Source organism: Brevibacillus sp. HB1.4B, assembly GCF_013284285.1.
GTDB classification, from domain to species: domain Bacteria; phylum Bacillota; class Bacilli; order Brevibacillales; family Brevibacillaceae; genus Brevibacillus; species Brevibacillus porteri.
Window position 1 is genome coordinate 230,686 of the sequence record NZ_JABSUT010000009.1, and the last position, 55,404, is coordinate 286,089.

Consider the following 55,404-nt stretch of genomic DNA (forward strand, 5'->3'; position numbering starts at 1 on the left):
GTCAAATTCCATAAGTATGATGCTGAGCTAGCTTCTGACGTTCATGCGTTAAATTCTGCTGGATACAATAGTGATGACATCTGGGTTTTGAAATGGAATCCTGATAAAAATCACTCAAATCAACGAAACAATTTTTATAAATACAGTACCCACTTTGAAAGTGCCGTCGGTCACATTGACAGCATGGCGCATTTCTTTGACAATGGCGGTAAAGAACTCCGAACTCGTCTTGAAAAGCTAGGTCTTACCAAAGATGAGTGCTCGGCATTGGTTCGGGAACTGCAAGATACGGACTATACATGCCTTCTCGTTGTACGAGACCTTAAGGATAACATTATTAAAATGAATGACTGATCGACCGCAAGAAAAAGCCACTGCTTGGGTTCTAACGCCAGCAGTGGCTTGTTTCATTCATCCGGAGATTACTTGTCTTCTTTAATGAGTTCGATGCCTTCCAGCACTTCGTTCAGCTTCGCGTAAACAGTGCTCTCCTCGTCCTCTTCCAATGGTACCATTTCGCCGCCGTCTACTTGGAATACGAAGATATCCACTTCTTCATCTTCTTCGCTTTCTTCATCTTCCACAGCTTCAGCCAAGGCAATATATTCTTTACCGTTCAGGTCGAACATAGCCAATACTTCGAAATCCCCCAACGGTTCACCATTTTCATCGTCCAATGTAATGATATCGCCCAATTCTAGGTCTTTGTTCTCTTCTGTCAATGTGTTCACGTCCTTATGCTGATATTCGTACTCTGTTCCATCATACCGTTTTTTTCCGGGAGAAGCAAACAGGCGAATGACTTTATGCCTTCCCTGTCCATAAAAAACAACCTACCACTTTAGGCAGGTTGTTAGCTGATTACTCACTATACTCTTGAAGAACACCTTTTTCAAGCAAAAATGCTTCTTCTGCCTGAAGAATAGTCACGATCGCTTCGCGTTTGACATACATCCCCGCAGATGCCAGACGGCTCTCAATCGCACGAAGCAGTTCTTCAAAATCAATGATCTGTACATCTTGATCGCTCACAAAAAAACCTCCCTTTTCCCATGCACCTTTTTCATTGTACACGAACAGGTCGTTTCTTCCAACTCCACCATTTTCGGCGGATTGGTTTTAACAAATAAGCGCTCCAGATGACGAGCACAAAGGAAAGAACCACGTACACACATGAGAAAAACAACCACGGTGCAAAAGTGATGTCATCCGATTGATCGAATGACTCGCCTAAAATATCGGACAAAACGATAATAGGGTTCGTCCCTGCAAGCATCTGTAGCTCATACATGCTCCAAACATTTGAATTGACGTATTGCTCTGGATACGTCTGTTGTAAAGACTCACCGATGAAAAAGAACAGCAATCCAGTACCTACCACAAAAAAGAAGGCAATGCCGTATGTGGTGACCGTCGAGATCGACGTTCGTTTAATCCATGTGGAGCAAAACAACCCCAACGACCCAAGAAAAAACATATTCACCGCGAGAAAAAGGACGAGCTGGGCCATTTGTTCCGGGGAGACGCTTCCGTACAGCATTACGATACTGTACAAAGGCATCGAGGCCACCAAGAGCAGTGTGGAGAACGCCAAAGACGTAATGAGCTTGCTCAAAATAATCGTGCGCGTCGACAACTGGGTCGTCAACAAAATATGCAAGGTCTGGCGTTCTCTCTCTCCACTAATCGCTCCAGCAGTCAGAGCAGGTGCCACAAAACAAACCATCGCATAGTGTATCCCCGCGGATATCAGAAACAGATCCCGGTTATCCCCTAACGATTCGGCCTTTAAGGGGTCCATGAGCAAAAAGCCCATCGGTATTCCCCCCATGACAAACAAGTAAACCGCTAAAATGAGCATGGTCTTTCTCGAGCGGAATCTGTCCCGCATTTCTTTTACCAAAAGAGGATTGAACAGGAAGTCGCTCACTCCATACCGACTCCTTCCGTAATCGCTAAGAAGACGTCTTCTAAATCTTTCTTGGAATCGCCATAGTAGACGACTGCAACCTGCTCATCCAGCAGTTCTTGAAGCAATTCAGCTTTTTGTTGCTCCGTCCCTTGAAAGTAGAAGCGATAGCCTCCCATATACTCTGTCAATTGATGTACATACGGAGAGCTCGCTAACAGAAGTCCCGCTTTGTCCAAGTTCCGAAGGGCTCTTAGTTGCATCCGGCTCTGTCCTGTGTCCCGATTGCTGACCTCATGCACAGAACCATACGCAATTAATCTACCTTTTTCGATGACACCAATATCATCACACAGCTCGGCTAGCTCCGGCAAAACATGGGAGCTGATAATAATCGTCTTGCCCATTTCGCGTAGTTGCTTCATAATCTCGCGCAATTCGATACGGGCTCGCGGGTCCAGTCCTGACGCAGGTTCATCCAAAATCAGCACGGCCGGATCATGTACGAGACAACGTGCTAGCCCCAGGCGCTGTTGCATGCCTCGAGACAAAGAATCGACGAAAGCGTCTGCTTTGTGAGACAAATTCACCAGTTCTAAAAGATCACCGACGAGTGCCCGTCTTTTGGAGGCTGGAATTTTGTACGCTCCGGCATAAAACTCCAAATACTCCACGGCTGTCAAATTGTCATATACGCCAAAAAAATCGGGCATGTAGCCAACAGACTGGCGTACACTCGCAGGATCTTTTCGAACATTGTAGCCACATACAAATGCTTCCCCTTCACTCTGTTCCAGAAGGGTAGACAAGATAAGCATCGTGGTAGATTTTCCGGCACCATTTGGACCAATGAAACCGAACACCTTACCTGGCTCGATGGAAAGGTTCAAATCCGCCAAAGCTTGTAGATTGCCGTATCTTTTTCCTAAATGAACGGTTTCGATTACCATTTCTGCACCCCCTCTACCTGGAAAATTGGCTCTGGTAGAGCTAATCGCGACGTTCCATTGTGGGAAAAGCGAAGCAATAATGTTTGATTTGGCGTCAATATTTGCTGGAGTTCCTTATCGAGGACAAGTCTCGTCCCGCGCTCAACAGGTATCCACCTACCGCTCTTTTGGTGGAAGTATTCGATCCGGAAAGGTTTGAATGAGCTATGATTCAGCGGTACCGTTAATCGCTTCATATTGATCGCCGCTTTATCCGTGCGCAATTCAAACGTAATGCTGCCCTTTCCAAGCTGCCAAATGTACCCGGTACTGTCGAAGTCTCCTGTCATTTCATACATCTCGGCATCAAGCAGACCATACGGAAAAGTCACCAGCCCTTGTTCATTCGGCTGGAATTGAATAGGCTGCTGGATGACATTCCAGTACTGCGCTTGGTGAGGCACCTGCATCGTCATCAGAGGAAGAGGCTCTGTCGTTGTACCGATGATACTTACTTGATTCCCCTCTTCATATTTAACGACTCTTTCCTGCATTTCTTTGATTCGTTCTTCCACCGTTTGCAATTCGTTTGTTGTTTGTGGTTTTCTTGGCATAAACAAGGGCTCAAGCACACTGTCAATCTGCTTTTCTTCTCCCTTTTTCAATGGCCCAAGCGGAATTCGCTGAAAACCAATTTCAATATAGGTCTGATCGTAGGCAAACTCCGTATTGTTTTTCACGTGCCCTTGCAGACGATTCTCATTAATTCGTAAGGAAGCATCAAAAGCCCCCATGTCGTGTTTTACCCCGATACCGATTGCCTGTTTTGGTGTCAAATAAGGGAGATTACGGAAAGACAGAACCTCATCGCCCTCCATGAGTCCCTCTGGTCGATAATCATTTCGCCCGACTGTCAAAGGCAAAGCAACGATCGAAGGTTCAAGTTGAACATCGTATTCGCTTTGATCCACCCCCAAAAACGTTGCGGCTGAGCGAACATGAGCCAGAGACTCATCTAATATGTCGATCTTGGTTACGGAGTAGCTGGTACTCGTTTTCACAACAGCAGGCTTTCCAACCGCGAAAATAGCGACGGTCAAGAAAATCCCTCCAACTGGGATGACCCCCCACGCCCATTCAGGTTTTCTCAATCTTTTCAGAACGAAGTAAGTCAATGGTGCGAGTACAATTACATATCCGCCCCACAACGCCACCATCCAGATCGGTGGAGGAGTCTGTACTTCAGGAATCTTCTTGCTCAAGTCAAGAAAAGGCCGTGTCATTTGATCCATATAAAGCTTCTCTTCAAAAATCTTCTTGGCACCATGCTGGATCATTGCATTCTGCCACAGTTGTGCATTAAACTGCCACGATGCCAACGGCTCTGCTGTCACATCATAGTTGACAAATAGAAGTAGCCCTCTACCGTACGATTTTGACACAAACAAGGGCAAATCTCGGTTGTATACACCGATACTGCCATTCGGTGCGACTTTCGCAATGTCATACTCACTTAATGCTTGCTGTAGCTCTCTATTACCAGCTTTTCCTGCTTCTACAGGGAGTATATCAGCGAACCGCTGGATCATCCCATCTTGATTGGGACCTGCGGAAACAACCACGATCCCCCCTAGCTGGATCCACTCCTTGATCGCTGCCATCTGTTGATCATTAATCGTGGAACCACTATTGCCTGCCAGTGCTAACATGTCTATGTTTTCGTAAATCCACGATTGGTCAGGCAGCATTTGTTCCGTGAGATTTTGAACGGACAAGGGTCGATTCATTTTGGATTGTGATTGATTGATGGCAAGGAAATGAAACGCATTGCCCTCTTCGCTGATCACCCCAATGGTGCGCCCGTCTGTTGGATAAGGGATACGCAGCTTTTCGCTTTTGATAACTTGACCGTTTTGCGTCACCTGGACGTACCAATCATCGAGCAATATTTGGGAAGGCATATCAAAGTACACGGTTGTACTCTTTCCTTGCTCGAGCTTTATAGGACGCCGAAGCTTAAATTCATTATTTTTTTTGACTTGTCGCTGCGACAACTCTACAGCCCCTGTGAAATCCTGTTCTTGGCTGGTTACCTTTACGTTTAGTCTCATCCATGATTCATATTTGACGATACCACTTAAAGGTATCTCGAATTGTATGTCGACGTTGCTCTCTGCCATAGCTGGGCGTATCGAAAAGCTAAGCCATGTGATGACAAAGATTAACACCCATTTCCATCTCATGCTTGTTCCTCCGCTCATTTTCGTGACGCCAAAGAGATAACCAGTTGTTGCAACTGATCATGGCGGGAGATAAGCAGTAAGTGCTTACCTTTGTTTGCCCAGGTGCCTTTGATCAACTCTTCAGATGACTGGTTTCGCAATGGTAGCTCGCGTGTCACAAAAGGCTCTTCACTCACGTTTACTTCCATCAGCATTCCATTTGGGTGTGTATAGGTTAATCTCGTATCGGAGCTCCACGATGCCCACTGTCCCACTGCAAGCGAGGTGACTTTCCCCGTCCGCATTTCCATCAGCTGTACTTCACCGGCTTTATTGAAAGCAAGCAAGCTACCATCTGGTGACCATTCAGGCTGAGAGCCTTCTACAAGCTTCCATTCTTGAAACGATACTGTGCTGCTCACCCAAATTTCTTCGACGCCATTTTTAGAGCGGGTAAAGGCAAGCGAATCATCATGTTCAGACCAGCTCGGTGAAGAGTATAATACCCCTTCTTCTTCCTTCAGCAATCGGCTGCTTCCCATGCTGTAAGCCGTTGGCATCTCCACAATCCATATCCGTGATAATTTTTCACCTTGCTCGACGACTGCAATTTGCTTCCCAGAATTAGACCACGCTACCCCGGTGTATTTTCCTTCGGTTTGTGGCAGCTTGATCGTGACTGGCTTTAATTCCTCATCAATGGGAACGGTTTTCAGCTCTGCATTGTTATTGATGTATGCTAGCTGAGCGGCTTTCCGATCAATATCAACAAGCTCCACAGTTGCTTGTGCTGGCAACTTAAATATTTCATTCTCTCGAACGGCAAGAGAGGAATTGTTCCACCACACAAATCCGCCTATGGCAAGGGTGAGAGCAGCAGCAGCGATTCCACTCCAAACCAACCTCCCCCATTTTTTGGGTGCGGCACTTGGAACTTTTGCCTGTTTGGCTTCGTGTTCTCTCATTTTCTGGAGCAATTGTTTTTTGAGGTCTGTTTTTAACTGATAGTTGACAGGAACCGATCCGCGCATCTGCTTCAAATGGGCTAGGAGTTGGGTTACGGTCTGATCATCCGATTGATGATCCTGGGGGTGCTTCTCCTCTTCTCTCATTCGGAGTCCCCCCTCTCATACATCTTCTGAAGTTTTTGTAATCCGCGATAAGAAATCATTTTGATACTCGATTCTGTTTTGCCGAGCACCTCAGCTACTTGACTAATTTTGAGGTCAGCAAAGTACCGGAGCATCAACACGTCTCTTTGATCCTGCGACAACAAGTCCAGACGATCACGAAGCAGACGAACCTCTTCATTCGTCAGTGCCTGCCGTTCCGGCTGCCATGTGTCGTCCGGTTCTGCTCCTAAAAAATCTTCCTGGTCAACCGGTAACTCCCTGTTTTTCCGCATAAAATCCACATATGTATTGTGAGCAATACGAAAAATCCATGATGCGAAAGGACTTGTTCTGCTATATTGCTCGAATTTTTCTAGCGCTTTTAAAAAGACCACGGTGGTCAAATCATCGGCATCCCACGTACTTTGAACCCGGCATCGTAAATACCGGTTGACGCGATCAAAATATTCGTCATACAGTTCCGTAAATGGACGAGATTCATAATAATCTCCGGATGATGGCCCCGACGGTTGCTTCATAGCCATTCCCATTTGCGTTTTCCTCGGTTTCTTCCAGACTGAAGCATGCTCTCAGAATGGACTTTCTCCACTGCATCCTGAGACTACTCTAACTAAGTATTACGTATTTCTTAGGTAAAAAGTTTCATAATGTGGCAAAGTTTTTTGAATTATTTCCCTAATGCGGCATCTAATGCTGACTGAATGTCTTGAACAGCCTCGATTCCTACCGATAAACGTACCAATCCCATCGTGATTCCCGTTTCCTTGCGCTGCTCTTCAGAAAAAGCACGGTGAGACGTCGTAACAGGATGAGATACACTCGTCTCCACACCTGCAAGGGACGGAGCTAACTTGATCCAGTCAAGTGCCCGGTAAAAGTCGTAGATCTTCGTCTCGTCTGCCAGAACAAAGGATACCATTGCCCCCTGTTTTTGCCGTGAAAAAAAGAAGGTATCCGTAGGACTTGGGTAATACACTTGTCCAACTGCGGTATGCTCACGAAGAAACGCAGCGATCTGGCTGGCATTATCGCATTGACGCTCCATTCTCACTGCCAACGTTTTCAAACCACGTGATGTCAACCAGGCCTCAAAAGGACTGAGCGATGCACCATAGTTGGCTACGACCTCTGTGGCACGCTTGATTGTCGCCTGTGATCCAACCAGAACACCTGACGTCACATCACTATGTCCACCTATGTATTTGGTTCCACTATGTACCACGAGATCTGCTCCGAATGAAATGGGTTGTACCAAATACGGGGTCGCAAACGTATTATCCACCATGACGGTTAAGCCAAGACTTTTTGCTTCCTTGATCCAGTAAGGCAAATCCACAACTGTCAATAACGGATTTGTGATGGTCTCCAAGAAAAACAGCCGCGTAGTTGGGCGAACATGATCAGCAAGCTTTGTCATTTGACCAAGCTGGATGCACTCGAGCTCGATCCCAAATCGCGACAGCTCCTTGTGCAGTAGCGCGTACGTACCACCATAAATTTCATGGGAAGCCAGCACGTGATCCCCAGGAGAAAGAACGGCAAGTAAACCCGCCATGATCGCTCCCATACCGGAGGCAGCACTAACCCCTGCTTCTGCGCCTTCTAAAACAGCGATTGCACGAGCCAGCTCCGCTTGGTTGGGATTGCCATTTCGGGTGTACAAGTATTCTCCCTCGCCGACATAGTACTGTTCTACTTCTTCCAAACCATCGAAGGCAAAAACGGAGGTTTGATAAATCGGTGTAGATTTGCTCTTTACTCCCCGCAAAGGGTCATGTCCAATATGTACCGTTTTGGTCTCAAATCGCTCTGCCATATTGATCCACCCTTTTCTCCCAATCATACCACGCGAGATTGGAAAGGAAACTAGCGGATTGGCAAAAGCTCGACGATTTGTGTTATAATTCGAAACCGAACCACCCAACAGTATGAAACAAAGGAAGGTGCATAAGATGAGAAAGTTGATCACTACTCTGTTTACATGTCTGACGGCAATCGCCTTGGTTACGGGTTGTTCTACAGGAAGCAATGAAGCTGCTCCTAATCAGCCGACTACGCCAGCAGAGAAACCAGCATCCAAAGAGCCAGCTAACCCACCGGGTCCAACGGGAGAGAAGAAATACGAGAAGGCTCCGGCTATGCAGCTTGACAAAGCAAAGGATTATCAAGCAAAAATCTCTACTTCTATGGGAGACATTACGATCGATCTGTTTGAAAAAGATGCCCCAATTGCTGTCAATAACTTTGTTTTCCTCGCAAAGGACAAGTTCTATGACGGCATCACGTTCCACCGCATCATCAAAGACTTCATGATTCAAACAGGCGATCCATTGGGATCTGGCATGGGTGGCCCTGGTTACACGTTTGAAGACGAATTGAAAAATGGTCATAAATATGAAGCAGGTGTAGTTGCCATGGCGAATTCCGGTAAAAACACGAATGGTAGCCAATTCTTCATTGGTTCTGGCCCTGACGTGACAGGATTGGACAACTCTCCGAATTACACGATTTTCGGAAAAGTTACGGGTGGCATGGATGTCGTTCAAAAAATTGCAGGAACGAAAGTAAAGAAAAACCCACAAACGGGTGAACCAAGTGTTCCTGAGCAAACGATTACCATTAAATCCATTACGATTACGGAAAAATAAGAGCAGCCTCAAACTGCACACGAAAGCCACTTTCTCAACGGGAAAGTGGCTTTTTTTATTTAGAAATAACCGTTCATGAAAACACTTTCATAATTTGTGCGATATTGTAAATAGTTCTATGGAACCAATTACCTCTTGAACCATTCCGATAAGACCGATAGACTTGCAAAAGACCTGATTCGCTTCCGCAATCAAAACGCAAAAAGCGAAAAGGAGTGGTTCACACCATGTTGACACGAGAAGCGCCAACGCGCTTTTTCTTCTTTTTGAACAGTTTTGGCTTGATGTTGTTATGCTTATTTGTCACACCGACAAGTGCAATGGCGCCACAACCAGTACAAATCCTCCCTGTTCTCGGTAGTGCACAGGCGCCATCGGAACAAGTTTCAAAGAAGGAAAAGAAATCAACCCTATCTGCTACAGCAGTAAAACGCGAGTCTGTGCAGGTTAGTCGTGATAGTCGCCCAAAAGTGGTTCACAATGGAAAAGTGAAGGTTTCACAGAGGGATATGGAACTGCTCGCCCGGTTAGTGTATGCGGAAGGCCGGGGAGAACCGTATGAAGGACAGGTAGCGATTGCTGCCGTTGTATTGAATCGGGTTGCTTCAGATGAATTTCCAAATACGGTACGGGAGGTTATTTATGCTCCCAATGCGTTTTCGCCTGTCCATGACGGCAATTTGACACATAAATCAAATGAAAGTACGAGAAAAGCGGTCCAGGACGCGGTGAATGGAAAGGACCCGAGCAATGGTTCCCTGTACTTCTTCAATCCGGATACGGCTACATCCAAGTGGATTTGGTCACGTCCTGTAACGGTTGAGATCGGTAACCATCGTTTTGCTCGTTAACGCGATACTTACAGAAAAAGATTTAATAATACTTTATTTTTATTTTATTGATGTTTTACTTTTGCTTGCTATGTTGTAGGTGTAAGCACTTTTTCAACGCATTGAGAAAAAGTTCGATTATCTTCTTTGGATGACTTTTTAACGTAAGCATGTTTAGATCGATCATTCAATCTGAGTATGCCTACGCTAATAGCTTTGATTGATTGACTGTTTTGGGTGAGAGCAAACCAGTCATAGAACAATCAGTCGTTCTTTTTCTCAATCGCCCCCAATAATTAGGCATTCCCAACTGGGAATGCCCCTTTTTTATTAGAACCCGTATATAGACATACCGCCATCAACCGAAATCGTTTGCCCCGATATGTATGAAGCTGCATCAGAGGACAAGAAAATCGCTGGTCCTACCAAGTCCTCCACATCCCCGATTCGTCCACTCGGCGTTCGCTGCAAAACCTCTTGGACGAACGCTTCGTCGCTAAGCAAGCTCTCCGTTAGTGGTGTACGGAAATACCACGGCGCGATCGCATTTACGTTGACGCCAAACTTGCTCCATTCTAATGCCAGCACCCGCGTCATCTGGATGAGCCCTGCTTTGCTGGCACCATACGCGACACCCGTGCGAAGTGCTACTACACCTGCGACCGAAGCAATATTGACGATTCTGCCATAGCGCTGCTCGCACATGATTTTACCAGCAGCTTGACTCATGAAAAAGGCTGCTTTCAAATTCAAATCCACTACTCTGTCCCACTCTTCTTCCGTTATTTCATGTGCTTTTTTGCGGATATTCATTCCTGCATTGTTGATCAGGATATGAACACCCCCTAGCTCTTCGACTGCTTGCTTCACAACACGGTCCGCAGCATCAGACACAGTCAGGTCAGCCTCGACTGGAAAAGCCACTCCGCCTTTTGCTTCAATCTCCGATACCACTTCTTGCAAATCGGAAGCTGTTCGCGAAACTACCGCAACTTCCGCACCCGCTTCTGCGATTCCCAATGCTAGTGCCTTCCCAATTCCTCTTCCAGCACCTGTTATGATTGCTTTCTTTCCATGCAAATCAAAACGTGTCATTTTCGAACCGACTCCCCTTTCGTTTCTTTAGAGGATTCTGCATCCATCGCCTTTTCCCTTGTCTTTTGCTACAATATACCTGTATGGAAAGGGGGCAGTCCGTTGCGTTTGTACAGTCAAATGACACTCGCCGAGCTGCAGGAGGAAATGGAGCGCCTGCACGTCGAAGCGAAAGAGAAAAAGAAGCTTGGTGATCACTCACAGCTTGCGATCATTACACAAAAGTACTTTATGGCGAAATCGTACTATTTAGGAACGGATGAGTTCCGAATCGGCAGCAAATACAGCGTGCCTGATTACGATCAGCCGTTTACAATTGATTATTTCAACGGCGTATTTGCTTGGGGACGTTTCCCTGATTCGGACGAGCAGACAGGTTTTCCAGTCGGAATGCTGGAACTGTGGTTCGACTAGAAAAGAGAGATCGGCACTCGCACTCTTGTGCATGCCGATCTCTTTTTTCTTGCCCGTACACATGCCGCAGCAGCATGGATATACTAAGAAAAACGAAAGTGAGCCACCCCGCATATGGACTGGATTTCTATCATCCTTTTGGTACTATTGGCGCTCGGTGTCATTGGCAACAACGCCACCGTCTCCATTGCAGTTGCGATCCTTCTGTTAATGAGACTCCTGTCGTTGGACCGATATTTCCCGTTGCTCGAGCAGCATGGCCTACATCTTGGGATCATTATACTAACAATTGGAATCATGACTCCGCTTGCTAGCGGCAAAATCGAGCCGTCCTCTATCCTTGAAATTTTTACGAATTGGCGTTCGATACTCGCGGTTGCTGTCGGTATGTTTGTCGCTTATCTGGCTGGAAAAGGAACGGTTTTGATGTCGCAAAGCCCTTTGATCGTTACAGGCTTGCTGCTAGGTACGATCGCTGGTGTCACTTTTTTCCGCGGTGTTGCAGTCGGTCCATTAATTGCAGCAGGAATTCTCGCCTTTATTTTGCAATTTCTCCCGAAGTGATTAGCTCCAGCGCTCTTTCAACTGAAGGCCATAAGCCAAAATTTGCTGTGGCGTAACCATACGAAAGCCTTGCTGCGCACGATAATCAATCGTAAGCAGTTCAGACCCGATATAGGCAATGGTTTCGCGATCAATCACAAATGTCAAAGAATCGACCTGGTAGACTTCATCTTCTGGACCTTGGGTATCCCACCACAACGCATACTCTACATTCATCCCGCAGCCACCGACTAGCTCACCGTTGATCCGAATGGGCTTGTCTGTACTGGCCATGCGTTCTGCTGCCTCTTTTGTTACTTTCACGATCATGTTCTTGGTGCCACCTTTCTCATGATTTTCCAATATGCTGAATGCATCATCTCTTCCATGATAGCATACAATGCTTGAAAGGCAGCAGAAAGGACGATCTTCTATGAACATCTACGAACAAGATGGGATTTTTGTCGCTGAAACGGAGTTCCAATCGGAGCACGTTGTCATTTTTGCGAATACATGGGAGGAAGCCAAAGAAAAACTACTCGTTCGGCTTCTGGTACTAGAAATGATTGGTTGAATGAAAAGCGGGTCGCCAACTGGACCTGCTTTTTTCAATCCCGAAACCACAAGGAGCTATCCATGACATACAACACAGAAACGACAATCGACGAGCAGCACCTGGTTGCTCAAATCAGACAAGCAACAACCAAAGCCAATCGCAACAATGTCACCCGCACACAAGCATACCTCGCCTTTTATCGCGAACACCAAGAGGTTCACTGGGCGTTATTGGCCCATCTGGTCTCACGAAATGGCGGGTGGAACATGACGGATTTAAAAGGAGAGTGGCTACCGCTTATCATGGATGCACAAGCAATCGAGCCCTTTTTTTGGTTTTTGGAAAGATGTAACTGGCTGATTTTTCACGATGCCTATCCGCAATTACTACTGTATGCGGAGATGAAACGAACGGGGACAGATTTAACAAAGCTTTTGGCGCCACTTGGTGTTTCAGTCTTTATGCAAACGTATTGGCAAGAGTTCCTCGCATCTAAAGACAGTGCGCGCATTACACATGCACTCATCGTCAATGAACAGCAGTATATCGAACAACGCGTCGTACAGAAGCCATTTACACTGAATCGTATATTCGCTTCGTTTGCCTTCGTCGCCCAATCAGCTCTCTCGATGAATCAAGTGCTCATTCCTTATAAAGCGCATCTTACTGACCGTCGACTTAGCTTGATCGGATTGAATGTCCATCATTTTCCCGATGTCCTGTACCGCATTCAAGTCGGAAAGACGTTGTATCAGCTATTGTTTGGGGATCGCTTTCGTTTTGAGAAAATGCTCTCCTATTGTTCTCGTATCCCTCATACAGGTTCACGAGCGGATTATTGGCCGCATTTGTTCACACCTCATCATACTCCGCTCACCGCAGAAGTTGAGTATCAGCTGCGATTGAATGGACATGAGTTGCTAGAAGGAAGTCCGAAAATATATAGCCCACGTCTTCAAGATGCATGGGCTGATTATGGACACGATCCGGCAGATGGGGTAGATTGGTTTCGAGACGAAAAATGGCACAAGGTCGTGAAAGAACCAGCTTCACTGCCTTCCATCGATAGTGATTCTTATGTGCGTTCCTTGCAATGGATCGAATACGGTGTCAAACTCGTTTCAGCAATTACGTAGCTTGGAAGGAGGCAGCCTCATGGAAAAATGGATGCAAGAAATGGCGTTGAATCAAACAAGTTTTTTGCTTTCCTGCCAATTGCCGAGCGGTACCTTTCGCCTTAGTCCCAAACGTGATCAAATCAATCCGTACTTCACCAACCTCGGAATTATTTCCCTCATCCGCATGAAGGAGCTAGAGGCTGTTCGCGGTCATCTCGATTGGTATTTGCGGAACCTGAATGCGGACGGCTATATCAATGATTTTCGACTTGAACAAGGCAGAGAAATCGATACCGGCACAAATGATAGCGAAGATAGCTACCACACCACCTATTTCAGCCTGCTAGCGGAATGGATACGAGCAACGGGGTGTATGGACTGGTTACATGCCAACCACGCGAAGCTCTTATCCCTTCTCCAAGCAGTTGCCCGCCTTCAACAAAAGGACGGCCTGACCTGGGCGAAGCATTCGTATCGAGTCAAATATTTGATGGACAATTGCGAGGTGGCCAAGGGGCTGGCAGATGCTTCGTATTTATTTTCGTTGATCGGAAATGTGGAGGCTGCCGAGGAAGCAGCTGCACGCGCCAAATCCTGCGAGCTCGGCATCAATGGCATGTACAGTCGGATTCGCAAGTCGTATGCCATGTATGATCGTACGTACCCCGGCTGGCGAAAATGGTACCCGGACGTCACCTCGCAGGCTTTTCCCATTGTCTACAGCTTGACAGATGCCAACACCGCCTCACTGCTCTACCAAAGGATCACAGCCGCTTTCCCGCAATTTGATACGTTTCAGACTGGTGATTTATATCCATGGATGACGATGGGGGTATGCGCGCAGTTGATGGGTGATAAGACACGAGTGAAGACAATGCTCGTGACCGCAACAGACTTGTACATACACGGTCCCAGGTACCCGTACTGGCTGATTCAAGATGCCGGGCGCTATATTGAGTTATTATTGGAAAGGCAATCGTGAGGTTTTTCTAGGAGTTGCTTTACCCAACGATAGCAACTCTCCAGTTGTTCGTCCGTTACTTGTTCGGAGCGATGCTCGAACATGATCTTAACATGAGGGTTTTCCTGGCGGATAATCGTCAGGTAGTCCTCGATCGGAGCCCAGCCTTCATCCGGTTTGCATTCGGGAAGAACCGGATAGTGAACGAATTCGTAAAAATTCTGTCCCATACACATATCGGTTGAGTGCATCGGATTCAAGGACAGGTGTGAAACGCAACTCCTTGCCTTTCTCAGCCAACCACGCAAACAGCTGCTCACTACGATATTGAAACTCTGCTTCCGTGTAGGCATGCTCCCATACATAGTCTCGCGAATCATGAAAGCGCCATACACTCCAGTCGATGCGATCGTCCAAGATGACTGGCTTCGGATAATGGAATAAGACATAGGTTGGCTGTAATGACGCCATATACGCCAATTCCCTGTCAATCCATTCAAAAGCCTCTGCTCTCGTCTGATCATTCGCATCCATAAAAAGGGCATCCCGCAGTTCAGATTGACCTACACGTAGCGAAAAATGAACTCCAATCGCAAATCCTTTTGCTTGAGATTCACGCTGTAGGAATTGGATATCCTCCTCCGATTCAAACAAACATGCCTCTATGCCGTAAAAGCCCTCTTTAAAATCTCGTGCGTATTTTGCCTGATCAAAACCTCCATATTGACCAATCATGAAATTTTTCATTCGAGGGTTTCCTCCTCTTTTCCGGCGGTATAGAAAACGCGGGGAGACTATCCCCGCGCTTGCTCTACTTTCTTTCAATTTTCGTACCCGAGTCGTGCGTCACCACGAGAAATGGGGTCAATTCCCCTTCCTCCCAATAAAAAGGCAAGACAGAAATCGGCACTTGCCCTTTCGATGCAAAATCATAGGTGAGCCGCGCTAACAGGTGTGCCCCGGCTTCTCCTGTCATATCCGCCACGATCAGCACATCCTGATGCGGAATCGCGACACCGAGCGAGTCTCCTTGCTTCTTCTGATCCATCTCCGCCAGAAATGAATCAAGCAAAATTCGGCTGGCCGCGTATCCATCTGTCGGACTGATAAAATGGATGCGCTGACCCCCTACCTCTTGTGACTTCACTGAAAAGGGGAGCTTTCGCAAGTTTTCCATCGCGTATGAATGAAGCTGCTCGCTCGTCCAGCCTGCTTCCTGCAGCATCCGCTTCTCAATCAATGCGTAGCCTTCTCCTTGATCTAGGGCGTACAGTACGTACGTATCAGCTGTATGCTCCTTCACCACCCACCGCTCCGGGTACTTGTTGATCATAGAGGCATGACGCAAAACCGGATAGATGTTATGCTCTTGGCCGCTTACTCTTAGTTGTCGATCCAACTCCATCACTCCCTTCCCTTTGTTCATTACCAAGGTGGATTATCATCGTCCTCTGTAGGCGTGCGCACCGGGGTATAGGCAACGTTCTGGCGTCTCTCTTCAATTTCTTTCACGATGTCCGTCAATGCCTTTGGCTTTAAAAACTCAACAGGGGACATGCCACGCTCGAACTGTAGCTGCTCGCCTTCTAATAGCACCAAATAACGCCCATTCACTTTGGCAATATGCAGGCTGGTGCCGTAATCGGCCAATAACGTGCGGACCTGCATATGATCCAGCTTGAACTTCAGCTCGACCTCTGGTTGGCGATCTGTAATGATTTGCATCGCTTCCATCACGGTCTCATGCTCCCATTTTTCTGCGAGCTCCCGCTTCGGACTTGCGGCAATGAGTTCGATTGCTTCCTCTTCCCGTATACGCTCTTCGGACGCTTCGGGATACGTATATTCGATGTGCTGTCTCGCCAATGAAATGACTTCTTCAGAGACGATCTGTGTCATCGTCTGTGGATACTCGATAAAGCGCAGAAACTCCTCGAAATACCTCGCGTGGGAGAACTGATGAATTTTCACGTGATACGGGTCATTCATCCCAGATTCGATCATGTACGGATACATGAGCGATTTCATGTTTTTGGCATTAATCGCCATGCGTACATTCGATATGAGGCTCTTCTCATCTGTGATAACCGCTGTTTTTTGTTCGAAATCGCATTTTAAAATAAAGACGTAGCGCTCGTCAATCAGCTCTAACCTCGTCCGGACCACAATCATGACCCCGCCTCTCACCTGAGAGGTTCGCAAATACGACTGAATCAGCTCCTGACAGGGCTCTTTGCTCTCCCCTGACGTTTCCGCTGCCAACAATCGATTCAAGAGGGCATAGTTGGGGTTCGAGTCCAATGGATGTCCAGGCTCCAACACAAATTGACCCAGTTTTGTCGGTGTGCCTTCTGTCTTCGGATTCATCTCGACTTTTCTTTTCGCAATCCGGGCGAATTCCCCATCGAGAAAATCTTTCAGCTCGCTTCTCTGATATTCATCATGGCTCAAATAGCGCGTCATCCGCACTTGTTTAATGCCATCCTCTTCTTCAGGCTGTTCCATTAGATAAAAGGATAACCAGTCAATTGTAAAATTCATACCCTTCGCTCCTGTCTGCATGTAACGAACTGATTATAGCAAACCTATTGAAAAAAAGGTCAGCTTTTTCAAATCATGATAAGATGAAGGGAGGAGGGGAAAATCACACAATGTGGATTCGTATGAAGTCATGGTGGAACGAAACGATACGCGATAAACCGTATCAGCCCGGCCACCTAGCAGGTCAGTATGAAATAACAAAAGTGTTAGGGATGGGAAGCTACGGGATCGCTTATCTCGCCACGCACACCCCTACAGGTAATCAGGTTGTGCTGAAACAAGTGAAACCAAGCCTGCGGCACACTCCCAAAGGAGAAGCCTTGCAAGAATATGAAAAAAAGGTGCTGATGTCCCTCTCGCATCCGCAAATCCCTCGCTGTCTAGATTCCTTCACGTATCGGCAAGACTCGTTTATGGTTATGACTTATATTGCGGGCCCGACACTCGAAGACATGTTGTTTGATCAAAATATCGTGGCTGATGAGCAAAAATGCGCCGAATGGATCCGCCAAATCGGGGAACTCGTGGCTTACCTCCATGAGCAAAATGTGATTCACCGCGACGTACGCATCCCCAACGTCATCTGGAAAGAGGACAAGCCGTACCTGATTGATTTTGGCCTCGCACGGTTTGTTGGTGATCGCCCGACTTACACAGCTGATACCCTTTCCGCCTATCCGTCTGAAAAACAATTGAAGCGAGAAGTTGCTCCTTCCAGTGATTTGTATGCATTAGGGCATTTCTTTTTATTCTTGCTCTATTCCGGGTATGAATCGGAACCGGACGCACCTGAAAAAAGCTGGGAAGAGGAGCTCTCGCTATCCCCTTCCATTCGCATGATGATACGGCGTTTGTTACAAATGGACGCCCCTTATGAAAGCGTACATGATTGGCTAACAGACCTGGACCGCTATTTGATCCACTACCAAGAAAAAAGAGCAGGGCATCCGTAGACTTCACGGATTCTCCCTGCTCTTCTTCGTCATTCATTCTGCAATCGGCTCTTGTTTCGCCTGTTCCATCTTTTCTTTCAGTTCCCCTGCTTCCTGGCGCAGCACTTGTCTTTCGTGTTTCGTCAAAACTTCTCCACCAACCGTGCCATTTACCAGCAAATCCTCTTCATATAAGCGATCTTTGCGCATGGAAACCTCCTGCAGACAAGTTGTGTACTTCTTGTCCTACTTTGTTCCAAAGCTGCCCTTCTTATGTGCACGATTTTGATTCCGTTTTGCAGGGCTCGTATTTTTGGCTGGAGCTCCTGACTTTTGTGCTGGCGCGGGTTTTCGTACAGGACGCGGATCTTCCAGCGCTCCGTGCGTCATGAATTTTTCAGCAATAGGCAAGCCTGTTTGCTTGGAAAATTTTTCGATGATAAAACGTTCCTGTGTCGTAATGATCGAAAAGACCAGTCCGGCACGCCCCATTCGCCCAGTTCGGCCACTACGATGAATGTACGTGTCAGCGTCCGATGCAGGATCGTAATGAACAATACATTCCACACCTGGAATATCAATGCCACGTGCCGATACATCTGTCGTAATCAACACGGGGAATGCTCCATCCCGGAATTGTTGCAGGGTGCGGGCACGCTCTTCTTTTGAAGCATCACGATGCAGGAATCTGCATGGCAAATGGTGGTAGTTGAGCTTCGATACAATCTCGTCCACTTTTTCGATTTGATTGACAAAAACAATCGAAGAACGAACATTGACGAGGCGCAACAAACGACGGAGCGTGTCCACCTTTTTGCGTGGGTCGGTGACCAAATACATGTGTGCTACTCCTGCTGCGCCTTCTGGTGCTGCTGCGCGGATAACGGCAGCATCTTTTGTGAAAATTTCAGCCGTATGTACGACTTCCTCTGCAATTGTCGCTGAGAATAACAATCGTTGTGTATCACGCAGTGTTTTTTTCATGACCTCTTGAACTGGCTTGCCAAAGCCCGCATCCAGCATCCGGTCAGCCTCGTCGACCACAACTGTCTTCACTTCATGGACCTTTAGCTTACGCTGATCAATCAGCTCCAGCAGTCTACCTGGTGTTGCTACGATCAATACAGGCTTCTTTTTCAGTCTCTCGATTTGGCGTTTCACATCGACTCCGCCAATAATGGACATCACGGCCGTGTCCTTCCCTGGCAGAAGACTTTCTGCTTCCCGCGCAATCTGAACAACGAGCTCATGCGTCGGTGCAAGTACAATGGCTTGTACATCTTTTTGCTCCATATTGATTTTCGATAAAATCGGCAATAGATAAGCAAACGTCTTGCCTGTCCCAGTCGGTGATTCAATCAAAGCATCTCGACCAGCCATAATCAACGGGATGGCTTCACTCTGAACAGGTGTCGGTGTTTCCATTTTTCGCTCTCGCAATATAGTCAACAGCGGTGCGCTAATTTGTAAATCTGCAAACGTGGTGCTCACAAAAACCCTCCTGGCATAAATTCGTGCATTGGGTAAGCTTACCACACTTTGCAGGTAGAAAACAGAGGTAAGCCAGTCCTCGTGAGGTAAGGTCCGTCAGAGATAGAGAAAAACAGGCGAAATCCGAAATGGACTTCGCCTGACCTTCCATCTACCCGTTATTGGAATCGATACGGGTTTCCTGCTTCTCACCCTGGTCTTGACGGTCCCGGCTGGTGGTTTGGTTACGTGTCCCTTTTGGACTTTCCATGTACTCCTCTACTTCCTTTTGAAACGCCTCATCATAGTCACGCACACCTATCACCTCCTGTCCTTTATTTTGACCAGGGTGATCACATATTATTTTCCTGAAACCTTTTTCCCGGTCATTCGTCTCTTCATATAGGAATAATAACCCTCGTACAATTTGTCAAATGGATGTGAATATGGAATGGAGACGTTATCGCGCACTCGCACACACAAGCGAGCGAAGCGCAAGAGACCATGGCGTTGGGTTAAGAAATGGATGCTCGGCACGGCCTTAACCTGTACAACCTTAGCTCTACTAGGAATTATTTTTTTATTTGGAACGAAAAACGGAGAAGAATTACGTGAGTGGGCGGCAGGCACTTTGCTGACAACACAGCATGATTACTGGGCCCCCTATACGTTTTTACCTGATGAAAAACTAAAAGAACTAAAACAGCAAATTACACATCCGACTGTTATCAATTCTGAAGGCACAGGCACGGCAGGACCTCCTGTTCCGTCGAAATCGAATCTGGTAACTGTCACACTTCCGGAGAAACCAAAGGAACTAATCGAGATTGAGGAAATAGACGTCTCAAAAGGCAGTTATTACTTTAAAGGAAAAATCATGTACATTAGCGACCCAAGCAGAGTACGGCTTGTCGTCACGAATCGCAAGGACCGTGGAGATTTGCTCGATGAGTTTGTAAAGAAAACAGGCGCCATCGGGATCGTCAATGCGAGCGGATTCTCTGATCCAGACGGGTACGGCAAAGGAGCGCGTGCCTACGGCGTTGTCATCCACGACGGGAAGATTTTGCAGGGTTACAATCCAAAAAGCGGAGAAACCGCGTTAGGGCTTACCTATGACGGTAAACTCATTACAGGCAGCTACTCAGCTGAACAACTCGTAAAGATGGGCGTACGTGACGCTGTGAGCTTCCGTCCGCAGTTGATCGTAAACGGGAAAAATATGTTTGAAGGAAAGCCTGCCAAGAGCTGGGGCATTCAACCGCGTACCGCGATTGGACAAAAAGAAGACGGGACGATCGTATTTGCTGTCATTGACGGACGCCAGCCCGGCCATTCCATCGGCGCAAGCATGAACGACATGGCGGAAGTATTGGCAGAGCGTGGCGTAGTAACGGCAATGGCCATGGACGGCGGTTCCAGCTCCATGATGCTGCACAACGGTGAAGCCATCACGAAGACATCTTCTCCTTATCATCGAGGCCGCTATTTGCCAAATGCATGGGCTGTTTTTTAAGGAAGTGTTGAGGGGATAGAGGAGGTCACTGATTTATGCAAAGACTTTTTCATTATAGTGAAGATCCGACTATTACGATATTTCAGCCTCGCGCCCATCCCTCCCACCCCACACTTGCTCCCGCTGTATGGGCGATTGATGAAGCACGAGCGCCGATGTATTTTTTACCGCGAGATTGCCCGAGGATTTGCTTTTACAAAAAAGCAGATTCCGAGTCAGCAGACGTTGAGCGCTTTCTTGGCTTGACGAGCGCCAACATGGTTATGGCTATCGAAAGTAAATGGTACTCCGTGCTTACACAAACAAAGCTATATGAATATACCTTCTCACCAGAATCTTTTGATTGCTGGGACAAAGGCGCCGGCTACTATTTGTCAAAGGAAACCGTTACGCCACTAGACGTAAGACCATTAGGAGACCTCGTGCACTGCCTTAGCCAAGCGGATATTGAATTGAGAATCACTCCTTCGCTGTTGCCGCTTCGAGATTCATTGCTACAAAGCAGTCTGCACTTTTCCATGATCCGTATGCGAAATGCGTCGCTCACATAAAAAACAGGCAGTCTCACCCAATGGTGGCTGCCTGTTTTTGCGTTTACAATTTAATCGGTGTTTTTGCCTGCTCCAAGCTCCATTTCTCAACATCCCACGTCTGCGTAACCCAATCCTCATAAAATTCAGGTTCGTGACATACGAGAAGAACGGTCCCTTTGAACTCCTTCAAGGAGCGTTTGAGTTCTTCCTTGGCGACGACATCCAAGTGGTTCGTCGGCTCGTCAAATACCAGCCAGTTACTTTCGCGCTGCAGTAATTTACAGAGACGAACTTTTGCTTGCTCTCCCCCGGACAAAGCATTCATATTCCGGTTGATATGCTCGTTTTTCAAGCCACAACGTGCAAGCGCTCCGCGAACCTCATGGTTATTCATGGAAGGGAAATCATTCCATACATCATCGAGTGCGGTAATTGGCTTCGCCTTTACCTCTTGCTCGAAGTAAGCAGGATGGAGGAAATCGCCTTTCTCCAGCTTTCCATCCAACGGAGGAATCACACCCAGCAACGTTTTCAACAAGGTAGACTTACCGACACCGTTCATGCCGACAATTGCTACTTTTTCACCGCGCTCCAGCTTCACACTCAGCTTCGGCAGCAAAGGATGAGAATACCCGATTTCCAAGTTTTCAGCCTCGATGACAAAACGGCTACTTGCGCGGGATTCCTTAAAGATAAACGAAGGTTTGGCAGCTGTTTCCGGCTTGTCGATTCTGTCCATTTTATCAAGTTGCTTTTGACGGCTCTTCGCGCGACCGGTAGTAGAAGCACGAGCTTTATTGCGCGCAATAAAGTCTTCCATTTTCGCGATTTCTTCCTGCTGCTTCTCAAACGCATCAAAATGCTGGCTGCGTTTCGTCTCGGACTGAGCCAGGAAGGATTCGTAGTTCCCTGTGTAACGATTCAGCTTGGTAAATTCCAAGTGATAAATCACATTCACGACTTCGTTCATGAAGGTCGTGTCATGGGAAATCAGCATGAAGGCATAAGGATATTCCTTCAAGTAGTTTTTCAGCCACACGATATGCTCTTCATCCAAGTAGTTCGTCGGCTCATCCAGCAAAAGAACAGTTGGTTTTTCCAGCAACAATTTTGCCAAAAGAACCTTGGTACGCTGACCACCAGAGAGCGATGCTACATCGCGCTCCAAACCGATTGCACTCAAACCCAAAGCGTTGGCGATTTCATCTACTTTCGCATCGATCAAATAAAAGCCGCTTGTTTCCAGCTTGTCTTGAATTTCGCCCATGCGCTCCAGCAATTCTTCCAGTTCCTCAGGAGTTGCCTCGGCCATTTTTTCACCAATCGTCATCAGTTCAGCCTCTTGCTCTAACAGCGGCAGGAAGGCGTCCTTCAGTACGTCACGAATCGTTTTACCAGCTTGCAGCTTGGTATGCTGATCCAAATATCCGTATTCGATTTTGGGCATCCATTCAATACGACCATTATCAGGCAAGTTTTGGCCTGTCAAAATCCCCATCATCGTTGATTTTCCTGTACCATTTGCGCCTACGAGTCCGACACGGTCATTCGGTTGCAAACGGAAAGACACATCGCGAAACAACACTCGGTCTCCAAAACCATGGGACAAATTCTCTACAATCAAAACACTCATGCTCTATTCTTCCTCCTGATCTGTTTCCTCTATGAGGCTTACAACAAAATTCTTTCAAAAAATGCAGGAGCGTACCGTGCCACATAAGATTCGCCCGTAAATACCAATTCGTCCAGCCGGACACGCATATCCTGGAGGTTGACACGTTCCCCGGCGATGTTTAAAATCGCGGCTCGTGTCATCACCCTCAGAATATTGACTTCTGTAGCCAGCTTGTCACCGAACAACTTGCCACTATGCACAATCTCTGAGCGATGATTGTACGATTTTTTTACAAACTGTGCAATCCGTTCACGCTGTAAGGCGGTTTCTCCAAAATAGTACGCCATTCGGACACGCAATTTATAGGTAATCTCGCCTTTTTTGCCATCGGGAACAAACAATGATTCCAATGCAATCCACAGATCCAACAGCTGATCCTCATAGTTTTTCTTCTCCAGTGAAAGCGAATAGCGACGAAAAGCAAGGGATGGCAGCTTCTGTTCGACTAATGAATGAAAAATGCCCGCAGTTTCATCATCAAATGTGTACTTGTCACCATCAAGCGATCGCTTCAAATACGTAATGCCATACATATTGCCATTGACGGTGATGATGTACGGAATCGAACAAGTCCCCGTTGTAGACGCTAGATTCAGCTTACTTTCGATTTCTTCAATCCATACCCGATCATCCGTTATTTTCATCTCTTCGTGATCCCCAACTAAAAATAAACTGTTGGGATCTACACGCAAATCAAAGGTTCGCTTGTTCTCGTCCATTTCATTGCGCAAAAAACGAGACGCGATTTCATATGGCTTCTTTGCGCCTGATATGAGCGTGTACGAATTAGGTAAATCGATCCGAACGGGCTGTGCTGTTGTTGAATTGAATACGGGGGCGATTAAGACCGGCATAGTTCTCGCTCCTTCCAGACCAGCAGAGCTCGTTTATTGTTTACATAATAAATATTATGTTCTATAAACAGTATCGTGCCATTCTGTAGTTTTGACAACATATCAATTCCTTCTAAATGTGGACATGCTTCCTCACCATACGAGTTTGGAACAACCTCATTATAGAATACCAGCATTTCCTATGATTCGTCATCATGTGTTTACGCCAAACTAGGTAAAGAAGGAGTTGATTTTATGGAAAAGGACCATATTCTTGATGAAAATCCGCATCAAACTTACAATAATGTAGCTCGGCCGCTGGAACAGACTGGCGAACCCCAGCCCGGCTCTAAAAAAGTGAAGCAGCAAAATCATTCACGTTCCATTCAAACACGAGAAGGATAAAGAATGGCACCCGGCTCCATTGCAGTCGGGTGCTACTGCCCTTCCTTTTTTTTACATCGAAAAAGATTGAATTGTCCCACAAGGATGCACTATGATAAATTTAGTATCCTTGATGGAGGTTAAGTGAAGATGATCACCATTCCACTTCCGGGCAACCATAGCCCTCTTTCCAATTTGATCAGCTATAGTGTTTCCCCGCTATACGAGATGGCTGCTAGTTTGCATACACTCGCCCAAGAGACACCTCCCGAGCGATTTGCGTATTGGACCGAAGAAAAGGTAGAGCAGTTTGAGTCAGCCCGTCTTTTAAAAGAATGGGGTTATTTTGTCCCCCTCTTTCGATATGGGATCCCAGACTCATTTGACCCCCTACATACAAAAGGTGTGATGGCTGTCGATGATCAGTATGAGTACTTCGTAACACTTCCCACTGATCATTTTGTGCGTAGCATGAAACCGATCTTGGAGGAGTGGCTATCGTATCACGATACTCCAGTGGTTGCCTTCGATTTAGAAGAGGATGCCGACTATGTGAAAGGCCGTTTCAGCCTGTTCGTTTCATCTTATTGGCAGTTATTTTTTGAGGCAAATTGGGAGGCGATTGCTCCAAAATTTGTGCGTGAAGCAGAACGGATTTATTACTCTTTACAAGGAATCCAATCCCTTACCACCTATCTGCAATCCATTTCTCCCGCAATTACCTATGACACAGAAACTCATCAGCTTACCTGTCCGAGTAATGGTCCAAGCTACGATGCGCAGCATCTCATTCTTTATCCGAGCTATTATTATGCCCAAGAACCCACGCTTACGAAAAAAGGCTGGAATGCCCATTTGCTGTATTCCATCTCGGAAGTTCCCACTCAACCAAAAACGCCCTCATGAAGGGCGTTTTTCATGTTGCATATGAGCGACAATCAATTTATCTAATTGTTGGCTGATTCTCACGATTTCAGGGTCAAGAAAATTGTAACCTGCATCTTTTGCTGCGCGCTCTAGTTTTAGTCGCAAGTCATCAATCATCTGACTCGTAATTTCCATGCTGCAGACCCCCACCTAACGTTGTCTCCCACTATTTTACATTATATAAGAACAGGTGGAAAGGGTAAGATGTGGAAGAAAAAGCCTTGTACCCATTTCCGGCACAAGGCTTTTCCCACTTCCTATTTCATGACGTGGATCGGACGACCCAGAGCCAATTCAGCAGCTTCCATTGTTACTTCACCCAGTGTTGGATGTGCGTGGATGGTCAGCTCGATATCTTCGAGTGTTGCGCCCATTTCGATCGCCAATCCGATCTCTGCGATGATGTTGGATGCTTCTGGACCAACGATTTGCGCACCCAATACGAGATTCGTTTCTTTTTCTGCAATCAGCTTCACATAGCCTTCGCCTGCATTTACAGACAGAGCGCGACCGTTTGCTGCGAATGGGAAACGACCTACAACGTAATCGATGCCTTTTTCTTTTGCTTCTTTCTCATTGATTCCTACGCTTGCGATTTCTGGATCGCAGAATACAACCGCTGGAATCGCCTTGTAGTCTACTTCTGCTGGATGGCCAGCAATTGCCTCAGCAGCAACCTTACCTTCGTAGGAAGCTTTGTGAGCCAACGCAGGACCTGCTACGATATCCCCGATCGCGTAAACGTTAGGAATGCTCGTGCGACCTTGCTGGTCGACAACGATCAAACCACGGTCAGTCACGTTCATGCCGATATCACGAATACCGAGTTCATCTGTATTCGGACGACGTCCAACAGTAACGAGTACGTATTCCGCCTCGATTTTTTGTTGCTCACCTTTTACTTCTGCAGTCACGATCACGCCGTTTTCTGTCTCTTCCATTCCTTGTGCCAGTGCTTTTGTATGGATGGTAACGTCGAGCTTTTTCAGCTTGCGTTCCACCAAACGTGGCATGTCTGGCTCAAATCCTGGCAAGATTTGATCGGAACCTTCCAAAATCGTAACTTTTGTACCAAACTTCGCAAACACCGTACCAAGCTCGATACCGATGTATCCGCCACCGATTACCACGAGGCTCTTCGGCAGTTCAGTCAAGGACAGCGCTTCAGTAGAAGACATTACGCGTTTGCCAAACGGGAATGCAGGCAACTCGATTGGGCGCGAACCAGTTGCAATGATGCAATGCTGGAAGCGATAACGGTTGACATCATAACCGTGGAATACACGTACTTCATTTTCACTTACGAACAGTGCTTCACCAGGGATTACCTGGATTTTGTTGCCTTTGAAGAGGGAGCCTACGCCACCAGTCAGTTGCTTCACGATGCCGCTTTTCCACTCTTGTACTTTGGCAAAATCCACTTTTACATTTTCCATGGTGATACCCATGGATTCTGTATGTTGTGTGTGCTCATATGTGTGTGCAGCGTGGATCATCGCTTTGGAAGGAATGCAACCTACGTTCAGGCATACGCCACCCAGCTCACCTTTTTCCACGACAGCTACTGTTTTGCCCATTTGAGCAGCACGAATCGCCGCAACATATCCACCTGGACCCGCACCGATTACAAGCACGTCTACTTCTGTAGTAAATTCACCTACTACCATTGTCTCTTATCCCTCCATGACGAGCAGCGTTGGGTTTTCGAGGAGCTGCTTCACGTAGTTGACGAAACGCTGTGCAGGTTCGCCATCAACCAAGCGGTGGTCAAAGCTCAAGGACAGGTGCAACATTTGACCAACCACGATTTCTCCGTTTTTCACAACTGGTTTTTCGCTGATGCGGCCAACACCCAGAATAGCTACTTCTGGATGGTTAATGATAGGCGTGAAGAACATACCACCAGCAGAACCGATGTTTGTGATGCTGAAAGTGGAACCTTTCAACTCATCTGCAGTCGCTTTGCGGTCGCGTGCTTTCTTCGCCAGGTCGCCGATTTCACCTGCAATTTGGAAGATGGATTTGCTGTCAGCGGATTTCACAACTGGAACGAGCAAGCCGTCTTCTGTCGAGGTAGCGATACCGATGTTGTAGTACTTTTTAAAGATGATTTCTTGTTTTTCATCGTCGATAGAAGCGTTGAGTTCTGGGAATTTCTTCAGACCAGCTACAACTGCTTTCACGATCATAGGCAGGTAAGTCAGCTTCACACCACGCTCTTCAGCAAGTGGCTTCGCATCTTTACGCATAGCGACGAGCGCTGTAACATCCACTTCGTCAAAGATCGTTACGTGTGGTGCTGTGTAAGCAGATTTCACCATTGCTTTCGCGATTGCTTTACGCATACCTTTCAGTGGAACGCGCTCTTCCAGTTCGCCTGCTTGAGGTGTGTGGTGAACAGTTGGAGCCGCTGCTGCTTGTGCTACACCTGTAGCTGCTGCTGCAGGAGCCTCAGTTGCTACTGGAGCTGCCACTGCTTGTGCAGTTGGTGCTGCTACTCCGCCAGATACGAAGCGATCTACGTCATCGCGTGTGATGCGACCCAATTTGCCTGTACCAGGTACATTAGCCAATTGAACGCCTTTTTCCCGAGCGTATTTGCGAACGGAAGGTGTAGCCAACACATGCTTACGATCAATTGGTGCCGCTACTGCTGTTGCAGTTGCTTGTGCCATTGGCGTCTCCAGAGCTTGGTTCGCATTTGCACTCACTTGGGAACCGATGTCGCAACCTGGCTCCATTTTGTCTGCAGCTTGAGGCGCTGGTGCCGCTTCAGCAGCGTGGGAATCGCCATGACCATGGTCTGGCAGGTTCGGAATTTCGCCTTCTACGTCAAACTCGATCAGTGGATCGCCGACTACAGAAACCGTACCCTCAGTTACTTTCAGATCGATAACTTTCCCTTTAACAGGCGACGGTACTTCTACAACCGCCTTGTCATTTTGTACTTCCATGATGACTTGGTCTTCTTCTACGGAATCTCCGGGCTGTACGTGCCATTTGACGATTTCGCCTTCATGGATACCCTCGCCGAGCTCCGGGAGTCTGAATGTAAAACGACTCACAGTATCTCCTCCTTGTAAGCATTTATCATAAATTTTTACTTAATATCGCTAGAAAGAAGGCGGAAAGCTTTCAACTTTTCCGCCATTATGTCCGTTTCTCAATTAAAAATCGAGGACTTGAGTCAGACCATCTACTACGCGTTTTACGTCAGGCAGCCATACATCTTCTGCTTGTGCAAACGGGTAAACAGTATCTGGTGCTGTAATACGCAGTACTGGTGCTTCGAGGTGCAGGATTGCACGCTCGTTGATTTGCGTGATGATTTCTGCCGCAACACCAGACGTTTTTTGTGCTTCTTGAACAACGATCGCACGGTTTGTTTTCTTCACAGAAGCTACGATGGTATCGATATCGAGTGGGCTGATGGTGCGCAGGTCGATTACTTCCACTTTTGCTCCACGCGCTTTCTCGATTTCTTCTGCTGCTTTCAGGCTGGTATGCACCATCGCACCATAGGTGATGATGGTAACATCGCTACCTTCTTTTACTACGTTTGCTTTGCCAAGTGGAATCGTGTACTCGCCTTCTGGAACTTCTTGACGGAAGGAACGGTACAGCTTCATGTGCTCAAGGAATACAACTGGATCGTTGTCGCGAATCGCGGAGATCAACAGTCCTTTTGCATCATATGGGTTGGAAGGGATAACCACTTTCAGACCCGGAGTTTGCAGCATCAAACCTTCCAAAGAGTCTGCATGCAGCTCAGGCGTTTTTACACCACCACCAAATGGGGAGCGAAATGTAATTGGGCTCGTGAAGCGACCACCGGAACGGTAGCGCATACGGGAAGATTGGGATGCTACAGCATCAAACGTTTCAAATACGAAACCGAAGAACTGAATTTCTGCTACTGGACGGAAGCCGTTGATGGAAAGACCGACAGCCAAACCGCCGATTCCGGACTCAGCAAGTGGTGTATCGAATACGCGCTGCTCGCCGAACTCAGCTTGCAGACCTTCTGTTGCACGGAACACCCCGCCGTTGTTACCTACGTCTTCACCGAAGACAAGAACGGTTTCATCGCGCTTCAACTCTACGCGCATTGCATCCGTAATGGCTTGAACCATTGTCATTTGTGCCATGGCTTATTTCGACTCCTTCGCCAGGAATTCTGCCTTTTGCTCTTCGAGTGCAGGCGGCAGTGTCTCAAACATTACATCGATCAGTTCGCTAACTTTCATCTTAGGTGTTTCGTCCGCTTTTTTGATTGCGTCCGCAACAGCTGCTTTCGCTTCTTCGATGACAGCTTCTTCGTCTTTTTCGCTCCAGAGGCCTTTTGCTTCGAGGAACTTGCGGAAGCGGATCAGTGGATCGCGCAGTTCCCACTCGCTTTGCTCTTCACCTGTACGGTAACGAGTTGGGTCGTCACCAGCCATGGTATGAGGACCATAACGGTACGTCATTGCTTCGATCAGAGTCGCACCTTCGCCATTCACGCCGCGCTCTTTTGCTTGTTGAACCGCGTAGTAAACTGCGAGAATATCCATACCGTCAACGCGTTCGCTAGCAATACCAGCCGCAACTGCTTTGACTGCGATATTTTCAGAAGCCGTTTGTTTTTCGAACGGCAGAGAGATCGCATAACCGTTGTTTTGGGAGAAGAAGATAACAGGCAGCTTGTATACACCTGCAAAGTTCATACCTTCGTAGAAGTCACCTTGGGAGGTCGCACCGTCACCAAAGTAGTTGATCGCAACTTTCTTTTCACCGCGCAGCTTGTAACCCATTGCAACACCTGTTGCTTGTGTACATTGAGCCGCGATGATGATTTGTGGCATCAATACGTTTACACCTTCAGGAATTTTGCCGCCCTCGATGTGTCCGCGGGAGTACAGGAATGCCTTGTGCATAGGGTAACCATGCCATACCATTTGTGGAATATCACGGTAGCTAGGCAGGACAAAGTCTTCTTTGGAAAGAGCACCCTCGGAACCGATCATGCTTGCTTCTTGACCAGCTACTGGTGCATAGAAACCAAGACGGCCTTGGCGGTTCAAGCTAATTGCGCGTTGGTCCCATACACGGGTAAATACCATTTTACGCATCAGTTCACGTAATTCATCATCGGAGAGCTTAGGCATCAAGTCAGGACGAACAACCGTACCATCCGGGGCAAGAATTTGCAGCGGGGCGTTGTTCTCTGTTTGTTCAACAGCAGTGGATACGCTCATCACATTCACCTCGTCACTAGAATAAGGGACTTCCTTTTCCCGAGTTGCCCTTTGTCGCCTTAATCTGAGCATCTGCTCGATGAGCGACGAGTACAATTCGCGGCGGAAGTGACCCTGATAAAAACCAGAAGAAAGTTGCCTGGTGCAAGAAAGGGCTTACAGCCCGTTTGCAACACCCTGTTATATTGCAGTAAAAATACCTGTTTAACGTGTTATAGTATTGATATTACAGGGTTTATTTCCTCTCTGTTATCATTTACTATATAAGCTGTATCAGTTTTTTTCAAGGCTTAGTTTTTCAATTGAGCAAACAGGGAGTGTGAATCGATGTCTGACTATGTAAAGCGAACCATAATGAAAGAAGAAGTGCCCAGCATCCACGTGGACACTCCCCGCTCGGTCAAAGTATACCTACCGCCGGGGTACAATGAGCTTCTTTCTTACCCTGTTGTGTATTGCCAGGATGGGAACGACTTTTTTACGATGGGGCGAATCGCGACCATCTCCAATCAATTGATTCTGGAAGAAGGTATCGAACCCTACATCGTCGTCGGTGTCTCAGTCGATCGCAACAAGCGCACGAGCGAGTATTCTCCATCGGGGTCGAGAAACGCAGCTTATCAGCGTTTTTTCACTGAAGAGCTGATTCCTTACATAGAGGAGCATTATCCTGTACGCCGTGATCCTGCTTCACGTGTGCTGGCAGGAGACTCTTTAGGTGGAACCGTTTCTTTGCATCTCGCATTGGAAAACCCCGACCTCTTTCCACAGGTACTCGCGCTATCCGGGGCGTTTTTCCAAACGACACTCGACCCGCTTTTGAATCAGTCCAGCCTATCCTGGCTGCGAATCTGGATGGTCGTTGGCCTCGATGAGACAGCTGTGGAAACAAGTGCGGGTACCTTCGATTTTGTGCAATGGAATCGCGAGGCAAAACAGATTCTTGAGGACAAACAAGCTACCTTGTCCTACCGAGAAAAACCAGGGAATCACGTCTGGGGTTTGTGGCAAAAAGAGCTGCCTGACGCCTTGCGCTACTTCTTCCCCCCTCCCCGTCTGTAACCATCAGGAGCCATTGATTTCTTTAATATCCTCGTACCCGTAGTAGCGGCCATCCACCAGGAAAATGCCTTGGTGGTTGGCTTTTTCAATTTCGCCCGCAACCTGATTGGCGTCGTTTAGGACGATGTTGACAATCTTGCTCTCGTCCCGTTTCATTTGATTGAGAATGCGTTCTCGCTCTTTAGCCGAGATCATATCCATCCCTCTTTTCCCCTATGTTGGATAGCTATAGTATTTCATTGGCGGGTCTGAATTACACACAAGCGAGTCAACCGAATGGAACCAAAAAAAGCCTTGCCGCTCTCCCATTTTCCGGACACGGCAAGACTTTACTACGTCTTTATTTATTGTTCGATGGTTGTATATTTAAAATCTCTACCACCAAACGGGTTGATCAAAAATCCTTTGACCTTGTCATTTTTTATATAGGGTCTTGCGCCATAGTACACAGGGGCAATTGGCATTTCCTCCATTAAGATGGTCTCTGCCTCACGCATGATCGCATTACGCTTCGTCGGGTCTTTTTCCAAGTAACTCTGTACGATTAGCTCTCGGTATCTAGCATTTTCCCAAGCAGCATCGTTCGTCCCCACTGTTTTGTCCTTGAAAATTTCCAGGAAATTGATGGGGTCGTTAAAATCAGCACCCCAATTTCGGTAGGCAAACTGATAGTTTTTGGAGCGCTTGTTTTGTAAAAAAACTTTTTCCTCCAAGCCACTGATTTTCACATCAACACCTAGGCTTCTTTTCCATTGATCCTGAAGAGCTTCAGCCAGCTTTTTCTGACGATCGTCACCTGATCCATAAGTGTAAGTCACTTCTGGCATCGTCGAAAGCCCCAGCTCCTTTAACCCTTCCGCCAATAACTGTTTGGCTTTGTCTACATCCTCTTGAAAATAGTCATTTCCGCTGAGCTGCATAGAAGGCGGAACCCATGCAAAAGCGGCAGGCACCCCTGTCTGTACGATTCCGTCTACGAGAGGCTGCCGTTGGATGGAATACGAGAAGGCTTGTCGAATCTTTTTATTCGTAAAAGGGGGCATGGTTGTATTAAAGGTGACGGCAACTGTATTCGGATACGGCGCCATTACGATTTTTCCTTCATCCTGTAAAGCGGGGATCACATCGACGGGCAACACGTAGGTTGGATGCCCTCCCCAATCCAAATCACCAGAATCAAACAACGCTTGAGCGGTGTTGGTATCGGTAATCATGCTCCACACGATTTTGTCGAGCTTCACGGTATCTTTGTCATGATACTTCTCGTTTTTCACAAGAACCAATTTGTTTTTATGCTCCCACAGCTCCATTTTGAATGGGCCGTTGCCCACGTAGTTGTCTGGAGACGCTGCCCAATTCGGATGTGCCTCCAAGGTCTTTTTATGTAAAGGAAACAATGTCGGGAAAGCCGTCAGCTCGTAAAAAAACGGAGCTGGCGAATTGAGCTTAACCTCTAGTGTAAAATCGTCTAACGCTTTGACCCCTACGTCTTCATATGATCCTTTCCCTGTGTTGAATTCCTCTGCTCCTTTAACGAAATAAAGCATATAAGCATATTCGGATGCTGTCTTCGGATCGAGATTTCTTTTCCAGGCGAACTCAAAATCATGGGCGGTTACCGAATCTCCGTTGCTCCATAACGCATTCGACTTCAATTTGAACGTGTACGTCGTCAAATCCTCGGATACCGTATAACTGTCGGCAATTGCGTTGGCTATTTTCCCATCCGGTCCATAGCGAGTCAATCCTTCAAAACAGGCAGTAATGACATCAAAGGAAGTGCCATCGGAAGCAAGTCCGGGATCTGCTGTCGGAGGCTCTCCACCGTCTGCATTCCAATTCAATACCCTCTCTTTTCCTGTTGGCTGCGCTGGTTGAGATGCCTGATCATTCGGTTTGTTCGTTACCGCCGTTTCACTTGTACTACAGCCCGCTAAAACTTGAAGTAGCAAGAAGCAGCTCAAAACGAAGCTCATCCTCTTTCTCATTGAGACCATCCCCCTTGATTCCATTCGATTCCATACACCAGTAAACGCTATCGCTTTATCACACTACCATGATAACGCAAGTGTAGACGAAACAAATCAGACGGTATGGCGAAAAACAGAGCGCATAGAGACTCTTATTTTGTACAAATTGTCTAACTATTTGGAATTCGTTGTTGCGACAAAGAAAAAAGCCAGTCTTCCCTTCGACTGGCTACAAGTGGTTGAAACGATTACACCGTTTCCAATAATTGCTCGACTGCTTCCACAACGGTCTTGATATGTTGATCGCTAATGTGTCGATGCGTCGTAAAGCGAATGACGTACTCGTCAAAATCAACAGCGAGCACTCCTTTTTCCTCCAAACGCTCCAAGAAGGCGACAGCTGTTTGCCCAATCGAGTCTGTATTCACCAGCACGATATTCGTCTCGACTTGCTCGACCTGAAGCGATAGCTGGCGCAAGCCTTTTGCCAATTGCTGTGCCCGTTCATGGTCTTCTGCCAATCGTTCGGCCATCTGTGTCAGAGCGATAATGCCTGGTGCTGCCAAATACCCTGCCTGACGCAGCCCGCCTCCTACTTTTTTTCTCCACCATCTCGCCTCTTCGATAAACGCACGATCTCCAGCCAAAATGGAACCCACCGGAGCACTCAGCCCTTTGGACAAACAAATCTGGACGGTATCGGCAAAAGTGCTTAGCTCACTGACTGCAACACCTTGAGCCACAGCCGCATTGAAGAGACGAGCACCGTCCAAATGAACGGGAATACCGTGTTTTTGTGCTGTATCATAGACACTCTTCATTTGCGCAACAGAGATTACCGCCCCGCCAGCGCGATTATGCGTATTTTCGAGACAGATCAATTTTGTGCGCGGAAAATGGATATTGTTGCCCCGAATCGCCCTCTCTACATCTTCTGCACGTAGAGCACCACGTTCTCCAACTAGCGTCCTTGTTTGTACGCCAGCCAATGCCGACATAGCGCCGCCCTCATAGTAAAAAATGTGCGAATCCGCTTCCGCAATGACCTCGTCTCCGTTAACACAATGCGTCAAAACAGCGACCTGATTGCCTTGCGTGCCACTTGTTACGAACAGAGCAGCTTCCTTTCCGAGTATTTCAGCCGCAATCGCTTCCAAACGATTGACAGTTGGGTCCTCTCTATAAACATCATCACCAACCTCCGCTTCCACCATCGCTCGAAGCATCTCCTCGGTTGGTTTCGTAACGGTATCGCTGCGCAAATCGATTTTCATAGATGACTCTCCTTCCACCGTATTGTCATTCTCTAGACATATCGTAACACTTTCAACATTGCATCCTGTTTTCCCTCTTGCTAAGATGAAAGGGTAACTTACATACAGTTAGGGGATTTGACCTGTGAAACTAAAAATCACTCGTAACGCTGCCAAGCAATTGGCTCCAATCATCGAGGCAGAAGAAGACAAAGAATTGAAACTGCGCGTTTATATTACTCACTCTCACGGTGATCATGCACACTACGGACTCGCTCTGGACAAGCCAACAGAAGAAGATGTTGTGATCTCGACCGACAAAGAGATCGATGTGATCGTAAAAAAGGATGAGCCATTGCTGGATGGCATCATCATTGATTACCTTTTCTTGCCACAAGAAGGTTTTGTTATTACCAACCCTTCCAAAGGTAACACAGGCGACCACTAAGCATGATACAGATAAACCCTCTGCTTTTTTCAGGCAGAGGGTTTTCTTTGATGATGAGAATCTTATTCGTCAGTAGACATGCTATACAGCGCTGTCGGTAAATCTTTCAGCAACGGGGAAGAAACGTCATCAACCTGCGTCATAACAAGACGATGGACAGGACGTGTCATCGCGACATACAACAGTTTTGCGTCCCATTCATTATTTTGATAGGCGTCTACATCCAGTAGAATGACCACATCAAACTGCAAGCCTTTTGTTAAGAAAGCAGGCATGATGGTTACGCCACCCGGAAATTGGTTATCTTTCGTTCCTAACAGGGTTAGATCAGCTATTTTGTCTTGCAGGCCTTTATGTGCTTTTTTACTCGCTTGAATGGTTTTCGCTACGATCGCAATCGTTTTGAAGCCTTCCGACTGGTAGGCAACCACACGCGAAGAGATGTCCTCCCACAGTTGCGCTCGTGAGCGAGCCTTGACCATGATTGGTTTTTCACCATGTCGCAAAACCGGTTTTGCCAATACTGTCTCGGGCAATTCAATTTGCCGCAACACTTCATTGGCACAACGCATGATCTCAATAGTCGAACGATAGCTTTGTGACAACGTATAATAGGAAGGAAACAGCTGTGCAAAAATCCCCTTCGTCAACTCTTCCCAGGTATGAATCCCCCGGTAGCTATGAATACCTTGCGCAATATCTCCCACGATCGTTAACGAGTTTCGCTTAGTTGCCAATGCAATGACGGCTATTTCTAGCGCACTCAAGTCTTGTGCTTCATCCACGACCGTATGATCAAAATGCTCTGCCTTATTCATTCCTTCAACAATATGCTGCAAGTATAGCAATGCCGCGATATCTTCCGGCTCCAATCTCTCCTCTGCAAACAATGCAGCGCTAGACTGAGTCACATCACGTACAACTTCGTCTGAAATGTCAGCAGGTACGAGCTTGCGCAGCAATTCCTCGTCAGCAATCAACTCGCGATAAGCTGCGAAGATTTCCAGTCTCGGAAATGAAGTCAGGTACGTATCTAATATCTGCTCCAGCATTTTCTCGAATTTGTACAAGCCTTCTTTGTCCAAATCGACTTTTCGCTCTCGCAAATGGGCAAACAATTGCTTGTTCATTTCTTGTTTCAAATGCTTGCGAAGCGCTTCTACCCGTCTATGATACGGCATATTAGCGAACTGCTCCAAGAAGCATTGGCGAATAAAATCACCCGGAATCGAAAATACTTGCTTCGTTTTGTTGTATAAAAAGCTGAGCTTCTTGAAAGGAATTCTTGTTTCAACGATATACCGAATGTATTGCTCCAGCGCCTCCCGACAAGCGAGCGATCCTTTAAAGCGAAGCCTGTTTCGTGTCATTTCTTGCTGGCGCTCATCCTGCCCCTCTTCGAAGAACAATTGAAGAGGCTTATCAGGACTCACGATTCTCCATCCTTTTGGCAGCAGAGGCTTCACAAGACGCGCTGCCCAATCTACAAAAGTAGACTGTTGAACATCATCGACTCCCAGCTCAGGCAAAACCTCGGATATATAGGTAAGAAACATCCGGTTAGGTGCAAACACCATGAACTTTTTGGACATCATGGAATCCTGGTAGTTATAAATCAAATAGGAGAGTCGGTGCAGAGCAATGGTTGTTTTTCCGCTCCCCGCTACTCCTTGCACAACAATGGGCCGTTCTTTTTCCGCCCGGATAATATCATTCTGCTCGGATTGAATCGTAGCGACGATGTCTTTTAGCCTACTATCGTTCGCCTGATTCAGATTGGCTGCCAAAAATTCATCAATGAAGCCCTCTTGCAAAAATTCGTCGGGATGCCCCATCTCGCGGTTAATCGTTTCTTTTACCGCTCCATCATAGATGCCGACGATCTTTCCGTCTTCGATCGCAAAATTACGCTTTAGTCGAACTTCACCACGCACGATCTCGCGTCCCATCCGGTAAAACGCTTCTTTGCTCTCACCGGAATAATAAAGACTGGCGATAGGCGCGCGCCAATCCACGACGACAGAATCAAACGTATCGCTGCGTACAATTCCCCGTTTTCCTATGTAGACCTCATCCAGCTCGTAGATTTCATCTTTCAAGAAATCCACTCTGCCGAAATAAGGCTTCTCTCGACCCTGATCTTCCAGGTAGCTCAATTCCTTAGCCTTTTTATAGTTAACGACCTGTTTGACATAATCATCTGTTGCCTCGCGAATATCATTGCGAAGCTGCTCCATTTCTTCGTCGATCGCTGAAATTGTTTCATCCAGCTTTTTTTGTTCCCATTCATAATCACGATGCTGTGTACTCACATTCATTCCCCCTCACATGTATCGTGTCATTGAACGACTCAGGACCATTGCCTGGCCAACCATATTCCAACCGCACAAGAAAGTAGACCGACTCCCAAACTAAGCAGAGCGTACAAAGTGCCACGTAACAGGTGGCCTTCCCCCCAAAAAGAGACTACTTCCAAGGAGAAGCTTGAGAAAGTCGTAAATCCTCCCATGACCCCCGTTGCAAATAAGAGGTAGAGTGTCGGAGATAAAAAGCCACGTTCTTTCCCCAGCACGAACAAGATGCCGATGATCAAAGATCCACAAACATTGGCGATCCAGGTTCCCCACGGCCATCCCGGCTGATTCGCGAGCAAAGACAATAGGTAGCGCAAAAGAGAGCCAACTGCTCCTCCAACCGCCACAGCTATCCACGCCATCGCTTTCCCTCCCTGGCTATCACAGCTTATGTATGTCACAGAAAAAGACACCCTAGCGTCAAGCGAGGATGTCTGTCGTATCAGTAATTGTTATCTTACTGTTTTGGCTTATTTTCTTCAAGGTCTTCCACATAACGGATGGAATCCAAATTTGCTCTCAATGAAAGCTTAACGGCGTCAATGTACTTTTGGCGCAATGCTTTTTGTTCAAGCTTTTCCTCTTCGGTCAAACCTTCTTCGCGCGATTTTTTGACCAATTCGTTGATGCGTTTAATTTCTGCGTCAGATACCACTGCTGGTTCCTCCCACTCTGTAGTAGTGCCGCTTCATTATACCACATTCGAGTGATCCCGCAAGACAGCCGAACACTTACGGAGTATCAGGAAGGATGAGAGTCTGACCTGGGTAAATCCTGTTGCTCTCTAAACCGTTCGCATCCTTAATTTCTATTATATAGTCCCGAACATCCATCTGATCTGTATTGTATTGAACAGCTAACGACCATAGGCTATCTCCAGATTGTACGGTTACTTCTATGCCTTGTGGCTCCTCCATTGGCGAAGAAGCAAACACTAGTTCGGTTAACAGGTAAAAAAAGAGAGTAAATGTAATAAGAAACAAGAGAGCTTGTCCTCTCGTGATACCAAAACGAACACGACGTTCTTCTTTTTTCTCGAAACGATTACGTACTGTCAATGAATTCATAATAATGGCCTCCTCACAAACATACGTTCTGATCACTTGTAGCCTCATAATAAATGAGAACATATGTTCATGTCAACAAATAATCGAACTTATGTTTGTCGAACGCAAGCTCCCATGGTATAATATAGGAAAATATGTTCGAGAAATCAGGGGTGTCTTTCTATGTCAAAATTATCGAGTAGACAACAAGCCATCATCGAGTTCATACGAAAGGAAGTTCGTGATAAAGGATATCCGCCATCTGTACGTGAAATTGGGGAGGCTGTTGGACTAGCTTCCAGCTCAACAGTACATGGGCATTTGGCACGCTTAGAGAAAAAAGGCCTCATTCGTCGAGATCCTACCAAACCTCGTGCCATCGAATTGCTATCAGATGAAGATCGTTTTCAAGACAATTTCGAAGACTCTGTCGTCCGTGTGCCAGTAATCGGAAAAGTAACCGCTGGACAACCGATTACTGCCATTGAGGATGTAGAAGAGTACTTCCCGCTTCCAGACAATATCGTGACTTCTGACAAGGTCTATATGCTGCGCGTCTCCGGGAACAGTATGATTGATGCCGGAATTCTCGACGGAGACTACGTCATTGTTCGCCAACAGCACGTAGCCAACAATGGTGACATCGTCGTAGCCATGACAGAAGAAGACGAAGCGACCGTTAAAAGATTTTTCAAAGAAAAGAATCACTTCCGTCTCCAACCGGAAAATGCCACGATGGAACCGATCATCCTGGAGCATGTCACTATTCTCGGTAAAGTCATCGGTGTTTATCGACTCATTCACTAGTTCCCACGTAAAAAAGGACAGCCGAGGCTGTCCTTTTTGTTTTCTGTCTATTATCTGGCGATAAAAAACCAGATGATCATCGTAACTTGCAAGATGACTTTTACGACTGCACTACCCAAAAATCCGATCAGTGAGCCTACTCCCGCTTTCACTGCTCGCTCCATCGACTGCTTCTGCACCATCAACTCTACGAGAACGACGAATACGAACGGTAAGATCAGCATACCAAACGGTGGGAAAACGAAAATCCCGAGGATAATACCGACCGCAGCAGCAACGGACGACCATTTGGACCCTCCATACCTTTTCACGAAGTACATATTCGTCAGCAAGTCAGCACCGTAAAGCAGAATGCTTAGAACGACCATTCCCCACCAAAAGGATGCCGGCAATCCCGCTCCCGGATCTGCAATGAAAAAGTGATAGAGCAAAAAGCCCGCCCACAGTAATATCGTATCAGGTAAAACGGGTAAGAAAATTCCTGCGATGCTTAGCAAGAACAATAACACAACCACTACCCACAAAAATATTTCCATCTACTACACTCCCTTCATTTAGGTATACGAGTGATTATCGATTTCGTTGCGTACTTATTCACTTTTGTCTAAACTATTTTAAAAGAAAGCAGACATGGAGGTAGTCTCATGAGAAATTGGCATGATCTCTCCTACTTGGGCAGAGGGACGATTCGCCAAAAAGCAGCGTGGGAAGCGATTCAACAGACGCACATCATGGAAGTACTATCCGATTACCATCCAGTGCTTGCCGGAACCATCCCATTGGACATTGATGTTGTGCAAAGCGATCTGGATATTATTTGCGAGAGTCATGATCTGGAGCAGTTTGAGCAGGCTGTTCGTACAGCATTTGGCTGTTTGCCCGGATTTGAAGTGACACACTCAGATGTGAATAGTACGCCCACGTGCGTTATCTCGTTTTTCACAGCTGACTTTTGGTTTGAATTGTTTGCTCAACCGGTAGCTGTCGAAATGCAAAACGCCTATCGTCATATGGACATCGAAGCACGATTGTTAGACATAGGAGGCTTGGATGCGTATAAACAGATCAGGACTCTGAAGCAAAGCGGCATCAAGACAGAGCCTGCATTTGCTCGATACTTTCATATCCCAGGTGATGATCCATACGAGGCTTTGTTGCAATTGGAGCCGTTAACAGACCAGGAATTACGACAAAGAGTTCAGCTGCTGCGAAAGGATTAATCTTCGAGCAAAGAGCCAATCTCTGCTGCTTGAAAGCAGGAAGGATGCATCGCTTTCGGGCGAAAAGCTTTTTGAATGCGGGCTTTTTCGTTTCATGTCTCGCAACGCGCTTTTAACCTATATACTTAAAACCTTGTCAACGCTTTAATGGTCGTTCATATGTGGAAAATAAAATATGTAACTGAGGCATTGGAAGGCTACCTCTTTTCAAACCCCTTTAAACGGAGCAAATGAACTTACCATTAAATGCCGTGATGTGGGATATTACTATCAAAGGACAATAGATTAAAATCACTGTTCTAACAAGTCTCACATCAAGGTAATGAAAGATGAAATAAGCTTCTCTCCCATATGAGAGAAGCTTATTTCATTATTATTCTTGTTTTCAGATACAAGCCGAACATGATTGAGGGCTTAGCAGGTAAACTGGATGTAATAATGATACTGGTTATATGCACAAAAACCTAGACGGGTTTCCATCTCACGGTAGGCTTTTCGGTTATTTTTTATAGAAAAGACACCTTCCCCTTTTCGCATGGTTATTCACTCCCTGATCTACGATTGGGGAAATGTAATCGAAATGAGGTTCCCCGATTTGGGCTGCTTTGTACTTGAATTTTCCCGCCATGTAAATCCACTAAATGCTTAACAATTGACAAACCAAGGCCACTTCCTCCAGTATGACGTGATCTGGATTTCTCCACCCGATAGAACCGCTCCCATATTAGTTCTAATTCTTTCTCGGAGATTCCAATTCCCTCATCCTTTACTTCAATTACGGATTCTCTGAGCATTTTCGTTACACTGATCAAAACCGTTCCTTCACCCTGAGAATAACGAATCGCATTATCTATTAAGTTCATTAAAATTTGGTGAAACCGCTGCGGGTCCACCCAAAAGTACACAGGAGGACAAATTGTAAGAGATAACTTCACTCCCAATTCTTCAGCACGTGGTGTCATTTCCTCGATTATTCTTTCTAATAAACTTCGAATAGCGACCCGTTCTTTTCTTAATGTAATTTTACCTTCATCCAATCGACTCAGTGTCATCAAATCGTTGACTACTTGTTCGAGCCGATCAGATTGATCCCGGATGATCGAAATTAACTTACTTGCGCGATTTGGCGTCATTTCTGAATTCTGAAGGAGGGTTGCATATCCTTTCACATATGTAAGGGGAGTACGTAATTCATGAGCTACATGAGATAGGAATTCTCGACGGGACGACCGATAATAAGACAAGCTTTTGGCGAGCTGGTTTACTTGACGAGTGAGTAAAGAGAGTTCGTCTTTACCTTCTAAAACAACTCTTACATCATAATTACCCTCATCGAGATGCCTAATTGCATTGATAACGTTTACAATCGGTCTTACAATATATCTGGATAATAGTAAGCCAAACCCACTCGTGACTAGTAAAGAACCCAAGCCAGCAAGCAATAACATTGTCTGAAGAGACTGTAATGTATCTTTCAGCCAAGTTGGTTTCGTTATAACAACTACCGTTCCTAATAGATTTTGTCCTCGTTGAATGGGACTTTTTGCTAAAATGAGACGATCTGGTTCAAAAACCGTTTGAATCGCTTTTTGATTCGGACTTCCCTGAATCCAATTTTGAACAAAATTAAACAATGAATCAGGTAATCGTTTGGAATCAATAAGCAATTCTCCTTTGGGAGAAAAGACAAGAACAGTAGAAGAAGACTTTTCCTCCATTTCGCCGATATGCTGAAGAGTTTTTCTATTGAAGTCTACGCTTAACATTTGAGCAAAAGTCGATGCATGTTGAGCAAGTGCTAGCTCCGTATAGGATTGATAGTGAAGAGTTATAATTTGGTAGCTGATGGTTCCCAATAGCACAAGCCCTAGAATCATGATACCTAAAATGGTGATTAACAGCTTGGTCGCCACTCGATGCATCGTTATTGAACTCCCCATTTATATCCATAGCCCCACACTGTTTGAATGCCTTCTCCTTGAAAACCAGCTTCCCGCAGTTTTATACGTAAGTTTTTAATATGAGAGTCCACTGTCCTAAAATCTCCATTGAACGAGTAGTTCCATACCTTGGCTAACAGTTGTTCTCTGGGAAAGACTTGATTCGGATATTGAATGAGAGTGGTTAGCACTTCAAATTCAATCGGGGTAACCTTCATCTTCTTTCCATGAACCCATACTTCTCTTGCTAAGAGACGAATCTGAATTCCTGATTGCTTAATCTCCTGTATTTCTTGCCCCTTTCTTGTCCGGCGTAGTACCGTTTTCACACGCGCCGATACTTCTGCCGGTTCAAATGGCTTCGTTATATAATCATCCGCGCCTAGTTCCAATCCTACTACCCGATCCTCCAGTTCGCCTCGAGCACTGATCAAAATCACGGGAGTTTTATCGCCTGTACGTCTTAATTCTTTGAGTACATCAAAACCGTCTGTCCAAGGCATCATGATGTCCAACAAACAAAGATGAAATGCTTCATTGTGAAGTAACTGAAGCGCCATTGTTCCGTCGCTGGCTGTGGAGACAGAGAAATCCTCCTCTAATATCATACTTAGCAAATCGAGCATGGTCTCTTCATCATCGACGATTAATATCGAAGTGTCCATCATACAACCCTCTCTTTGATAGATATGAACCTTGGTGACTATCATAAATGGAAATTATGGATAAATTATGTAGTGGAACCTTTTTGTGGTGATAGTTAACCAATTCTCCAATAAAAATCCTAATTTTCTCCATATCTTTTAGCTAAGATACAGAAATCCCCGGTGCATTATAAAAAGTCAATCAACATGGTTATTATCTGTTGAATCATGAATCAAGGAGGAAAAAACGTGGAAATTCTCTCTCGGCTTCGATTAGTAGATGTAAACCAACTTGCCTTTCAAGAACGAGTAGAACCAGCGCGATTGAACCGAACATGCCAGTCTATTCTTGAAGAAGGAGTCTTGCGTCATCCGATCATAGTTACCCCTCTTATGGAAGGTCGATATTTGATTTTAGACGGAGCCCATCGGACGCAATCATTACGCCAACTAGGATACATGAAGATCCCTGTTCAGGTCGTGGAAGCATCGGAAATTTCTTTCAACGCATGGGAACATCTCTTGCCACTTGGCCTGTGGATGGATACTTTACAACAGTTGCCAACCCTCCAATGGGTGAGGAAGCTCCGGAAAGAACCCCCTATTGCGGAAGTAGTTTATCCGAATTACACCCAATTTTGGATTTATCCCCACGAAAATTATGTGAATCATTGGATTCGGTTACAAGCCTGGCACCAAATTGTAGAGATTTATACCCAGAATCAATCAGTCATTCGTTTACCGCACGGCAGATACGTTTTCCCAGAATCCAACCATGTTCTATTCCGATACCCCACTCTCACCTTGGACGAAGTGAAAGAAATTGTGTTAGCAGGTAAAGAAGTTCCTGCTGGAGTGACACGTTGTATTGTTCAAGAACGAGTGCTTAATTTGCAAATTCCACTCACGCTTCTAACCTCGCCAATAAGTAAGGATGAGTGGAACCGTTTTTCAGAAAAGAAAGCCAATAAACTACGTCTATATTCGGAAAGCATTTATCTTTGTGAAGCTTAAGTAAAAGAGGTAAATCCGATGTGGTATATGCTCGCATTATTCAGTTCGATTACCTTTGGGCTTGGAAGTTTTATGATGAAAGTTTGTTCAGCCAACCGAGGTTCTACCGTACATTTACTTTGGGGATTGTATTTGACGGGTACTCTCTGTTTTTTTGCTTGGGTTCAATATACAGACGGTTGGATGTTCACACTCCAGGTTCTCCTTGCCGGACTCATAATCGGTGTAGGTACATCCACGGGGAATCTCTTATTTATGCATGCTTTAAAAATTGGGCCAGCTAGTCTAACTTCTCCAGTGGTCAATAGCAATGTCATCTTCACGATTGGACTTTCACTGCTTTTTTATGGAGAGTCACTTTCTCTTCCTCAATGGATCGGCGTTACGCTACTCGTTCTTGCCGTCATGATCCTGCCTATTGATCCAGATGAAAACCTTCGTATCCGAAGCATGAAGTGGTATCTGCTTGTCGTTGGTGCGACGTTTCTTTTCTTTCTCCGTAATGGAGGTCTGAAAGTTACGGAAGAAATGCATTTACCCAATGCCATGATCTTGTTGATCGGATACTTCTTTGGATTTATCTTGTTTTCAATAGAAATTCTACGAAAGAAGCATGTAGAGATGCCCAGAACACACAAACAAATAGGAGTTCGTTGGGGACTTGGATCAGGCATCTTCTCCTTTGCTGGTATGCAAATCTATGCGGTCGCCGTAGCAAATGGGCCCGCTAGTATTGTCTCTCCTATCTTTTCTACCAATAGCTTAGTAGTTGCTCTTTTGTCTATTTGGATTTACAAAGAACGACTTTCTTTCCTGCAAACGATTTCGCTCATTCTGCTCTTTGTTGGTTTGATTTTTACGCGACTTTAATTCTTACAAAGAGGTGTTAAAGATGATAGCTACCAATATTGTAGATTGCATTGGGAATACCCCTATTGTCGCTTTAGAAGATGAACTGGTTCCGAATGGAAAGAAGCTGTATCTTAAACTTGAATATTTTAATCCGAACTTTAGTGTGAAAGACCGTACCGCCATAGGATTGATAAAAAAAGCGATGGATCAGGGAGAAATAAAGCCCGGAAGTATTTTAATCGAGTCTACATCGGGAAACCTAGGGAAATCTTTGGCGATGCTCGGAGCTGTGTATAAGTTCCGTGTCCTAATCGTTGTAGATCCCAAAATTAGCCCAAATCTTCTTAAATGGTATAAAGCATACGGAGCAGAAATTGATATGGTGTCCGAACTTGATGAGGATGGTGGGTATCAAAAAACACGATTCAGGCGTGTTCAGGAATTGCTTCGTCAATATCCTGAAGCGTTTTGGCCAAACCAATATGACAATCCCAATAATCCTTTATATCATTTTGAGACTACTGGAAAAGAAATTATCGATTTACCAATCGACGCAGTTGTAGGTGCTGTGAGTACAGGAGGACATCTTTGTGGCATTGGAAGGTTTGTCAAAGAGAACAAACCAGAGATGAAAGTAGTGGCTTGCGATGTAAAAGGATCAGCGATATTTGGCCATATGTTCAAGCCTTACCTGATTAACGGAGTTGGATTGAGTTGGAAGACTGAAAATACCGATTTATCTGTGATTGATCATATTTGTATGGCAAGTGATCAAGAGGCCATATCTGCTTGCCGTATATTGTCCAATGAACACGGAATGATGATTGGAGGTTCAGGGGGCTTATCTGTGGTAGCTGCCTTGACTTATCTGAAACATACCAGCGCAAATGCTGTATTAGCTATTATCCCTGATACTGGGATTAACTACTTAGATCAGATTTACGACGATGAATGGCTTTCCACCAAGGACATAAGACTTCTTAATAAATCGGAGTTGAAAAATGTAATTTCTCATAAGAAGCTTCTAAGTACCTATGAAATCAGTCAGAGATAGTCCCGCTTGTTCGTTAAGAAAAAGCTATCTCGTATACCACGCCTGTTGATTAACCATATAGTAGGTTTTTAATCCGTGCCAAGTAGATATGCCTCTCCAATCTTTTGGCGAATCGCGAAGATTATCAAGAACTAGACAAGTTACTCCCATGGTCAAAAATGTTGCCAGCTACGTGTCGAATTAATAATAAATAGCGTAAAGTAGTCCCTATCCGTTTCAAGGTGGGGACTATTTTACGCTTACGTAATAACAGTTTTTTTGTTTGAGCTCATGCGCGTCGGTATAGTCTTCTACTCCTACCCCTACTGCATCTTACTCGCTCCAGGCTGTTCTCTTGAATCTGAATATCGTACGTAGACCTTTTATGCGTGTGAAGTTAGCGGGAAACGAAAATGTTCTGTCTCCATTTTGAACGAGGGACGAACAAATAAGACATCGTCCGTCGTTGTCATCAAAGCTGATTGGATCTTCTCATTCTCACTATCCGGCATAAAGTGAAAATGAATGATCGTTGTCTCAGCCGACACCAAATGAGAAAGGACTGCTTCTATATCAACTGGTTTTTTACTTACCAAATCAAATACATGCAGTTGGTCATCTTCTCGTTCAAATAATACGATCACATCCTCCTCTTCGACATAATAGATCGCATCCCGAAAAACGAGAAGAAAGTAAAACATCAACAGATGCTCGCTTTCCTTGACGGCAAGTCTCGAAGAAACGGGAATTCGTTTGGCGGCAAATTCCTTCATGACGATAAAATCAGCCTCGCTATCAACATCTAGCTTGCGCAAGACCGATTTTTGTCCTACTTGCTTTTTCAAATCAGATATCAATAAGCAAAAACTACTTTCCTGTACTCTCTCAAATCCAAATTTCGGATAAAAATCGAGCACGGTATCATTGGCATACAAAAAAATAGAATCATATTCCTTCTCATATGTTTCAAGAATATGGTTCATTAATCTCGCTGCCAATCCTTGGTTGCGATAGGCAGGATGCGTCATGACTGTTCCAATCTGAAGTACCTTATAGTCTTTACCATTGGATGTCACGATCATCTTACTTACGGAAGCGTTGGCAATAACCTGATCCCCATCCAGATAGGAATAGCAGACATAGTTATCATTCCAAAAGCCCTTGTTATACCATTCTTTAAAATTGAGCTGAAAGACCTGCATAGCGAGGTCATTAAAGCTTTCCTTGTATGTTTCGATATGCTTGTAGTCACTAATCAATCGATATTCACCCATGTAAAAACCTCCCATTCTGTTGTTTGTGCTGTTTGTAATCATTCATTCCTTTTCAGCAATCCCTTCTTTCCAATAAAAAAGACCACAAGAAGAATTCTCTTCTCATGGTCAAATTTATCGTTGTGATAAACATACCTATCCCAAATAGAATAGATATCATGCACAAACGTGAAATTTGTTTGAATGAGATATAATGCCTTCTAATCGCTTTTAAAGAAAGGTACAAAAAATAAACCAAGGGCGCGCCCTTCATTTGACCTTTTCCCCTATAAAATTCGTTAGAATTTTACTTAGCGATTATCAGTTTCATCATATTCAATCAAAACCTCTTTTCACGTTAGGTACTTTTACTATATTTGACTTTCAATAAATTGTAAATGAGCGATCCTTTTCTTTCTCCTCGTTGCGAAGTATCATTATACAAAAAAGTCATTTTCTTATATAATTACAAATACTCCCTTTGCTTACACAAAGGGAAAACCGGACCTCGAGGGGGGTGTACCAATGGCGAATGCTCTCAATTTGCCACATACCGCAGCGGCTCATGCAAAGCCTAGAAATAGTGAGGCGATACTTTGCATGAGGTGGTCTCTCGTTTAATCGAATCATCGCCTTCATTTGCGTATCTCATTTCCTATTTCTTGGCTTTGCCCCTTATTTGCCTATCTATAAATAAGGAGCGAGCAGAAATGAAATGTGTGAAAGCAAATTTAATCCTTCCTGAATCGTTACTCGCAGAAATTCAAAAGTACGTGCAAGGAGAAACCATTTATATTCCGAAGACAAAAGTAACCCATCAAAAATGGGGGACGCGCACTGGCGGGAGAAAACTCCTGGATGAGCGGAATACGGCTATTAAAAGCAGCTTTCAGGCCGGGACGGCTATTTCGCAGTTAGCGGAAGAATACTTTTTGTCTACAGAGACGATTAAAAAAATCGTGTATACCAGATAGACGTTTATAAAGCACTGACGACCTTTCCATTCAGGTTGTCAGTGCTTTTTTATGGCGAGTTTTTTTACGAAATGTCTTCTCCCTTTCTCCTCTCTTGCAAACACACTAAAGTAAAGAAGAACCCACTTACAAGACAGAAACAGGAGGAACCTCAATATGGAACCTTTTATCCATACGCATCAATATCACTTCATTAAATCACGCGTTCAAGCAATCATGAACGCCTTTGCAACCAGTACAGATGTCAACGTGATTCGTGCTCGCAAAGAAATCGCCCATGAAGAAATCTTTCAGTTGTTCCCGAACATGACGGAAGAACAAAAAGAAGTTTTGCATCCGATTGACTCGATTAAAGAAAAGGCAGAAGGAAAGCAGTTTTTGCATCAGCTTTCACCGTATGTGATTCCATTCCCTGCTCCCACAGAGTCTTCCATTAAGAAGCTCTTTCCAAAAGTAAAGAAGCTTAAAGTCTCGAATTTAGCTGAGATCGATTTTTCAGAAATCTCTTATGTAAGCTGGCTAGACACTGCCACGGACAAGAAATATATTGTCGCTTACCACGAAGGAAAACTGATTGGCATTCACGGACAGTTCACAAACGTAAACAAAAAAGGCGTTTGTGCGCTCTGTAATCGCTTTGAGGAAATCGGTATGTTCGTCCTTGAAGCCAAAGGCTCTGGGGATGGAACGTATTTGAAAAAAGGAAACTATATTTGCCAAGACAGTGCAACGTGCAATCAAAATATTATTTCGCTGGATAAGTTAAACGATTTTATCTCGCTGATGGTGCAATAAATCTGCAACGAAAATGAAAAAGCCGCCGGGTCTCCATGCCAGGCGGCATTTCCTATATGTCCCTTACTTGATCTCGTTTAGACTCTCTTCCAAACGATCCCACGTTTGGGTGATGCCCTCTAGCATGCCCATGTCCATGACAGTTTTGAGGGCTTCCGCAGATACATATTCAGAACGACTAACCAGCTTCGTCTTTCCATCCATTTCGATGAATTCCATCATAACCTCTGTCGAAGGCATGGTATCATTTGTGTTGCCTTCTGCATCTGAAAAGTAATCGGTATAGATAATTTTCTCGGGTTCAACAATTTCCTTATAAACGCCTTTACCCCATGATTCCATGCCGTAAAAATCACCTTGATTCTTATCGGCGCATTTCATGCAGTAATGCCAAACACCGCCTGGGCGGAAATCGACATTACAAACCGGGAGTTCCCAGCCTTTTGGTCCCCACCAACGCTTGAGATGCTCAGGCTCCTTAAACATCTTGAACACGAGGTCTCTGGGCGCGTCGAATACACGCTCCAGTACCAGCACCCGCTCATTCTCTACCCGTGAAACCATTGCGTTTCTTGACATAGCAATTCCTCCTCATTCATTTGAATGGATCTCAAGTATTTTCCTTGTTTTGCAGTTCCCGCAAATAGTCTTCCAGATTATCGAATCTTTCTTCCATAACACGCTGGAATGACTTCACCCAAGAATCCAGCGCTTGGAAGGGCTCTGGCCTGAGTTTGTAAATGCGGCGGTTGGCTTCGGCCTTCATATCCACGATCCCGTTGTCACTAAGCACCTTCAAATGCTTCGAGGCTTGGGGCTGGCGAAGCCCCAGTTGTTCGGCGATTTCCCCTACAGTTAGAGGACCGTCGCGCAAAAGTTCGACGATTTTTATACGATTCGGTTCAGCTAAAGCACTTAGCGTCGCCATGTCCATGCCCGGATTCATCCCTGACATGTCACTCACCTCGTTACATGATGGATTCTACGTTCATCTCATCCCCTTCAGCGTTATTGTGATCATCTTGTTAGGTAAAATATACACCAAAGAGAATATTCCTGTAAAGGAATATTTAAAGAAATTGCGGTAGGTTATTTGTTAGTGATTAATCAATAACTAACAGCTATCATTTATTTCATGGAAGTACGATTCTGCAAATGCTGGATCGTTGCCGTTATACCCTCCTCGAACTTCGTAGCTGGGATTGGTCCAATAAGCCGTTTATATTTTTCTCCGCTAAGGATCAACGGTTTTTCTGTTAAGTACAACATCTCAACAACCTCCTTCATCACGGGGACGAACATACCCAACACAGACAACCCAATTTTCCCAAGAGGAATGACAGGTTTCACGGTGCCCCTTGCTTTTTGAGCGATTCGGACGATGTCTCGACCGGAAATGATACCTCCACCTGGAATGTGCCAGTTTTGCCCATAAGCAAACTCTCGGCTGGCCAACTCTACAATCATCTTTGCCGCATCCGGTAAATAAACAAACTCGCGCGGAACATGCATATTTCCAATGAAAAGTCCCGGTTTTCCAGCCGCAATTGCCTCAAGCGTGGAACCCAAATACGATGCTTGATTAGCAGTAGGTCCGTAATAATCCGGTAATCTGACAATCATCGTTCGCACATGATTCCAGCGGCTGCTAAACAGCATCTGTTCAAATGCCAACCTGATTTTCCCTTTCTTCGTATGCGGTTGCTTTGGATGCTCCTCCGTCACTGGTTCCATCTGCTTTTTCCCGTATGGATAAATACCATCTACCGCAACAACCTTCAAACCTCTCATGTTGGCGGCTTCCATGATCGCTTCGCCAAGTGGGATCAGCTTATTTACCATCTCGTGATAAGGAACGTTTGCACAATGGAATAGTACATCCGCTCCCTCCGATGCTGCTACGATGTCTTGGAACCGGAATGCATCCCCGACGGCCAGTGACAAATGTGCTGGATTACCCAACTCTGACGCCATTTGTGCTAGCTTTTGTCGAGAACGCCCAAAAGCAATCGTTTCAATCCCTCGCTCGATGAGCTCCGCCAAAATTGCTGCTCCCGTTCCGCCTGTTGCCCCGACTACAATTGCTTTTTTCATTCGGATCATCTCCACTCGCTTTATTTGTGATTGATCAATCACTAACTAATTTGAACTATAACGTTTTAGTTAGTGATTAGTCAATAACTAATTGTCGCAATTTTTTCCCCGCTACACCTCCATCAATTCTGGCATGTCTAAAGCTGCTGAAATATTACACAGCATTCCTCTTGCCAGGAAAATAAGCGTTCTCTCTTCCGGACTCGCGATGCCCGCTTCACGAAAAGCTGTTAGGACGATCTGTCGAACCTCCCGAAATCCTTCGCGCATTGCCTCTCGAATCGAAGGCTCTTGAATCGTCTGGGACTGCATTTGAAGAAGTATTTCATTTTGATGGGAAGCCAAGATCTTTTCATATGCCTTGATTAAATCTGTTTCCAATTGCTCTTTGGATGCGGACTCCACAACGAGACGAAAAGAGTTAATGATCCGCTCCCACGATGCCTCCAAGGCTGCTTGTAACAAAGCTTCCTTCGATGAAAAAAACTTGAAAATATACGGTTGAGAAATCTTTGCACGCTCTGCAACTTGCGCTGTCGTTGCCCGAAAATATCCGATTTCAGCAAAAACTTCAATGGCTGCAGAAATGATTTCCGTTTTACGATTGACTGACGTCATTGAAAGATCGCCTCCCTTTTAGTGATTCATCAATAATACCTGATTATACGTCAGTTTGTGTTGGGTTTCAAATGACGTGTAATACGGATTCTCGACAAAATCTCCTAAAGCAAGATTAACAAATACTAGTTAAAATAGTATATATTTGAATTTTTATCGATCACTCTCAAGAAAGGTTGTTGCAAATGTTTAAAAAAGCCTTGATCATGATGGCAGTAAGCTCTGTTGTCACGATACCAAGTTTAGCCACAACCGCCCAAGGAGCTACTCTCCCTTTACAGGAGAAGCCGATCACCTTCGCAGCAAACACTACCCAAAAAGACTGGAAAGGGAAAGAACCTTCTTCAAAATCAATAGGTGCTAAGCACGAAACCACTAAAATCAAAAATGCTGCATTTGGTGAACAAATTTGGGTGATGCTGGCCTCTCCTATTCCACCTGGCTGGATCATGGTTCAATCAACAGGGACAAGAAACCTGATCAGGTATATTGGCTAAACAAGAAGAATAAGTTGTCCATACAACAAGCTGACGTCGAAACTCCATCGACATCAGCTTGTTTCCTTTACTAACTTTCTTCCTTCAATTTCATTGCGATCTCTGGAAGGAATATTGTATTTGGTCGCAGACATGGGGACTATGTTATCAGTCAGCATTCAACAATTTCCGCTACCTGTTATCACAATTCGTAGTACAGATTTTTATTTTCTGAATTTTTTGCGTTTAATATGTTAACTAGAGTGCGAGTGCGTTATTATTAGATCGTAAGTTATATTTTTCCAATTCAGGAGGTGAATAACAATGTTGAAGAAATTCCTTCAAAAAATAGGTGCTAACTCAATCCGCCCATGCCCTCGTGAGTGCATACCAGCCGGAAAACATTGCATGTGTCCCGCGTAATGTTAGATAGTACTTAAAAAGGCCGTCCCTACAGCTATGTGCGTGGCATAGGGATGGTCTTTTTCCGTCTACCTATCATCCTAATTTCGTTCGTCTTTTATTGCGGAAGACTCTATATGAGGGGGAAGATTTATGAAAAAATTTGCTCTGTTTGGTATTGCTGCTGCTTTATTTCTATCGCTATCATTTCCTGGAGTAAGCAGCGCAAAAGAACAACGTGTACCATGTGAAGCTGACGGGTATTGCGGATGGCCGACCTATAACGTTTAACACCAAATGAATGAGTAAGGTAAAAGAAACCATGTAAATTCTACATCGTTTATTTTAATCAAACATCAATCACCGACTGTTTAACTATCGGTATGATGTTTTTCTTTTTTCATTCGTGTTAAAGAACTTGCTTCATTTGCATTTTCTATTGAATCGTTTTCTCTGTGATCCTCGTCTTTATAAACAAACGCATTTAGCAGGGAGAAGAAAGCATGAAAAGTCTTTTGAAAGTGATGATTGGTTTGGTCTTTTCTTTTTGGTTCTTTATTCTTTGGGCCTGTAAATCGCTTCTTTCAAGCGATACTCCAATTACCATCTCGACCTGGGACACGATCCTTTTCTCTTTCAGTTATCTCGTTTCTACGGTTGTAGCTCTTATCTATGTCAGGTTCACGCCTAACGGAAAAATACATATCTTCTTGTCTATTCCTACACTTTTGTGGGGTCTTTCTACTGCTCAAGTTTTTACCCTTCAGTATCACCCCTATGATACGCTGATGAGTGTTATTGGCTTACTAGGTTCTGGAGCGATCATGTTCTTTTCGATTTTGATGCAGCGTAAATCTCCGAATTTTACATAGAGCACATACTCCACTACTACATCCATGTTTAGCCGGGGTTGTGTGGAAATCAGATCAGATTATTTCCAAGTCCTTCGAACCTGCTTGAAACTCTGACACCGTACACAATTTATAAATAAAATTCATGTTCTTATAATCACTTACCCACGATAAGATGGTAATACATGGAAATCAGATCTACCAAGGAGGTGAATGATCATACTGAAGAAGCTCCTGAAAAAGTTAGGTTCAAAATCTTCAATCGAGTCTTGCGGAGACTCATGCATTATTTATCATGGCAGATGCTTATGCCCTTGGTAGTGTTAGCTAAGTTCAAAGAAGGCTGTCCCAAATGCCATGAATGTGGCTATGGGATAGCCTTTTTTCGTCGTATATCCCCCCTGCTGATTTAACATTTTTGAGCTGTTGGACATGACAGGTAACTGTTTGTTACATGCCCAAATTTTCCACTTACTGTGATATCGCCCTTACATAGCTCCTCAATTTGCATAGCTTGAGTTTGAGGTTCTTCCTCATACACTTGAAGGGGTGATATCGATGGGATTCTTTGACGACAATTTTGCTTTAGTTTTGGTTCTTTTCGTTTTATTAACAATTGTTGCTTGCAGCTGTGATGAGTGCTAATTTCTGTCCAATGTTTTGGGCGGCTAAGCTGCCCTCTTTCTCCCTCTTTGCCATCATTGAGCTTTGAGCCCATCTTTTGTCCACTCCTCTCACGTTACGCTTTAGTAGAAGGAGTGTAGTATGTGGAGAGGTTAGATTTGGACACTCTGTTCTATCACCTACGATTTCACCAAAAGAGCCGCCCGGTTCTTTCCCCGAGCGGCTTAACGCCTTTCACGTCCGTACCTTAAAACCGAAAATTCTACAGCCTCATCACAATTTCTCTTATGTTACATGGCATGCTCTGTACGCTGCTTATCCAGGATTCTCCACTTCCATCGTCATCACGATAAAAGGGGTCCCATTGTTAACGAATGAGGCCGTTTCTTTAAATCTCGTTCTTGTATAAACTTTGATTGCTCTACTATTAAAGCTAGCAACACTTAAACGCAGATTTTTTGGTTCAAATTGCTGTTTGGCAAATTCGATTCCAGCCTTTAAAAACGAAAAGCCTATCCCCTTCCCTGTCAAATCTGGTTTCATTCCCAGCCCAATATCTAACACGTTCTCGCCCTTGTAAAGATTTTGCTTTCGACCTTCTGGGACTTGAGCATTGTGCCCAAAACAGAAGAAGCCCGTAAGCTGACCATGATTATCTCGAACTGCATAATAGGTACCATCTAATAGCTCCTGAAATGTTTCTGGACTATCTTCAAAATCATAAAAAGAATATTCCTGCGGATATTTCCAAGTTGCGACTTGCTCTGCATCTGTAATTGTCATCAAATGAAAGTTCATTTATTACCCCTCCATAAAACCTTTACACTCAGTTCGTTTTTCATAAAACGATCCCCTGCTTCTCACAAGCAGTGTTACGTTACATCCACTTTAACCGCGCTAGGTCCCCCGATCTCACCATCCTTGACCAACCACTTGCCGCAGTTTGCGCATTGCAGTGTAATCCCTTTCATATACTCACCTTCTTTACAAATCGAATGGTTTGTTAACGAAATCCAAATGTTGTAAAATAATAAAAAACTACATGGTGGTAATCCAATGAACAAATTCGAAAAAGGGATTGTTTATTTTTTTAGCTTTGTTTTCTTTCCCATCGGTCTGATAATATGGGTTGTCTCCTTGTTTAATCAAAATCAGCAATTCAAAAGTGTCGGTCGAACAGCTTTATATATCGCTACTGTCTCATTTTGCATTCAGCTCCTAATCGGAGTATTAAATTTTGTGGCATATGCAAACATTACTTTCAAATA

64 protein-coding genes and 1 pseudogene (1 of these 65 only partly in view) are annotated in these 55,404 nt (G+C 45.3%); 25 read left to right on the plus strand and 40 right to left on the minus strand.

Annotation, left to right across the window (positions count from 1 at the left end; all coding sequences use genetic code 11):
• Positions 1-354 carry the 3' portion of a YflT domain-containing protein gene (locus HP398_RS21650; protein WP_016743484.1) on the plus strand. Its footprint begins 24 nt before the window's first position, so 354 of the gene's 378 nt are visible here — the last part of the coding sequence; its start codon lies beyond the left edge, outside the window; its stop codon occupies positions 352-354.
• 68 nt (positions 355-422) lie between these two features.
• Here the strand turns inward: HP398_RS21650 and HP398_RS21655 are convergent, their stop codons facing one another.
• The 8 genes from HP398_RS21655 to HP398_RS21690 all read right to left on the minus strand — a co-directional run bounded on the left by HP398_RS21655 (position 423) and on the right by HP398_RS21690 (position 8,009).
• Positions 423-722, minus strand: coding sequence for a DUF1292 domain-containing protein (locus HP398_RS21655; RefSeq protein ID WP_007718819.1), 300 nt, complete (start codon positions 720-722; stop codon positions 423-425).
• A gap of 139 nt (positions 723-861) precedes the next feature.
• Complete coding sequence (locus HP398_RS21660) at positions 862-1,074, minus strand: hypothetical protein (protein ID WP_017249136.1); 213 nt, start codon at positions 1,072-1,074, stop codon at positions 862-864.
• The gene (locus HP398_RS21665; protein WP_017249137.1) at positions 1,064-1,930 is read right to left on the minus strand and encodes an ABC transporter permease; all 867 of its coding nucleotides are present in this window, start codon (positions 1,928-1,930) and stop codon (positions 1,064-1,066) included. The genes HP398_RS21660 and HP398_RS21665 overlap by 11 nt, the downstream gene beginning before the upstream one ends.
• Entirely contained in the window at positions 1,927-2,859 is a 933-nt protein-coding gene (locus HP398_RS21670; protein ID WP_017249138.1) for an ABC transporter ATP-binding protein, read from the minus strand. Before HP398_RS21670 ends, HP398_RS21665 begins: the two co-directional genes overlap by 4 nt.
• Complete coding sequence (locus HP398_RS21675) at positions 2,853-5,081, minus strand: hypothetical protein (RefSeq protein WP_173623605.1); 2,229 nt, start codon at positions 5,079-5,081, stop codon at positions 2,853-2,855. Before HP398_RS21675 ends, HP398_RS21670 begins: the two co-directional genes overlap by 7 nt.
• Before the next feature lie 14 nt (positions 5,082-5,095).
• Positions 5,096-6,172 carry a TolB family protein gene (locus tag HP398_RS21680; RefSeq protein WP_017249139.1) on the minus strand — a complete coding sequence of 359 codons (1,077 nt, stop codon included), beginning with the start codon at positions 6,170-6,172 and terminating at the stop codon, positions 5,096-5,098.
• The gene (locus HP398_RS21685; protein ID WP_017249140.1) at positions 6,169-6,723 is read right to left on the minus strand and encodes an RNA polymerase sigma factor; all 555 of its coding nucleotides are present in this window, start codon (positions 6,721-6,723) and stop codon (positions 6,169-6,171) included. Before HP398_RS21685 ends, HP398_RS21680 begins: the two co-directional genes overlap by 4 nt.
• Positions 6,724-6,860: 137 nt before the next feature.
• Positions 6,861-8,009 (minus strand): trans-sulfuration enzyme family protein, encoded by a 1,149-nt coding sequence (locus HP398_RS21690; protein ID WP_173623606.1) that lies wholly within the window; start codon positions 8,007-8,009, stop codon positions 6,861-6,863.
• A 136-nt stretch (positions 8,010-8,145) separates the two neighbouring features.
• On the opposite strand from HP398_RS21690, the gene HP398_RS21695 reads away from it, so the two are divergent.
• Positions 8,146-8,841 (plus strand): peptidylprolyl isomerase, encoded by a 696-nt coding sequence (locus HP398_RS21695; protein ID WP_173623607.1) that lies wholly within the window; start codon positions 8,146-8,148, stop codon positions 8,839-8,841.
• Between the two features lie 227 nt (positions 8,842-9,068).
• Positions 9,069-9,692 (plus strand): cell wall hydrolase, encoded by a 624-nt coding sequence (locus tag HP398_RS21700; protein WP_173623608.1) that lies wholly within the window; start codon positions 9,069-9,071, stop codon positions 9,690-9,692.
• Positions 9,693-10,001: 309 nt separating this feature from the next.
• On the opposite strand, the gene HP398_RS21705 is transcribed toward HP398_RS21700, so the two are convergent.
• Positions 10,002-10,766 carry an SDR family NAD(P)-dependent oxidoreductase gene (locus HP398_RS21705; protein ID WP_017249144.1) on the minus strand — a complete coding sequence of 255 codons (765 nt, stop codon included), beginning with the start codon at positions 10,764-10,766 and terminating at the stop codon, positions 10,002-10,004.
• Positions 10,767-10,868: 102 nt separating this feature from the next.
• On the opposite strand from HP398_RS21705, the gene HP398_RS21710 reads away from it, so the two are divergent.
• Entirely contained in the window at positions 10,869-11,180 is a 312-nt protein-coding gene (locus HP398_RS21710) for a YfhH family protein (protein ID WP_017249145.1), read from the plus strand.
• Between the two features lie 114 nt (positions 11,181-11,294).
• Positions 11,295-11,744, plus strand: coding sequence for a DUF441 domain-containing protein (locus tag HP398_RS21715; protein ID WP_017249146.1), 450 nt, complete (start codon positions 11,295-11,297; stop codon positions 11,742-11,744).
• Here the strand turns inward: HP398_RS21715 and HP398_RS21720 are convergent, their stop codons facing one another.
• Complete coding sequence (locus tag HP398_RS21720; RefSeq protein WP_026043130.1) at positions 11,745-12,053, minus strand: iron-sulfur cluster biosynthesis family protein; 309 nt, start codon at positions 12,051-12,053, stop codon at positions 11,745-11,747.
• Between the two features lie 103 nt (positions 12,054-12,156).
• On the opposite strand from HP398_RS21720, the gene HP398_RS21725 reads away from it, so the two are divergent.
• The 3 genes from HP398_RS21725 to HP398_RS21735 all read left to right on the plus strand — a co-directional run bounded on the left by HP398_RS21725 (position 12,157) and on the right by HP398_RS21735 (position 14,379).
• Entirely contained in the window at positions 12,157-12,297 is a 141-nt protein-coding gene (locus tag HP398_RS21725; protein WP_007718846.1) for a hypothetical protein, read from the plus strand.
• Positions 12,298-12,359: 62 nt separating this feature from the next.
• Positions 12,360-13,415 carry a DUF2515 family protein gene (locus tag HP398_RS21730; protein WP_017249147.1) on the plus strand — a complete coding sequence of 352 codons (1,056 nt, stop codon included), beginning with the start codon at positions 12,360-12,362 and terminating at the stop codon, positions 13,413-13,415.
• 19 nt (positions 13,416-13,434) lie between these two features.
• Positions 13,435-14,379: a prenyltransferase/squalene oxidase repeat-containing protein gene (locus tag HP398_RS21735; protein ID WP_173623609.1), complete on the plus strand. Its 945-nt coding sequence runs from the start codon at positions 13,435-13,437 to the stop codon at positions 14,377-14,379.
• On the opposite strand, the pseudogene HP398_RS21740 reads toward HP398_RS21735, so the two are convergent.
• The 3 genes and pseudogenes from HP398_RS21740 to HP398_RS21750 form a co-directional block, all read right to left on the minus strand.
• Positions 14,346-15,105, minus strand: a pseudogene (locus HP398_RS21740) (sugar phosphate isomerase/epimerase). The gene HP398_RS21735 and the pseudogene HP398_RS21740 sit on opposite strands and share 34 nt — an antisense overlap.
• A 64-nt stretch (positions 15,106-15,169) precedes the next feature.
• The gene (locus HP398_RS21745) at positions 15,170-15,784 is read right to left on the minus strand and encodes a DUF1444 family protein (RefSeq protein ID WP_254476268.1); all 615 of its coding nucleotides are present in this window, start codon (positions 15,782-15,784) and stop codon (positions 15,170-15,172) included.
• Positions 15,784-16,899 (minus strand): DUF3900 domain-containing protein, encoded by a 1,116-nt coding sequence (locus HP398_RS21750; RefSeq protein ID WP_173623610.1) that lies wholly within the window; start codon positions 16,897-16,899, stop codon positions 15,784-15,786. The genes HP398_RS21745 and HP398_RS21750 overlap by 1 nt, the downstream gene beginning before the upstream one ends.
• Before the next feature lie 122 nt (positions 16,900-17,021).
• Between HP398_RS21750 and HP398_RS21755 the strand changes: the two genes are divergently transcribed.
• Positions 17,022-17,852 carry a serine/threonine protein kinase gene (locus HP398_RS21755; RefSeq protein WP_254476270.1) on the plus strand — a complete coding sequence of 277 codons (831 nt, stop codon included), beginning with the start codon at positions 17,022-17,024 and terminating at the stop codon, positions 17,850-17,852.
• 33 nt (positions 17,853-17,885) lie between these two features.
• Here HP398_RS21755 and HP398_RS21760 read toward each other — a convergent pair whose 3' ends face one another.
• From HP398_RS21760 to HP398_RS21770, 3 genes are all read right to left on the minus strand, one after another.
• Positions 17,886-18,041 (minus strand): hypothetical protein, encoded by a 156-nt coding sequence (locus HP398_RS21760; protein ID WP_007718860.1) that lies wholly within the window; start codon positions 18,039-18,041, stop codon positions 17,886-17,888.
• A gap of 36 nt (positions 18,042-18,077) precedes the next feature.
• The gene (locus HP398_RS21765; RefSeq protein ID WP_017249153.1) at positions 18,078-19,322 is read right to left on the minus strand and encodes a DEAD/DEAH box helicase; all 1,245 of its coding nucleotides are present in this window, start codon (positions 19,320-19,322) and stop codon (positions 18,078-18,080) included.
• A 151-nt stretch (positions 19,323-19,473) separates the two neighbouring features.
• Positions 19,474-19,617: a hypothetical protein gene (locus HP398_RS21770; protein WP_007718864.1), complete on the minus strand. Its 144-nt coding sequence runs from the start codon at positions 19,615-19,617 to the stop codon at positions 19,474-19,476.
• Between the two features lie 135 nt (positions 19,618-19,752).
• Between HP398_RS21770 and HP398_RS21775 the strand changes: the two genes are divergently transcribed.
• Entirely contained in the window at positions 19,753-20,817 is a 1,065-nt protein-coding gene (locus HP398_RS21775) for a phosphodiester glycosidase family protein (RefSeq protein ID WP_173623612.1), read from the plus strand.
• Positions 20,818-20,852: 35 nt separating this feature from the next.
• Positions 20,853-21,368, plus strand: coding sequence for a DUF6886 family protein (locus HP398_RS21780; protein ID WP_017249155.1), 516 nt, complete (start codon positions 20,853-20,855; stop codon positions 21,366-21,368).
• Positions 21,369-21,411: 43 nt separating this feature from the next.
• On the opposite strand, the gene HP398_RS21785 is transcribed toward HP398_RS21780, so the two are convergent.
• A complete protein-coding gene (locus HP398_RS21785; protein ID WP_017249156.1) occupies positions 21,412-22,983 on the minus strand; it encodes an ABC-F family ATP-binding cassette domain-containing protein in 1,572 nt (523 codons plus the stop codon).
• A 38-nt stretch (positions 22,984-23,021) separates the two neighbouring features.
• Positions 23,022-23,879, minus strand: coding sequence for a HEPN domain-containing protein (locus HP398_RS21790; RefSeq protein WP_017249157.1), 858 nt, complete (start codon positions 23,877-23,879; stop codon positions 23,022-23,024).
• Positions 23,880-24,113: 234 nt separating this feature from the next.
• Here HP398_RS21790 and HP398_RS21795 point away from each other — a divergent pair, with 234 nt between their 5' ends.
• Entirely contained in the window at positions 24,114-24,263 is a 150-nt protein-coding gene (locus HP398_RS21795) for a hypothetical protein (RefSeq protein ID WP_015891582.1), read from the plus strand.
• Positions 24,264-24,392: 129 nt separating this feature from the next.
• Complete coding sequence (locus HP398_RS21800; protein ID WP_173623613.1) at positions 24,393-25,148, plus strand: hypothetical protein; 756 nt, start codon at positions 24,393-24,395, stop codon at positions 25,146-25,148.
• Here HP398_RS21800 and HP398_RS21805 read toward each other — a convergent pair.
• From HP398_RS21805 to pdhA, 5 genes are all read right to left on the minus strand, one after another.
• The gene (locus tag HP398_RS21805) at positions 25,143-25,304 is read right to left on the minus strand and encodes an aspartyl-phosphate phosphatase Spo0E family protein (protein WP_017249159.1); all 162 of its coding nucleotides are present in this window, start codon (positions 25,302-25,304) and stop codon (positions 25,143-25,145) included. The two genes, HP398_RS21800 and HP398_RS21805, sit on opposite strands and share 6 nt — an antisense overlap.
• A gap of 122 nt (positions 25,305-25,426) precedes the next feature.
• Positions 25,427-26,836 (minus strand): dihydrolipoyl dehydrogenase, encoded by a 1,410-nt coding sequence (gene lpdA / locus HP398_RS21810; protein ID WP_173623614.1) that lies wholly within the window; start codon positions 26,834-26,836, stop codon positions 25,427-25,429.
• Between the two features lie 6 nt (positions 26,837-26,842).
• Positions 26,843-28,234 carry a dihydrolipoamide acetyltransferase family protein gene (locus tag HP398_RS21815; RefSeq protein WP_173623615.1) on the minus strand — a complete coding sequence of 464 codons (1,392 nt, stop codon included), beginning with the start codon at positions 28,232-28,234 and terminating at the stop codon, positions 26,843-26,845.
• 102 nt (positions 28,235-28,336) lie between these two features.
• Positions 28,337-29,317 carry an alpha-ketoacid dehydrogenase subunit beta gene (locus HP398_RS21820; RefSeq protein ID WP_007718902.1) on the minus strand — a complete coding sequence of 327 codons (981 nt, stop codon included), beginning with the start codon at positions 29,315-29,317 and terminating at the stop codon, positions 28,337-28,339.
• A 3-nt stretch (positions 29,318-29,320) separates the two neighbouring features.
• On the minus strand, positions 29,321-30,406 hold the full coding sequence (pdhA, locus tag HP398_RS21825; RefSeq protein WP_069844732.1) for a pyruvate dehydrogenase (acetyl-transferring) E1 component subunit alpha: 1,086 nt from the start codon (positions 30,404-30,406) through the stop codon (positions 29,321-29,323).
• Between the two features lie 327 nt (positions 30,407-30,733).
• On the opposite strand from pdhA, the gene HP398_RS21830 reads away from it, so the two are divergent.
• A complete protein-coding gene (locus HP398_RS21830; RefSeq protein WP_017249161.1) occupies positions 30,734-31,468 on the plus strand; it encodes an alpha/beta hydrolase in 735 nt (244 codons plus the stop codon).
• A 3-nt stretch (positions 31,469-31,471) separates the two neighbouring features.
• Here the strand turns inward: HP398_RS21830 and HP398_RS21835 are convergent, their stop codons facing one another.
• The 3 genes from HP398_RS21835 to ltaE form a co-directional block, all read right to left on the minus strand.
• The gene (locus HP398_RS21835) at positions 31,472-31,669 is read right to left on the minus strand and encodes a hypothetical protein (protein WP_015891590.1); all 198 of its coding nucleotides are present in this window, start codon (positions 31,667-31,669) and stop codon (positions 31,472-31,474) included.
• Positions 31,670-31,812: 143 nt separating this feature from the next.
• On the minus strand, positions 31,813-33,456 hold the full coding sequence (locus tag HP398_RS21840; protein ID WP_173623616.1) for a peptide ABC transporter substrate-binding protein: 1,644 nt from the start codon (positions 33,454-33,456) through the stop codon (positions 31,813-31,815).
• 230 nt (positions 33,457-33,686) lie between these two features.
• The gene (ltaE, locus tag HP398_RS21845; protein WP_173623617.1) at positions 33,687-34,712 is read right to left on the minus strand and encodes a low-specificity L-threonine aldolase; all 1,026 of its coding nucleotides are present in this window, start codon (positions 34,710-34,712) and stop codon (positions 33,687-33,689) included.
• A 124-nt stretch (positions 34,713-34,836) separates the two neighbouring features.
• Here ltaE and HP398_RS21850 point away from each other — a divergent pair, with 124 nt between their 5' ends.
• The gene (locus HP398_RS21850; RefSeq protein ID WP_173623618.1) at positions 34,837-35,139 is read left to right on the plus strand and encodes a HesB/IscA family protein; all 303 of its coding nucleotides are present in this window, start codon (positions 34,837-34,839) and stop codon (positions 35,137-35,139) included.
• A 62-nt stretch (positions 35,140-35,201) separates the two neighbouring features.
• Here HP398_RS21850 and HP398_RS21855 read toward each other — a convergent pair whose 3' ends face one another.
• The 4 genes from HP398_RS21855 to yneA all read right to left on the minus strand — a co-directional run bounded on the left by HP398_RS21855 (position 35,202) and on the right by yneA (position 38,560).
• Entirely contained in the window at positions 35,202-37,451 is a 2,250-nt protein-coding gene (locus HP398_RS21855; RefSeq protein ID WP_017249165.1) for a HelD family protein, read from the minus strand.
• A gap of 38 nt (positions 37,452-37,489) precedes the next feature.
• Positions 37,490-37,855 carry a fluoride efflux transporter CrcB gene (gene crcB / locus HP398_RS21860; RefSeq protein WP_017249166.1) on the minus strand — a complete coding sequence of 122 codons (366 nt, stop codon included), beginning with the start codon at positions 37,853-37,855 and terminating at the stop codon, positions 37,490-37,492.
• 95 nt (positions 37,856-37,950) lie between these two features.
• Entirely contained in the window at positions 37,951-38,148 is a 198-nt protein-coding gene (locus HP398_RS21865) for a DUF896 domain-containing protein (RefSeq protein ID WP_007718933.1), read from the minus strand.
• A gap of 76 nt (positions 38,149-38,224) precedes the next feature.
• Positions 38,225-38,560, minus strand: coding sequence for a cell division suppressor protein YneA (gene yneA, locus HP398_RS21870; RefSeq protein WP_017249167.1), 336 nt, complete (start codon positions 38,558-38,560; stop codon positions 38,225-38,227).
• A gap of 162 nt (positions 38,561-38,722) precedes the next feature.
• Between yneA and lexA the strand changes: the two genes are divergently transcribed.
• Positions 38,723-39,346, plus strand: coding sequence for a transcriptional repressor LexA (gene lexA, locus HP398_RS21875; protein WP_007718939.1), 624 nt, complete (start codon positions 38,723-38,725; stop codon positions 39,344-39,346).
• Positions 39,347-39,396: 50 nt separating this feature from the next.
• Here the strand turns inward: lexA and HP398_RS21880 are convergent, their stop codons facing one another.
• Entirely contained in the window at positions 39,397-39,882 is a 486-nt protein-coding gene (locus HP398_RS21880) for a DUF456 domain-containing protein (RefSeq protein WP_142062543.1), read from the minus strand.
• 108 nt (positions 39,883-39,990) lie between these two features.
• Between HP398_RS21880 and HP398_RS21885 the strand changes: the two genes are divergently transcribed.
• Positions 39,991-40,566, plus strand: a complete 576-nt coding sequence (locus HP398_RS21885; protein ID WP_173623619.1) for a DUF4269 domain-containing protein — start codon at positions 39,991-39,993, stop codon at positions 40,564-40,566.
• Positions 40,567-41,105: 539 nt separating this feature from the next.
• On the opposite strand, the gene HP398_RS21890 is transcribed toward HP398_RS21885, so the two are convergent.
• Together HP398_RS21890 and HP398_RS21895 are read right to left on the minus strand one after the other, a co-directional pair.
• Positions 41,106-42,488: a sensor histidine kinase gene (locus tag HP398_RS21890; protein ID WP_173623620.1), complete on the minus strand. Its 1,383-nt coding sequence runs from the start codon at positions 42,486-42,488 to the stop codon at positions 41,106-41,108.
• 2 nt (positions 42,489-42,490) lie between these two features.
• Positions 42,491-43,216, minus strand: a complete 726-nt coding sequence (locus tag HP398_RS21895) for a response regulator transcription factor (RefSeq protein ID WP_173623621.1) — start codon at positions 43,214-43,216, stop codon at positions 42,491-42,493.
• A 162-nt stretch (positions 43,217-43,378) separates the two neighbouring features.
• Between HP398_RS21895 and HP398_RS21900 the strand changes: the two genes are divergently transcribed.
• From HP398_RS21900 to HP398_RS21910, 3 genes are read left to right on the plus strand one after another with little or no spacing between them, the layout of a single operon-like run.
• Positions 43,379-44,164: a ParB N-terminal domain-containing protein gene (locus tag HP398_RS21900; RefSeq protein WP_217368814.1), complete on the plus strand. Its 786-nt coding sequence runs from the start codon at positions 43,379-43,381 to the stop codon at positions 44,162-44,164.
• Between the two features lie 27 nt (positions 44,165-44,191).
• Positions 44,192-45,034, plus strand: a complete 843-nt coding sequence (locus HP398_RS21905; protein ID WP_256436396.1) for an EamA family transporter — start codon at positions 44,192-44,194, stop codon at positions 45,032-45,034.
• Positions 45,035-45,056: 22 nt separating this feature from the next.
• Positions 45,057-46,070 (plus strand): pyridoxal-phosphate dependent enzyme, encoded by a 1,014-nt coding sequence (locus HP398_RS21910; protein ID WP_173623624.1) that lies wholly within the window; start codon positions 45,057-45,059, stop codon positions 46,068-46,070.
• Positions 46,071-46,432: 362 nt separating this feature from the next.
• Here HP398_RS21910 and HP398_RS21915 read toward each other — a convergent pair whose 3' ends face one another.
• The gene (locus tag HP398_RS21915; RefSeq protein WP_173623625.1) at positions 46,433-47,323 is read right to left on the minus strand and encodes a GNAT family N-acetyltransferase; all 891 of its coding nucleotides are present in this window, start codon (positions 47,321-47,323) and stop codon (positions 46,433-46,435) included.
• 689 nt (positions 47,324-48,012) lie between these two features.
• On the opposite strand from HP398_RS21915, the gene HP398_RS21920 reads away from it, so the two are divergent.
• Positions 48,013-48,276, plus strand: coding sequence for a CD3324 family protein (locus HP398_RS21920; RefSeq protein WP_017249173.1), 264 nt, complete (start codon positions 48,013-48,015; stop codon positions 48,274-48,276).
• A 156-nt stretch (positions 48,277-48,432) separates the two neighbouring features.
• Positions 48,433-49,071: a FusB/FusC family EF-G-binding protein gene (locus tag HP398_RS21925; protein ID WP_173623626.1), complete on the plus strand. Its 639-nt coding sequence runs from the start codon at positions 48,433-48,435 to the stop codon at positions 49,069-49,071.
• A gap of 63 nt (positions 49,072-49,134) precedes the next feature.
• Here HP398_RS21925 and HP398_RS21930 read toward each other — a convergent pair whose 3' ends face one another.
• From HP398_RS21930 to HP398_RS21945, 4 genes are all read right to left on the minus strand, one after another.
• A complete protein-coding gene (locus HP398_RS21930; protein ID WP_017249175.1) occupies positions 49,135-49,650 on the minus strand; it encodes an SRPBCC domain-containing protein in 516 nt (171 codons plus the stop codon).
• A 31-nt stretch (positions 49,651-49,681) separates the two neighbouring features.
• Positions 49,682-50,026 (minus strand): ArsR/SmtB family transcription factor, encoded by a 345-nt coding sequence (locus HP398_RS21935; RefSeq protein WP_017249176.1) that lies wholly within the window; start codon positions 50,024-50,026, stop codon positions 49,682-49,684.
• A 173-nt stretch (positions 50,027-50,199) separates the two neighbouring features.
• Entirely contained in the window at positions 50,200-51,165 is a 966-nt protein-coding gene (locus tag HP398_RS21940) for an SDR family NAD(P)-dependent oxidoreductase (RefSeq protein WP_173623627.1), read from the minus strand.
• Between the two features lie 111 nt (positions 51,166-51,276).
• Positions 51,277-51,783: a TetR/AcrR family transcriptional regulator gene (locus HP398_RS21945; protein ID WP_017249178.1), complete on the minus strand. Its 507-nt coding sequence runs from the start codon at positions 51,781-51,783 to the stop codon at positions 51,277-51,279.
• A 185-nt stretch (positions 51,784-51,968) separates the two neighbouring features.
• On the opposite strand from HP398_RS21945, the gene HP398_RS21950 reads away from it, so the two are divergent.
• The 3 genes from HP398_RS21950 to HP398_RS21960 all read left to right on the plus strand — a co-directional run bounded on the left by HP398_RS21950 (position 51,969) and on the right by HP398_RS21960 (position 53,533).
• A complete protein-coding gene (locus tag HP398_RS21950) occupies positions 51,969-52,280 on the plus strand; it encodes a hypothetical protein (protein WP_173623628.1) in 312 nt (103 codons plus the stop codon).
• Between the two features lie 534 nt (positions 52,281-52,814).
• Complete coding sequence (locus tag HP398_RS21955; RefSeq protein ID WP_017249180.1) at positions 52,815-52,952, plus strand: hypothetical protein; 138 nt, start codon at positions 52,815-52,817, stop codon at positions 52,950-52,952.
• A 233-nt stretch (positions 52,953-53,185) separates the two neighbouring features.
• On the plus strand, positions 53,186-53,533 hold the full coding sequence (locus tag HP398_RS21960) for a hypothetical protein (RefSeq protein ID WP_254476272.1): 348 nt from the start codon (positions 53,186-53,188) through the stop codon (positions 53,531-53,533).
• Between the two features lie 388 nt (positions 53,534-53,921).
• On the opposite strand, the gene HP398_RS31490 is transcribed toward HP398_RS21960, so the two are convergent.
• On the minus strand, positions 53,922-54,230 hold the full coding sequence (locus tag HP398_RS31490) for a hypothetical protein (protein WP_483296507.1): 309 nt from the start codon (positions 54,228-54,230) through the stop codon (positions 53,922-53,924).
• Positions 54,231-54,451: 221 nt separating this feature from the next.
• Positions 54,452-54,934, minus strand: a complete 483-nt coding sequence (locus HP398_RS21970) for a GNAT family N-acetyltransferase (protein ID WP_173623630.1) — start codon at positions 54,932-54,934, stop codon at positions 54,452-54,454.
• Positions 54,935-55,404: the final 470 nt, after the last annotated feature.

Excerpts from the sequence above, each read along its gene's own strand:
- HP398_RS21670 (WP_017249138.1), bottom strand. The coding sequence starts at position 2,859 with ATGGTAATCGAAACCGTTCATTTAGGAAAAAGATACGGCAATCTACAA.
- HP398_RS21675 (WP_173623605.1), bottom strand. The coding sequence starts at position 5,081 with ATGAGATGGAAATGGGTGTTAATCTTTGTCATCACATGGCTTAGCTTT.
- HP398_RS21680 (WP_017249139.1), bottom strand. The coding sequence starts at position 6,172 with ATGAGAGAAGAGGAGAAGCACCCCCAGGATCATCAATCGGATGATCAG.
- HP398_RS21685 (WP_017249140.1), bottom strand. The coding sequence starts at position 6,723 with ATGGGAATGGCTATGAAGCAACCGTCGGGGCCATCATCCGGAGATTAT.
- HP398_RS21690 (WP_173623606.1), bottom strand. The coding sequence starts at position 8,009 with ATGGCAGAGCGATTTGAGACCAAAACGGTACATATTGGACATGACCCT.
- HP398_RS21695 (WP_173623607.1), top strand. The coding sequence starts at position 8,146 with ATGAGAAAGTTGATCACTACTCTGTTTACATGTCTGACGGCAATCGCC.
- HP398_RS21700 (WP_173623608.1), top strand. The coding sequence starts at position 9,069 with ATGTTGACACGAGAAGCGCCAACGCGCTTTTTCTTCTTTTTGAACAGT.
- HP398_RS21705 (WP_017249144.1), bottom strand. The coding sequence starts at position 10,766 with ATGACACGTTTTGATTTGCATGGAAAGAAAGCAATCATAACAGGTGCT.
- HP398_RS21715 (WP_017249146.1), top strand. The coding sequence starts at position 11,295 with ATGGACTGGATTTCTATCATCCTTTTGGTACTATTGGCGCTCGGTGTC.
- HP398_RS21720 (WP_026043130.1), bottom strand. The coding sequence starts at position 12,053 with ATGATCGTGAAAGTAACAAAAGAGGCAGCAGAACGCATGGCCAGTACA.
- HP398_RS21725 (WP_007718846.1), top strand. The coding sequence starts at position 12,157 with ATGAACATCTACGAACAAGATGGGATTTTTGTCGCTGAAACGGAGTTC.
- HP398_RS21730 (WP_017249147.1), top strand. The coding sequence starts at position 12,360 with ATGACATACAACACAGAAACGACAATCGACGAGCAGCACCTGGTTGCT.
- HP398_RS21735 (WP_173623609.1), top strand. The coding sequence starts at position 13,435 with ATGGAAAAATGGATGCAAGAAATGGCGTTGAATCAAACAAGTTTTTTG.
- HP398_RS21745 (WP_254476268.1), bottom strand. The coding sequence starts at position 15,784 with ATGAACAAAGGGAAGGGAGTGATGGAGTTGGATCGACAACTAAGAGTA.
- HP398_RS21750 (WP_173623610.1), bottom strand. The coding sequence starts at position 16,899 with ATGAATTTTACAATTGACTGGTTATCCTTTTATCTAATGGAACAGCCT.
- HP398_RS21755 (WP_254476270.1), top strand. The coding sequence starts at position 17,022 with ATGAAGTCATGGTGGAACGAAACGATACGCGATAAACCGTATCAGCCC.
- HP398_RS21760 (WP_007718860.1), bottom strand. The coding sequence starts at position 18,041 with ATGCGCAAAGATCGCTTATATGAAGAGGATTTGCTGGTAAATGGCACG.
- HP398_RS21775 (WP_173623612.1), top strand. The coding sequence starts at position 19,753 with ATGGAGACGTTATCGCGCACTCGCACACACAAGCGAGCGAAGCGCAAG.
- HP398_RS21780 (WP_017249155.1), top strand. The coding sequence starts at position 20,853 with ATGCAAAGACTTTTTCATTATAGTGAAGATCCGACTATTACGATATTT.
- HP398_RS21785 (WP_017249156.1), bottom strand. The coding sequence starts at position 22,983 with ATGAGTGTTTTGATTGTAGAGAATTTGTCCCATGGTTTTGGAGACCGA.
- HP398_RS21790 (WP_017249157.1), bottom strand. The coding sequence starts at position 23,879 with ATGCCGGTCTTAATCGCCCCCGTATTCAATTCAACAACAGCACAGCCC.
- HP398_RS21795 (WP_015891582.1), top strand. The coding sequence starts at position 24,114 with ATGGAAAAGGACCATATTCTTGATGAAAATCCGCATCAAACTTACAAT.
- HP398_RS21800 (WP_173623613.1), top strand. The coding sequence starts at position 24,393 with ATGATCACCATTCCACTTCCGGGCAACCATAGCCCTCTTTCCAATTTG.
- HP398_RS21805 (WP_017249159.1), bottom strand. The coding sequence starts at position 25,304 with ATGGAAATTACGAGTCAGATGATTGATGACTTGCGACTAAAACTAGAG.
- lpdA (WP_173623614.1), bottom strand. The coding sequence starts at position 26,836 with ATGGTAGTAGGTGAATTTACTACAGAAGTAGACGTGCTTGTAATCGGT.
- HP398_RS21820 (WP_007718902.1), bottom strand. The coding sequence starts at position 29,317 with ATGGCACAAATGACAATGGTTCAAGCCATTACGGATGCAATGCGCGTA.
- pdhA (WP_069844732.1), bottom strand. The coding sequence starts at position 30,406 with ATGAGCGTATCCACTGCTGTTGAACAAACAGAGAACAACGCCCCGCTG.
- HP398_RS21830 (WP_017249161.1), top strand. The coding sequence starts at position 30,734 with ATGTCTGACTATGTAAAGCGAACCATAATGAAAGAAGAAGTGCCCAGC.
- HP398_RS21835 (WP_015891590.1), bottom strand. The coding sequence starts at position 31,669 with ATGGATATGATCTCGGCTAAAGAGCGAGAACGCATTCTCAATCAAATG.
- HP398_RS21840 (WP_173623616.1), bottom strand. The coding sequence starts at position 33,456 with ATGAGAAAGAGGATGAGCTTCGTTTTGAGCTGCTTCTTGCTACTTCAA.
- ltaE (WP_173623617.1), bottom strand. The coding sequence starts at position 34,712 with ATGAAAATCGATTTGCGCAGCGATACCGTTACGAAACCAACCGAGGAG.
- crcB (WP_017249166.1), bottom strand. The coding sequence starts at position 37,855 with ATGGCGTGGATAGCTGTGGCGGTTGGAGGAGCAGTTGGCTCTCTTTTG.
- yneA (WP_017249167.1), bottom strand. The coding sequence starts at position 38,560 with ATGAATTCATTGACAGTACGTAATCGTTTCGAGAAAAAAGAAGAACGT.
- lexA (WP_007718939.1), top strand. The coding sequence starts at position 38,723 with ATGTCAAAATTATCGAGTAGACAACAAGCCATCATCGAGTTCATACGA.
- HP398_RS21880 (WP_142062543.1), bottom strand. The coding sequence starts at position 39,882 with ATGGAAATATTTTTGTGGGTAGTGGTTGTGTTATTGTTCTTGCTAAGC.
- HP398_RS21885 (WP_173623619.1), top strand. The coding sequence starts at position 39,991 with ATGAGAAATTGGCATGATCTCTCCTACTTGGGCAGAGGGACGATTCGC.
- HP398_RS21890 (WP_173623620.1), bottom strand. The coding sequence starts at position 42,488 with ATGCATCGAGTGGCGACCAAGCTGTTAATCACCATTTTAGGTATCATG.
- HP398_RS21895 (WP_173623621.1), bottom strand. The coding sequence starts at position 43,216 with ATGATAGTCACCAAGGTTCATATCTATCAAAGAGAGGGTTGTATGATG.
- HP398_RS21900 (WP_217368814.1), top strand. The coding sequence starts at position 43,379 with ATGAATCAAGGAGGAAAAAACGTGGAAATTCTCTCTCGGCTTCGATTA.
- HP398_RS21905 (WP_256436396.1), top strand. The coding sequence starts at position 44,192 with ATGCTCGCATTATTCAGTTCGATTACCTTTGGGCTTGGAAGTTTTATG.
- HP398_RS21910 (WP_173623624.1), top strand. The coding sequence starts at position 45,057 with ATGATAGCTACCAATATTGTAGATTGCATTGGGAATACCCCTATTGTC.
- HP398_RS21915 (WP_173623625.1), bottom strand. The coding sequence starts at position 47,323 with ATGGGTGAATATCGATTGATTAGTGACTACAAGCATATCGAAACATAC.
- HP398_RS21920 (WP_017249173.1), top strand. The coding sequence starts at position 48,013 with ATGAAATGTGTGAAAGCAAATTTAATCCTTCCTGAATCGTTACTCGCA.
- HP398_RS21925 (WP_173623626.1), top strand. The coding sequence starts at position 48,433 with ATGGAACCTTTTATCCATACGCATCAATATCACTTCATTAAATCACGC.
- HP398_RS21930 (WP_017249175.1), bottom strand. The coding sequence starts at position 49,650 with ATGTCAAGAAACGCAATGGTTTCACGGGTAGAGAATGAGCGGGTGCTG.
- HP398_RS21935 (WP_017249176.1), bottom strand. The coding sequence starts at position 50,026 with ATGTCAGGGATGAATCCGGGCATGGACATGGCGACGCTAAGTGCTTTA.
- HP398_RS21940 (WP_173623627.1), bottom strand. The coding sequence starts at position 51,165 with ATGAAAAAAGCAATTGTAGTCGGGGCAACAGGCGGAACGGGAGCAGCA.
- HP398_RS21945 (WP_017249178.1), bottom strand. The coding sequence starts at position 51,783 with ATGACGTCAGTCAATCGTAAAACGGAAATCATTTCTGCAGCCATTGAA.
- HP398_RS21950 (WP_173623628.1), top strand. The coding sequence starts at position 51,969 with ATGTTTAAAAAAGCCTTGATCATGATGGCAGTAAGCTCTGTTGTCACG.
- HP398_RS21955 (WP_017249180.1), top strand. The coding sequence starts at position 52,815 with ATGAAAAAATTTGCTCTGTTTGGTATTGCTGCTGCTTTATTTCTATCG.
- HP398_RS21960 (WP_254476272.1), top strand. The coding sequence starts at position 53,186 with ATGATTGGTTTGGTCTTTTCTTTTTGGTTCTTTATTCTTTGGGCCTGT.
- HP398_RS31490 (WP_483296507.1), bottom strand. The coding sequence starts at position 54,230 with ATGGGCTCAAAGCTCAATGATGGCAAAGAGGGAGAAAGAGGGCAGCTT.
- HP398_RS21970 (WP_173623630.1), bottom strand. The coding sequence starts at position 54,934 with ATGAACTTTCATTTGATGACAATTACAGATGCAGAGCAAGTCGCAACT.